This window comes from Pseudomonas sp. 1152_12 (assembly GCF_052850675.1).
The window spans coordinates 1-56,256 of sequence record NZ_VXCW01000003.1 but is presented as its reverse complement, the minus strand read 5'-3'; the positions used below and the strand labels follow the sequence as shown (position 1 = coordinate 56,256).

Here is a 56,256-nt window from a genome sequence, read left to right as displayed (position 1 = left end):
AGCTACTGTTTGCCCCCTCAATCAGGAGAGCGAATACATGTCGTCTCATGATACGTACTACGTACCAGCGCAAAGTAAATGGCCCATAATTGCGACGTTGGGCATGCTCACCACCGTGTACGGTTTGGCGGTGTGGTTCAACGATTTGAAGGCGGCACGCCCGGAATCCCACGGCCCGTGGATCTTTTTCGTCGGTGGCCTGCTGTTGGCCTACATGCTGTTCGGCTGGTTCGGCGCGGTGATCAAGGAAAGTCGTGCCGGTTTGTACAGCCCGCAGATGGACCGCTCGTTTCGCTGGGGCATGAGCTGGTTCATCTTTTCCGAGGTGATGTTCTTTATCGCCTTCTTCGGCGCGCTGTTTTATGTGCGGCACATGTCGGCGCCGTGGCTGGCGGGTGAAGGCTCCAAAGGCGTCGCCCATATGCTGTGGCCAAACTTCGAGTTCGCCTGGCCGCTGCTCAACAACCCGGACCCCAAACTGTACCCCGCGCCGGAGGGCACCATCAGCCCGTGGGGCCTGCCGCTGGTCAATACCATCCTGCTGGTGAGTTCCAGTGTGACCATCACCCTCGCCCACCATGCTTTGCGCAAAGGCCATCGCGGTGCGCTGAAAATCTGGCTGGCGATCACGGTACTGCTGGGGCTGGCGTTTCTCGGGTTCCAGGCTGAGGAATATATCCACGCCTATAAAGAACTGGGCCTGACCCTCGGCTCGGGCGTGTACGGCGCGACCTTCTTCATGCTCACCGGCTTTCACGGCGCCCACGTGACCATCGGCACCATCATTCTGTTTGTGATGCTGATGCGCATCTTGAAGGGGCACTTTAATGCAGAGCACCAGTTCGGGTTCGAAGCGGCCAGTTGGTATTGGCACTTTGTGGATGTGGTGTGGATCGGCCTGTTTTTCTTCGTTTATGTGCTGTGAGGCGCCTTACCACGGAGCATGAGACACCAGCTGGCCGCTGAGAAAGCCCCAGGCGATCAAGCCCACGGTGATCGCGGCCAGCACGACACGCACGGTCAAGGCAGTGACGAGGCGGTTGGAGTTGCCCTCGTCCTTGACCAGAAAGAACAAGCCACTGAACAGGCTTGCGACAGTCGCGATCAGCATCAGGGCAATGGCTGCTTTGAGCATGGTCAGGTTCCATTCGGATGGGCGGGCAATGAAAACCAGTATAGCCAGCGCCATAAAAGACTTTCGCCCAGGGCTCGCACCCACGTTGGTGGTGCTGGTGCTGCTGCCGTTGATGGTGGGCCTGGGGTTCTGGCAATTAGCCCGCGGCCATGAAAAACAGCTGCTAGTGGACAGCTACGCCGAGCGGCGCGTGGCCGAGCCCATCAGCAGCATGCAGCTCAATGACATGGCCGACCCGGCCTTTCGCCGCGTGCGCCTGCGTGGCCAGTTCGACGCCGAGCACAGCGTATTGCTCGATAATCGCATGCGCGATGGCAAGGCCGGTGTCGAGCTGCTGCAACCCTTTCACGACCAGGCCAGCGGCCTGTGGCTGCTGCTCAACCGCGGCTGGCTGCCGTGGCCGGACCGACGCACCCCGCCGGTCTTCAGCACACCCGAGCAACCGTTGAATCTCGACGCCTGGGTGTACGTCGCCCCCGGCGAAACCTTCCAGTTGCACGCCGACCCCGCGACCACGCAATGGCCGCGTCTGCTCACCGCGCTGCACCCCGGCGCCCTCTGGGCTGAATTGGGCCGCGGCGGCTTTGCCTACGAGCTGCGCGCCGAACCCGGCCCCGGAACCTACGACACCACCTGGCCGGTCGTCGCCATGGGCCCGGAAAAACACGTGGGCTACGCCGTGCAGTGGTTCGCCATGTCGTTGGCGCTGCTGGCGCTTTACCTCTACCTCGGATGGCACAACAAAAAGGAGAAGTCCCATGGGAGCGGCCATGAATCCACCCAGCACGTCTGAGGCGCCCGACCGACGCAAAGGCCGCTGGCAACTGATTTTGATTTTGATGATGGTGATCGGCCCGATGGCGCTGGCCACCTTCATGTACAAACTGCAGTTCTGGGTGCCGGACAACCGCAGCTACCACGGCGAAATGATCGGCAATGGCCAGACCCGCGCCGACATCGGCGTGCAGGCCGATGAAGACCGCTGGCAGTTGCTGGTCACCGCGCCCACCGCCTGCGCCACCGAGTGCCAACAACTGGTGTACCTGGCGCGCCAGCTGCAAATCAGCCTGGGCCGCGATGCCTCCCGCGCCAGCCATGCCCTGGCCAGCGCGCAACCGGTCAGCACGGAATACGAGGCCAAGCTCAAGGCCGAATACCCGCAACTGCAACGCTACTCGCTGGACCTGTCGACCTTCAGCAAAGACGCCGCCGCGCCCGGCGAGGCACAACTGTGGATCGTCGACCCGCACGGCAACCTGGTGTTGCGCTACAACGCCAAGGTCAAGGGCAAGGACTTGCTCAACGACCTGCGCCTGCTGCTGAAACTGTCGAACATCGGATAAGGGCATCGTCATGGCCAAACCTGGATTTCGCCTCGCGTTGTTTGCCACCTTGCTGGCGCTGATTGTTGTGCTGCTCGGCGCCTATACGCGCCTGACCCACGCGGGGCTCGGTTGCCCCGACTGGCCGGGCTGCTACGGCTTTATCAGCGTGCCGCAAAGCGAAGCCCAACTGGCGCATGCCGAGCTGCATTTCCCGGACACGCCGGTGGAGGCCGACAAGGGTTGGGCGGAGATGACCCACCGCTATTTTGCCGGCACCTTGGGTGTGCTGATCGTGCTGCTGGCGGCGCGTTCGTGGAGCCATCGGCGTGATCCAGGCCAGCCGGTGAAGTTGCCGTTGTTCCTGTTGGCGGTGGTGTTTGCCCAGGCAGCGTTCGGTATGTGGACGGTGACGTTGAAGCTGTGGCCGCAAGTGGTCACGGGCCATCTGCTCGGCGGTTTTGCCACCTTGAGCTTGTTGTTTCTGCTAACCCTGCGCCTGTCCGGCGTGCTGCCCGCGTTGATCGTGCCCAAGCGTCTGCAATATTGGGCAACCGCCGGGTTGGTGTTGGTGATCGGCCAGATCGCGCTGGGCGGCTGGGTCAGTTCCAACTATGCGGCGGTGGCCTGTATCGACTTGCCCACCTGCCATGGCGAATGGTGGCCAGCGGCGGACTTTGCCAATGGTTTTCACCTCACCCAACATATTGGTCCCAATTACCTCGGCGGGCAGCTCGACAGTGAAGCGCGCACGGCCATTCACCTGACCCACCGGATCGGCGCGGTAGTGGTCACGCTGGTGCTGTTGGGCCTGGCCTGGCAGCTTCGCGCCGTGGGCATGACCCGGCTCGCGGGCTTGTTGCTGACTGCGCTGGCGGCACAAATCTGCCTGGGCGTGAGCAACGTCTACTTTCACCTGCCACTGCCGGTCGCAGTCGGCCATAACGCTGGCGGTGCGGCGTTGCTGCTGACGCTCGTGCTGGTCAATTACCACGCGCGCACCAGCTTGGTCCGGGTGCGCCATCAGTTGCCGTTCGGCTGGCGCTTCATTCCACGCAAACACGTATCGGGCCTCATCACCCTTAAAGGAGAGATGCCATGGCGACCTTGATCGGCGCGCGTCACGATCAGGCGATCTGGCGGGACTATTTGGAGCTGACCAAGCCGAAAGTGGTGGTGCTGATGCTGATCACCTCGCTGGCGGGCATGTTCCTCGCGACCCGCGCCGGCGTGCCGTGGGCGGTGCTGATTTTCGGCAACTTGGGCATTGCCCTGTGTGCCGGTGGCGCGGCGGCGGTCAACCATGTGGTGGATCGGCGCATTGATGCAGTCATGGCGCGCACGCATAAACGGCCGATAGCAGAGGGGCGCGTGTCCCCGGTGGCGGCCCTGGCCTTTGCTTTGTTTCTGGCTGTTGCAGGCTTGGCCCTGCTACTGGCGTTTACCAACCCCTTGGCGGCGTGGCTGACGCTGGCCTCGCTGCTCGGTTATGCGGTGATCTACACCGGCTTTCTCAAGCGTGCGACGCCGCAAAATATTGTCATCGGGGGCCTCGCCGGTGCCGCACCACCCCTGTTGGGCTGGGTCGCGGTTACCGGGCATGTAAGCGCCGAGCCGCTGCTGCTGGTGTTGATCATCTTCGCCTGGACCCCGCCACACTTCTGGGCCCTGGCTATTCACCGCAAGGAGGAATACGCCAAGGCCGACATCCCGATGCTGCCGGTCACCCACGGCGAGCATTACACCAAGGTGCATATCCTGCTCTACACCTTCGCCCTGTTTGCGGTGAGCCTCATGCCGTATGTGATCCATATGAGCGGTTTACTCTACCTGGCGTGTGCGTTGGTTTTGGGCGGACGCTTTCTGCAATGGGCCTGGGTGCTGTACCGTGGCAGCAAGCCGCACGCGGCGATCAGTACGTTCAAGTACTCTATCTGGTACTTGTTCCTGCTGTTTATCGCCCTGCTCGTAGACCACTACTTACTGTTGAACCTATGACTCGAACTCAAAAAACCGTCTTTATCCTGGTGGCCATCGTCGCGTTGATCATGGGCCTGACCGTTAACAAAGTGCTCAGCGGCAGAGGCCAGGGCGATCCCACTGCGCTGATCGACGCCGGCATCATCCTGCTGCCGCAAAGCCGCCAGCTGCCGCCAGTGACCATGACAAACCAGAACGGCGAGCCGGTGGTGGTCAACGAGTTGAAAGGCAAATGGAGCCTGCTGTTCTTCGGCTACACCTTCTGCCCCGACATCTGCCCGACCACCCTCGCCCAGCTGCGCCAGATTAAGAGCGAACTGCCTAAAGAGGCTGTGGATAAGTTGCAAGTGATCCTGGTCAGCGTCGACCCGAACCGCGACACTCCGGCTCAGCTCAAGCAATACCTTGGCTACTTCGACCCGCAATTCGAAGGCCTGACCGGCGCGAATGTGGACGATGTGCAGAAGGTGTCGAATGCGGTGAGCATTCCGTTCATTCCGGCGGATACCAGCAAGCCCAACTACACCGTCGACCACAGCGGCAACCTGGCGCTGATCGGGCCGGATGGTACGCAGCGTGGGTTTATTCGTGCGCCGTTGAACAACCAGAAGCTGGTGGCGCAGTTGCCGGGGTTGTTGCAGCGCAAGTAACAGGCAACACAAAAAAATGTGGGAGCGGGCTTGCTCGCGAAGACGGTGGTTCAGTCACCGAGATTTGGTGACCGGCCCTCCGCTATCGCGAGCAAGCCCGCTCCCACATTTTTGATCTTCAGTGTGTTGAAGGTCGAGTTTGATCAGAACGCCGGCAGAATCGCGCCTTTGTACTTCTCAAGAATGAACGCTTTGACTTCAGGCGTGTGCAGGGCTGCTACCAGCTTCTTCACGGCGTCCGAGTCTTTGTTGTCGTCGCGGGTCACCAGGATGTTCACGTAAGGCGAGTCATTGCCTTCGATTACCAGAGCGTCCTTGGACGGGTCCAGTTTGGCTTCCAGCGCGTAGTTGGTGTTGATCAGTGCCAGGTCGACCTGGGTCAGCACGCGCGGCAGGGTGGCGGCTTCCAGTTCGCGGAATTTCAGGTTTTTCGGGTTGCCGGTGATGTCTTTGATGGTCGACAGGATGTTAGTCGGGTCCTTCAGGGTGATCAGGTTGTGCTTGGCCAGCAGCAGCAATGCGCGGCCGCCGTTGGTGGCGTCGTTCGGGATCACCACGTTGGCACCATCAGGCAGGTCTTCCAGCTTTTTGTACTTGCTGGAGTAAGCGCCCAGTGGCTCCAGGTGCACAGCGGCGACGCTCACCAGGTGAGTGCCTTTGGTTTTGTTGAACTCATTCAGGTACGGCTGGTGCTGGAAGAAGTTAGCGTCCAGGCGCTTTTCAGCCACCTGGACGTTTGGCTGCACGTAGTCGGTGAAAACTTTGACCTGCAAATCCACACCTTCTTTTGCGAGTGCAGGCTTCACGAATTCGAGGATTTGCGCGTGGGGCACAGGCGATGCAGCGACTGTAATAGTCTCGGCAGCATGGGCGGAAAACGCGGCAACGGCAGCGAAAGCAACCAGTAGTTTTTTCATCCAACAAGCTCCTTGTTCGGGCATGTGCCGGCGGGGGCCGGCAATGGCCGTTATTTTCGAGAATAGTGTGTCACCAGCTTGTCGCCGATGGTTTGCAGAATTTGTACCAGTACAATCAACATGACGACGGTGACGACCATGACATCATCCTGGAAACGCTGGTATCCATAACGGATTGCCAGGTCACCCAACCCACCGGCACCCACCACACCTGCCATGGCGGTGTAGCCCACCAGGGCAATCGCGGTGACGGTAATTGCAGCAATGATGCCGGGCTTTGCCTCGGGCAGCAGCGCCTTGACGATGATCTGCCGCGTGGTGGCGCCCATGGCTTGGGTCGCTTCGATGATGCCGCGATCCACCTCGCGCAAGGCGGTTTCCACCAGCCGTGCGAAGAACGTCGAAGCGCCTACCACCAACGGTGGAATCGCGCCGGCCACGCCAAGCGAAGTGCCTGTGATAAAGATCGTAGTAGGGATCATCACAATCAGCAGGATGATAAACGGCAGAGAGCGTATCGCGTTGACGATGAAGGCCAGGACGCCATAGGTGGCTTTCTGCTCGAGCAACTGACGTGGGCTGAACAGGAACAGCAGAATGCCCAGCGGCAGGCCCACCAGAATGGTGAAAAACAGCGAAGTGCTGAGCATCAGCAGGGTGTCGCCCGTGGCAACCCAGATATCAGCCCAGTCAACGTTGTCGAAATAATGCAGTAACACGTCCATTAACGCAGGACCTCCATGTGCACATCGGCCGCAGTGAAGCGGGCGAACGCCGCTTCCATGTCACCGCCGGTGATGGCCAGGGTCAGTTGCCCGTAGGGGGTATCTTTGATGTGGTCGATTCGACCGGCAAGGATGCTGTAGTCCACCCCCGTTTCGCGGGCGACGGTGCCCAGCAGCGGCGCGTAAGTCGATTCGCCCTGGAACGTCAGGCGTACGATGCGCCCCGGCACATGGGCAAACACGTCATGCTGCTCGCCTTCGTCGACCTGCTCGGCTTCTTGCACGAAGCGCTTGGTGGTCGGGTGCTTGGGGTGCAGGAACACATCGGTCACCGAGCCTTGCTCGACGATCACGCCAGCATCCATCACGGCCACTTGGTCGCACACGCGGCGGATCACGTCCATCTCATGGGTGATCAGCACGATGGTCAGTTTCAGCTCGCGGTTAATCTCTGCCAGCAGTTTCAGCACCGAGGCGGTGGTTTGCGGGTCGAGGGCACTGGTGGCTTCGTCGCACAGCAAAATCTTTGGCTTGGTCGCCAGGGCGCGGGCGATGCCGACGCGTTGCTTCTGGCCACCGGACAACTGCGCCGGGTACTTCTTGGCGTGGTCCGACAGGCCGACACGGGCGAGCAGCTCAGCCACGCGTTGGTCGATTTCTTTGCGCGACAGTTCGCCGGCCAGGGTCAGCGGCAGCGCCACATTGTCGGCGACGGTCTTGGAGGCGAGCAGGTTGAAGTGCTGGAAGATCATCCCGACTTGCTGACGGAAACGGCGCAGGCCGTTGGCGTCGAGTGCGGTGACTTCTTCACCGTCGACATTGATCTGACCGCCGCTTGGCTGTTCTAAACGATTGATCAGACGCAGCAGGGTACTTTTTCCCGCGCCGGAATGGCCAATGAGACCGAACACCTGGCCGTTTTCGACGCGCAGGCTGGTGGGGTGCAGGGCGGGGATTTCCTTACCGGCGACGCGGTAGGTTTTATGGACGTTATGAAACTCGATCACGTAGCGAACCTTGTGGGGCGCATTGAAAAGGGATCAGCGGTTAGCCGGGCGCGCATTTTAGCCTGTCCGTATAGTGTTCCTTAGCATTTATTTCGCATTCAACCAGCGATTTGGCAATAACGCGATCAAAGGTCATAAAAAAGGAACGGTGCAAAACAGTGTCAGTCACTACTTAAGCAACTCAATTTCCCAGGTGCCGTGCCTGGGGGTTTGCTCAAACGAGCCGGGGACCGCTCTGGCCACTTTGAATAAGGAGTTTTGACTGATGAGTACCAAGAAGCCAGCTACCCCAGCGAAGAGTGAGCTTGCGGGCACCGACACCCTGGACCGTGGCAACACCAACGCCAAGCTGCAAGCCCTGGAGGAATTCCGTTCCGACGCGACCGGCCAGGCGCTGCGCACCAACCAAGGCGTGAAGATTTCCGATAACCAGAACACCCTCAAGGTGGGCGCCCGTGGCCCGTCGCTGCTGGAAGACTTCATCATGCGTGAAAAGATCACGCACTTTGACCATGAGCGCATCCCGGAGCGCATCGTGCATGCCCGTGGCACTGGCGCCCATGGTTATTTTCAGACCTATGAGAACCATTCGGCGCTGAGCAAAGCTGGTTTCCTGCGTAACCCCGCGCATAAAACCCCGGTATTTGTGCGCTTCTCTACCGTTCAGGGCCCACGTGGCTCCGGCGATACAGTGCGTGACGTGCGCGGCTTCGCCGTGAAGTTCTTCACTGACGAAGGCAACTTCGACCTGGTGGGCAACAACATGCCGGTGTTTTTCATCCAGGATGCGATCAAGTTTCCCGACTTCGTGCACGCGGTAAAACCTGAGCCCCACAACGAGATTCCTACTGGCGGCTCGGCCCACGATACGTTCTGGGATTTTGTCTCGCTGCAGCCGGAATCGGCGCACATGGTGCTGTGGGCCATGTCCGACCGCGCCATCCCTAAAAGCCTGCGCACCATGCAGGGCTTTGGCATTCACACCTTCCGCTTGATCAATACCGACGGTAAGTCGAGCTTCGTGAAATTCCACTGGCACCCAAAAGTCGGCACCTGCTCGCTGGTGTGGGACGAAGCGCAAAAGCTTGCCGGTAAAGACACCGATTACCACCGTCGCGACTTGTGGGAAGCGATTGAGGGCGGCGATTACCCTGAGTGGGAATTGGGCGTGCAAATCGTCGCGCAAGAGGACGAGCACAAGTTCGACTTCGACCTGCTTGACCCGACCAAGATCATCCCTGAAGAGCTGGTGCCGATTACGCCGCTGGGCAAGATGGTGCTTAACCGTAACCCGGACAACTTCTTCGCCGAAGTCGAACAGGTCGCCTTTTGCCCGGGCCATATCGTGCCGGGTATCGACTTCACCAACGACCCGCTGCTGCAAGGCCGTCTGTTTTCCTACACGGATACCCAGATCAGCCGTCTCGGGGGACCGAACTTTCATGAGCTGCCGATCAATCGGCCGGTCACACCGTTCCATAACGGCCAGCGCGACGCTCAGCACCGCACTGTGATCGACAAAGGCCGTGCTGCCTATGAGCCGAACTCGATTGATGGCGGTTGGCCGAAAGAAACCCCACCGGCTGCGCAGGATGGTGGTTTCGAGACCTACTACGAGCGCGTCGACGCCAACAAGGTGCGTGAGCGCAGTGAGTCGTTTGGCGATCACTTCTCGCAAGCCACGCTGTTTTTCCACAGCATGAGCCACCACGAGAAAGAGCACATCATTGCGGCCTACAGCTTCGAGTTGGGCAAGGTGGAGCGCGAGTTTATTCGCGCCCGTCAGGTCAACGAGATTCTGGCCAATATTGATCTGGAACTGGCCAAGCGTGTTGCACAGAACCTTGGTTTGCCAGCACCGGCCAAAGGCACCGTGCCGCCGCGTAAGACCTCGCTGAAAGAGTCGCCGGCATTGAGCCAGGTGAACCTGCTGTCGGGCGATATCAAGACGCGCAAAGTCGCGATTCTGGCGGCTAACGGTGTGGACGGTGCGGTGATTGCTGCGTTGAAGAAGGCGCTGGGGGCTGAGGGCGCGCACGCCAAGTTGCTGGGGCCGACGTCGGCACCGGTGACCACCGCCGATGGTAAGAGCCTGAAGGTGGATGCGTCGATGGAAGGCATGCCGTCGATTGTGTTTGATGCGGTCTTTGTGCCGGGTGGCGCCAAGTCGGTGCAAGCGTTGAGTGGCGATGGTGTGGCGTTGCACTTCCTGTTGGAGGCGTACAAGCATTTGAAGGCGATTGCGGTTGCCAGTGATGCCAAGCTATTGCTGGATCTGCTGAAGCTTGAGGCGGATGCGGGGCTGATCGTGGGCGGCGATGCCAAGGCGTTTAAGGCGTTTTTCGCCGCGATTGCGCAGCACCGGGTTTGGGATCGTGAGCCTAAGGCTAAGGCGATTCCGGCTTAAGTTATGGGTTGTTTGTTAGATTGCCATCGCGGGCAAGCCCGCCCCCACATTTGAATTGTGAATACATTCTAGTGTGGGGGCGGGCTTGCCCGCGATGCTTTATTCCGCCTTGCGCGGAGTTAAAACAACCTGCGCCGGAATGTGTTTCACAATCTGCCGGTGAATCTTCAGGTCATACCCCGAATCAATTCGCGTCACCCGTTTGGTCAGTAACGTGGCCAGCCATGGGTAATCCTGCGTGCGCGGCGCCTGGATGGTTACATCGCACTGGTAGTTCACAACATCGGTGGCGATCGCATCCAATTGATGGCGAAGTTCTTCGATATCGGTGAGGTTCAACGCAACCGTGGTGCTTTCAGCCGCTGGGTCGATGAGCTTAGCGGCAGGCTTGGCTTCAGCAGCTTTCAGAGCAGCTTCGGCTTTATCCAGTTCAGCTTTGCGGGCATGGGTGATGGCGCTGTTCACGCCGCCGGTCAGCGCTGGCGCCTTAGGCATGAGTGCTCGGGCGCGGCTCAGGGCCGTAGCTGCGGCGTTGACGTCACCTTTTTGCAGCACGATCTGGCTGCGTTGCAGGTAGGCTTCGGCCAATTGGCGCTGGTAAGCCTCAAGGGCCGGGTCGTTGGGCGACTGAGCCTGTAACGCGGCCAGTTCGTCTTCGGCGGTGGCCAGTTCGCTGCTGGCCAGGTTTTGCTCCAGCTGCGCAATGGCCGCAGCACGTGCGTCCGGCACCTCGGGGGCGGCGGGCGGCTTACTTTGACAGGCGCCCAGCAGCAGGGAAAATGCGGCAAGGAGCAGATAACGGGAGTTGAACAGTTTCATTCCTGCGACTCTCTATTTGCGCAAAAAGCGAGCAAGTCTACACCCCTCGACGGGGCAGGACAAAACTCAGCAGAAACAGGGCGGCGGCCGTCACCACAATCGACGGCCCCGCTGGCGTGTCCTTGAACCAAGACAACGCCAGGCCCCCGCACACTGCAAGCATACCCAGCAGGCTGGCGCCGATCGCCATCTGCTCCGGTGACCGGGCGTGGCGTTGGGCGGCGGCTGCGGGAATGATCAGCAGCGAGGTAATCAACAATACGCCGACAATCTTCATCGCGACAGCAATCACCACTGCGATCAGCAACATCAGGGTCATGCGCAGGGCCGGCACGGGCAAACCTTCCACTGTAGCCAGCTCCTCGTGCACGGTGATCGCCAGCAATGGGCGCCACAGGGTCACCAGCAAGACCAGCACGGCGGCGCTGCCGCCGAGGATCCACGCAAGGTCAGTGGGGCTGATCGCCAGCAGATCGCCGAACAGGTAAGCCATCAGGTCGATGCGCACTTCATGCATGAAGCTCAACACCACCAAGCCCAAAGACAAGGTGCTTGGCGCAAGGATCCCCAGCAGTGTGTCGGACGCCAACGGCTGGCGCTGTTGCAGCGTCACCAGCAGCACCGCCAGCAGCAGGCAGCCCACGGTGACAGCGATGGTTGGGCTCACATCCAGCAAAAAGCCCATGGCCACGCCCAGCAGCGCGGCGTGCGACAGTGTGTCGCCGAAATAGGCCATGCGCCGCCAGACCACGAACGAGCCCAACGGGCCCGCTACCAGTGCCAAAGCCAAGCCTGCCAGCAGGGCGTAGAGCAGAAAATCAGCCATGCTTGCAGCTATCTCCATGAACGTGGGTGTGGGGCGTAGCGCGATCGTCAACGACGGCACCGTGCAGATCGTGGGCGTGGTCGTGATGGTGGTGGTAGATCGCCAGGCTCTGGGCGTTCTTTCCAAACAGCTCGACAAACGCCGGGTCGTTACTGACCTGTTCAGGGTGGCCGGAGCAGCAGACGTGACGGTTCAGGCACACCACTTGGTCGGTGGTGCTCATGACCAGGTGCAGATCGTGCGAGACCATTAACACACCGCAGCCATGGCGGTCGCGCAGGCGGGTGATCAGGCTGTACAGCTCGGCCTGGCCGGCGACATCGACGCCTTGCACGGGCTCATCGAGCACCAGCAGCTCTGGCTCGCGCAACAAGGCGCGGGCCAGCAGCACGCGCTGCATTTCGCCGCCGGAGATGCTTTGTACTGGGCTGTCGATGACCTGTTCGGCACCGACTTCCTTCAGCGCAGCCTGCGCGCGCGCGCGGCCTACACCGGGCACCAGGCGCAGGAAGCGCAGCACCGACAGTGGCAGGGTCGGGTCAACGTGCAGTTTCTGCGGCATGTAGCCGACACGCAGCTTGGGCTTGCGCCATACACTGCCAGTGTCGGGCTTGAGCAAGCCGAGCACGGCACGCACCAAGGTGGTTTTACCGGCGCCGTTGGGGCCGATGAGGGTGACGATCTGCCCGGACTCCACGCTGAGTGCGATGTTATCCAGCACAGCCTGCCCGGCGAACGTGACCCCAACTTGTTCCAGGCGGATTAACGCGTTGCTCATCAAGCCCCCTGGCAACCCGAGCAGAGCCCGACCACTTCGACCGTTTGCCCTTCGACCTTGAAGCCGACCTCGGCCGAGCTTTTGATGATCGCGTCACTGATGCTTTTTTGTTCAAGCTCGATGGCAGCGTGGCACTCGCGGCAGATCAGGAACTGACCTTGGTGCGCGTGTTCCGGGTGGTTACAGCCAACAAAGGCGTTGAGCGATGCGATGCGGTGCACCAAGCCGTTTTCCAGCAGGAAATCCAGCGCGCGGTATACCGTCGGCGGTGCGGCGCGGCGGCCGTCCTGCTCGCTGAGCACACCAAGAATGTCGTAGGCGCCCAGCGGCTTGTGGCTCTGCCACACCAGCTCCAGCACCCGACGACGCAAGGCGGTCAGGCGCAGGCCTTGACGGGCGCACAGGGTATCGGCCTCCGACAGTGCGGTATGCACGCAGTGAGAGTGGTCGTGGGGGCGGCTGGCAATGGGTGTTTTAGGCATGAGCGGCGACAGACATTTGATAGAGACGTTATTATGTTACCTGTTCCTACGCCATTGAGTGGTCATCGTGTCCCGACTTTTTCCCGTTTTTGTCGTATTTGTCACCAGTTTGTTCATCGCCGGGGCTGCTCAGGCTGAGGTCAGGGTGCTGACCAGCATCAAGCCTTTGCAGTTGATTGCCGCCGCTGTGCAGGACGGTGTGGCCATTCCAGAGGTGTTGCTGCCGCCCGGCGCGTCGCCACACAACTATGCTTTGCGCCCATCCGACGTACGGCGCGTGCAGTCGGCTGACCTGTTGTATTGGATCGGCCCGGACATGGAAAGCTTCCTGCCGCGCGTGCTTAAAGGCCGTAGCCTGCCGACCGTGGCGGTGCAGGATCTTGCGGGTATGAAATTGCGTCGTTTCGCCGAAGATAGCCATTCTCACGCTGACGATGCCGACGAGCATGATCATGATCACCGTCCAGGCAGCCTGGATGCGCACTTGTGGTTATCGACCGTCAACGCTCGCGTGATCGCGGCGCGTATGGCGGCTGACCTCAGCGCTGCCGACCCGGCGAATGCCGCGCGTTACCAGAGCAACGTGCAGGCGTTCGATGAGCGCCTGGATGCGTTGGATGCTCGTTTGAAAGCGCGCTTGGTGAGTGTGGGCGATAAGCCTTACTTCGTGTTCCACGAGGCCTTTGACTACTTCGAAGATGCTTACGGACTCAAACACACTGGTGTGTTCAGTGTGGCCGCCGAAGTGCAGCCAGGCGCCCAGCATGTGGCAGCGATGCGTACACGGTTGCAGGAAGTCGGTAAGACCTGTGTGTTCAGCGAGCCGCCGTTGCGTCCGCGGTTGGCCGAAACGTTGGTGGCTGGCTTGCCGGTGAAATTAGCGGAGCTGGATGCGCTGGGCGGTTACACCCCTGCCACGGCGCAGGGCTATGAGCAGGTGCTGGAGAAATTGGGGAATGATCTGGCCGGGTGTCTAGAGTCGCTCTGATAGACGAATCAATACCCATGTGGGAGCGGGTTGCCCGCGATGGCGGCGTGTCAGTCGACACCGCTATCGCAGCAACCCCGCTCCCACATTTTTACCGAGTAGACCTTTTAGAGTGCGAACGGCAGATGGAGAGTGACCTGCTGACGCTGCGCCAACCGATGCTCAAACTCCGCAGGGTTGTGAATCAAAACGTCCTGCCCGGCAAACGACTCCGCAGCGATCAAGCGCGATAGCCAGAAACGCACGCACGCCACGCGCAGCATCGTTGGCCACAACTCCGCTTCCTTGGCTGTGAATGGCCGCAGACCCGCGTAGGCACCTAACAGTGCACGGGCGCGTTGCCCATCAAGTCCGCCCTCGGCGTCCGAACACCAGTCATTCAAGGCAATCGCCACGTCGTACAGCATCGGGCCTGAGCAAGCGTTGTAGAAGTCGATCAACCCGGTCAGATGCGTGCCTTCGAACATCGCGTTATCGCGGAACAGATCGGCATGAACGTTGGCGCGCGGCAACGCGAGGATTTGAGCTTTGTAGGCTTCGATCTCGCGCAACGCATCTTGCAGCAAGCGCTGCTGCGCGTCGTTCAGGCGCGAAATCAGCTGCGCACCTTCGGTGAGCATCCAGTCCAGCCCGCGATCAGTCTTGCGCTCCAGCACTTTCTCGCCTTGAGTGGCCAGGTGCAGATGGCCGAGCAGGTCGCCGACTTGGGCGCAGTGCTGGGCGTTGGCGTCCTTGATGTGTTTGCCGGCCAGGCGCGGTTGCAGCAGCGCCGGTTTGCCCTTCAGCTCGCGCAGGGCCACGCCTTCAGTGGTACGCAGCGCATACGGCACAGGCAGATCGGCGTCGTGGAGCACGTCGAGCAGCTCGATGAAGAACGGCATCTGCGCAACAGGGCCGCGCTCAACCAGTGTCAGGACGAATTCGCCCTGCTCCAGGCTGATAAAGAAATTGGTGTTTTCGCTACCGGCGGCAATCCCCTGGAAATCAATCAGGCGGCCAAGCCCGTAAGGGGCGAGAAAGGTTTCCAGCTCGGGCCGAGCCAGCGGGGTGAACACAGACATGGTTAAAACTGCCAGTACGGGCGCCGCGATGGGCGGCGCCAATTTAAGTTAAGAAATCATTTCCATTCGAAGATCTTCCATGACGGGATCAGCATATCCGGCTGGTCAGAACGGATGAAGTTCGCATCGGTTCCGTCCGCGCGCACCAAGAAATACGGTGGCGCACCCTTTACGGTGACCTTGATCGCGTACAGGAAACCGTTTTGGCGGTACTCTTGGATGGTTCTGTCACCTTCGGTGCGGATCGTGACTTCCGGGCCTCCTGAGGGGGCGCTGTCTGCTGCCGTGGCGGCCAGCGGCAAGAACGCAATCAAGCTGGTCAACAACAAGCGATTTACTGTGCGCATGATAACCTTGTCCCTTTGTCGTCATTGGTCCGGCTATTCTAGCGCCTGACCCGCCGAAAAGGTTGATCCTGCTCATGAGCCAAGCCCCCCTCGTCCTGGTGGACGGTTCTTCTTACCTGTACCGCGCCTTTCATGCGCTGCCACCGCTGACCACCTCCAAAGGCCTGCCGACCGGTGCGGTCAAGGGCGTGTTGAACATGCTCAAAAGCCTGCGCAAGCAGTACCCCGACAGCCCGTTCGCCGTCGTGTTCGACGCCAAGGGCGGGACCTTTCGCGATGACATGTACGCCGAATACAAGGCCAATCGCCCGAGCATGCCCGATGACATGCGTGTGCAAATCGAGCCGCTGCACCAGAGCGTTATCGCCCTCGGCTTTCCATTGCTGTGTGTAGAAGGCGTGGAGGCCGATGACGTAATTGGCACTTTAGCCCGCAGCAGTGCGGCGGCGGACCGCCCGGTGGTGATTTCTACCGGTGACAAAGACATGGCGCAGCTGGTTGACGGGCACATTACCTTGGTCAACACCATGACCGGTAGCGCGATGGATATCGAGGGCGTGAAAGAGAAATTCGGTGTCGCTCCCGAGCAGATCATCGATTACCTGGCGCTGATGGGCGACTCGTCCGACAACATCCCAGGCGTTCCGGGCATTGGTCCGAAGACCGCTTCCGGCCTGCTGGTGGGTGTGAACGGCGGCCTCAAAGAGCTTTATGAGCAGTTGGATATCGTGCCGACCCTCCCGATCCGCGGGGCCAAGAACCTGCCGGCCAAGCTGGAAGAGCATAAGGAAATGGCCTTCCTGTCTTATCAACTGGCGACGATCAAGATCGACGTGCCGCTGGATGTGGGCCTGGAAGATCTGCACCTGACCGAGCCGGACCGTGAAAAGTTGCTGGAACTGTACACGCTGCTTGAGTTCAAGAGCTGGATTGATGAGGTCCTGCGCGATGCCAAGCGGGTTGAGCTCAAGGCGTCGACCGAGGCTGCTCCGGCTGCTGAAGAAGTGATGGAGACGGTTGCGCCGGTGGAAGCGTCCTACACCACCATCCTTGACCAGGCCACGTTCGACACTTGGCTGAAAAAGCTGAATGCCGCAAATTTGTTTGCTTTCGACACCGAAACCACCGGGATCGATGCCCAGCAGGCGCAGTTGGTGGGTGTTTCCTTTGCCGTGCAACCGCATGAAGCGGCCTATATCCCGCTGACCCATTCCTATATCGGCGCGCCGCAGCAGTTGGATCGCGACACGGTTCTGTTGGCGTTGAAGCCGCTGCTGGAAGACTCGACCAAGCTCAAGGTCGGGCAGCACGCCAAGTTCGACATGAACATCCTGGCCAACTGCGCCATCGGTGGCGACCCTGCGCAAGGCATCACCGTGCGCGGCATTGCCTTCGACACCATGCTTGAATCCTACGTGTTGAATTCCACCGCTACGCGGCACGACATGGACAGCCTGGCCAAGAAGTACCTGGACTACGACACCGTCAGCTTCCAGGACATCGCTGGCAAAGGCGCCAAGCAGCTGACGTTCGACCAGATCGCGCTTGAGCAGGCTGGCCCGTATGCCGCCGAAGATGCCGACGTGACGCTGCGCCTGCACCAGGCGTTGCATGCACAGCTGGCGGCCATACCGAGCCTGGCCAGTGTGCTGACAGATATCGAAATCCCGTTGGTGCCGGTACTGGCGCGTATCGAGCGCCAGGGTGCGCTGGTGGATAAGGAGCTGCTGGGTATCCAGAGCATCGAACTCGGTAACAAGATGGTTGAGCTGGAGCGCCAGGCGTTCGAGATCGCTGGTGAAGAGTTCAACCTGGGTTCGCCCAAGCAGCTCGGGGCGATTCTCTATGAAAAACTTGGCTTGCCGGTACTGAAGAAGACCGGCAAGGGCCAGGCGTCCACGGCTGAGGAAGTGCTGGCCAAGTTGGCCGAAGACGACTTCCTGCTGCCCAAGGTACTGATGCAGTACCGCAGCATGAGCAAGCTGAAAAGCACTTACACCGACCGCCTGCCGGAGCAGATTAACCCGCGTACCGGGCGCATTCACACGTCTTATCATCAGGCTGTGGCCGCGACCGGGCGCTTGTCGTCCAGCGATCCGAACCTGCAGAACATCCCGGTCCGTACCGCTGAAGGGCGGCGGATTCGCCAGGCGTTTGTCGCGCCAAAAGGCTACAAGCTGCTGGCGGCGGACTATTCGCAGATCGAGCTGCGGATCATGGCGCACTTGTCCAAGGACGAGGGCTTGATGAATGCGTTCCGTAACGATTTGGACGTGCACACCGCTACGGCGGCCGAGGTGTTCAAGGTTGAATTGGCTGAAGTCAGTTCCAACCAGCGTCGCAGTGCCAAGGCGATCAACTTTGGCCTGATTTACGGCATGGGCGCGCAGAAGCTGGGTAAGGACATTGGCGTTGATACCAAGACCGCCAAGGCCTACATCGATGTGTACTTCGCGCGCTACCCTGGCGTTCGCGAGTACATGGACCGCACGCGCGCCCAGGCGGCCGATCAAGGCTATGTCGAAACCTTCTTCGGGCGTCGGCTGTATTTGCCGGATATCAATTCCAACAAACCTCAGGACCGAGCGGCGGCCGAGCGTACGGCGATCAACGCGCCGATGCAGGGCACGGCGGCGGACATTATCAAGAAGGCCATGGTGTTGGTGGACAACTGGCTGACCGAGTCGGGCCTGGATGCCAAAGTGATACTGCAAGTGCACGATGAACTGGTGCTGGAAGTGCGTGAGGATCTGGTTGCAGAGGTCAGCGAGAAGATCCGCGAGCACATGAGCGCGGCGGCCAAGCTGGATGTGCCACTGGTGGTGGACGTGGGCGTGGGCGATAACTGGGACGAGGCGCATTGATTTCGCGGCTCTGCCATCGCCGGGCGTGGTGGCAGAGCCCTTTAGATCAGAAACGGGCGTCAGTTATTTCCAATAGTTTTTTTAACCTGCCGGAACTTAACCTGTGAACGGCTACTCAGAGTTACTGAATGGGTGGTGAAGCCCTTCAATGCTCCTATGTTGTGTTAAGTGTTGGCAGATATCTGGACCCCGCCCTAGCGGTCCGGAACTTGGACCCCGAACTTCCCCTCCCCATACGAAGTCCGGGGTTTTTTTTGCCTGCAGAAAAGTTATTCCGCGATTTCCGCGCCCTTGTCTGCTAATTCCATCCAGCTGGCCAGCACCGTGTAGGCGTCTTCCAGGCCCATGCGCTTAGGCGCCGAGAACAGCTGGATGGTGATCGCATCGCCCCAACCCTTACGGATTTCGGACTGCACTTTGAGCAATGTGTTCTTGGCTGCGCCGTAGGTCAGCTTGTCGGCCTTGGTCAGCAGGATATGCATCGGCATGCCGCTGGCGACGGCCCAATCGAGCATCAACAGGTCGAAGTCGGTCATTGGATGACGGATGTCCATCATCAGAATCAGACCCTTTAAGCTCTCGCGGCCACCCAGATAAGCCTCCAGGTGACGCTGCCAGTGCAGCTTCAACGGGATGGGTACTTTTGCATAACCGTAGCCCGGAAGGTCGACCAGACGCCGATCATCGTCTAGCTTGAAGAAATTGAGAAGTTGTGTGCGGCCTGGGGTTTTCGAGGTACGCGCCAGGCTGGCGTGGGTCAGGGTGTTCAGCGCGCTGGACTTGCCGGCGTTGGAACGGCCGGCAAAGGCGACTTCAAAGCCTTCGTCATCGGGGCATTGGTCCACTTTGGCGGCGCTGAGCATGAACGTGGACTGTTGGCACAGGCCGAGGATGGGGTTCTTGAGTTGCATGAGATTTCCGATGTGGGCGGTGCCGAAAAAGGGTGCGGCAAGCGGTGTCGTTTCCGTTTCAGTAGCGCCAGTATATAATGCCGCAGATTTTGTGTGTGCTTTGTCCCAGCGAAGGATGAAGTTCACGGGAGCGAAAGACCTTCATTGCGCATTAGAACGCAAAACGCTCTCAAACCCTGAAAAGGTCGATGTATGACCCGATGGTTGCTCGCTTTTGGTGTCCTGATTCCGCTTTACGGCGCTCAGGCTACACAGGATCCGGAGGCGGTGTACAACCGAGTTTGCGTGGCTTGCCATGCCGGCCAACTGCCCAATGCCCCTAAACGGGGTGACCAGGTAGCTTGGGCGCCCAGACTGGCGCAAGGTATGGACACGCTGGTGCAACACGTGACCCAGGGTTTCAAGGCAATGCCGCCGCGTGGTTTGTGCATGGACTGCAGTACTGAGGATTACCAGGCCATCATTGAGTTGATGGTGAGTAAACCCGGTAGATAACTCTTAAACCCTTAGCCGTAGTTGGATTAGCTGATGAACAAACTGATCGTGAGTCTGCTGTTGACCTTGGGCATCACCGGTGTTGCCCATGCCGCAGGCGACGCCACTGCTGGCCAGGCGAAAGCCGCCGTATGTGGTGCTTGCCATGGACCGGACGGCAATAGCCCGGCGCCAAACTTTCCAAAACTGGCCGGCCAGGGCGAACGTTACCTGACCAAGCAGATGCACGACATCAAGGACGGCAAGCGCACGGTGTTGGAAATGACCGGCCTGCTGACTAACCTCAGCGATCAGGACCTGGCGGACATCGCGGCGTATTTTGCCAGCCAGAAGGGCAGTGTGGGAGCTGCCGATCCGAAGCTGGTCGACAAAGGCCAGGCGTTGTTTCAGGGTGGCAAGCTCGCTGAAGACCAGCCCATCGGCGGCATGCCCGCCTGTAAGGCTTGCCACATCGCAGGCGGCAGTGGCCTGGCAGAGGCTGGCTTCCCTCACCTGAGTGGTCAGCACGCCCAATACACCGCCAAGCAATTGAAGGAATTCCGCGAGAAGGTTCGCTACATCGATGGCGATGCCAGCAACAAAATGATGACTGACATTGCGGCAAAGCTGTCGGATAAAGATATCGAAGCACTGTCCAGCTATATCCAGGGCCTGCACTGATGAGTCCGGCGACGTTAACGCTCGATTAATCCATCGATGCAAGCATAAAAAGGGTGGCTTAGGCCGCCCTTTTTTGTGGCCGGTGCCGGTACACTAACGAACTCATGCCCGCGTAGACCTGTCACACCTAAAGGTCGCGTGAGGCGACTTTATTTGTCCAGGAGTAAAGCATGCGTAATCTGATCCTCAGCGCCGCTCTCGTCACTGTCAGCCTCTTCGGCATGACCGCACAAGCTGCCGATAATGTGCCGCTTGAAGCCGGTAAAACCTACGTTGAATTGGCCAACCCTGTTCCGGTTTCGGAGCCAGGCAAGATCGAAGTGGTGGAGCTGTTCTGGTATGGCTGCCCGCATTGCTACGCCTTTGAGCCGACCATCAATCCATGGGCTGAAAAACTCCCGTCTGACGTTAATTTCCGTCGCATCCCGGCCATGTTCGGCGGCCCATGGGATGCCCATGGTCAGCTTTTCCTGACCCTGGAAGCCATGGGTGTGGAGCACAAAGTCCACAACGCCGTGTTCGAAGCTATCCAGAAGCAAGGTAAGCGCTTGACCAAGCCTGAAGAAATGGCTGATTTCGTCGCCACTCAAGGCGTCGACAAGGATAAGTTCCTGGCTACCTTCAACTCCTTCGCCATCCAAGGTCAGATCAAGCAGGCCAAGGAACTCGCGCAGAAATACGGCGTGCAAGGCGTACCAAGCATGGTCGTCAACGGCAAATACCGTTTCGACCTGGGCACTACCGGTGGTCCTGAGCAAACCCTCAACGTTGCCGACCAACTGATCGCCAAAGAGCGCGCAGCCAAGTAAGGGGCCTACCATGCGCCGCTGGGGTACTGAACGCGTCGTTGGCCTGCACGACCCGCAGGTCAACGAGCACCACCTGGAAACCACGGGCCTGCTGCCAGACAGCCGCTTGCGGCTGCTCAGCTTCAATATTCAGGTGGGCATCAGTACCGAGAAGTATCGGCACTACATCACCCGTGGTTGGCAGCACCTGCTGCCACACAACGGGCGGGCCGTTAACTTGCAAAAGATCGGCAACCTGCTGAACGACTTCGACTTGGTGGCCCTGCAGGAGGTTGACGGCGGTAGCATACGCTCCGGCTACATCAACCAAGTGGAACACTTGGCTCAGCTCGGCGCGTTCCCGTATTGGTATCAGCAACTCAACCGCAACCTTGGGCGCCTGGCGCAGCACAGCAATGGTGTGCTCAGCCGCTTGAAGCCGACCGCCATCGAAGATCATCCATTGCCAGGTCCCAAGGGCCGGGGGGCGATTCTCGTGCGTTTCGGCGAAGGCCCGGAAGCCTTGGTGGTGGTGATGATGCACCTGGCGCTCGGGGGGCGTACGCGCAACCTGCAGCTCGCCTACATTCGTGAATTAATTGGCAACTACAAGCACCAGGTATTGATGGGGGACATGAACACCCATGCCAACGACCTGCTGCAGAATTCCCCGTTGCGGGACCTCGGGCTACTGGCGCCGCAGGTCGAAGCCACGTTTCCCAGCTGGCGCCCCCAACGCTGTCTTGACCATATCCTGCTTAGCCCGACCCTTACGCTCGAAAGCGTGCAGGTGCTGGCGCAGCCCATCTCCGATCACCTGCCGGTCGCGGTAGAGATTCGTCTGCCGGGTTCGCTCACGGCTGATGCATTACCCGCGTTGAGCCCAGCCACCAGCGGACCGCTTGCATGAGCGACGACGCCCAGCGCTGGAAAGAGAAATACCTAAAAAGTATTGAGCAGCAAGACAAGCTAGAACGCCGCTGGGCGGCCCGCCTCGACTTGTTGCGCCGAGGTCTGGTGCGCAGCACGCTGGCGGCAGAAGGGACTGACCGCGCGGTCGATCAATGCTTGAAGGAGATGCGCGACGTCGTGCGTACCGAAGACATGGACGCCGCGCTCGCCGCCCTGCTGCCACGTCTGGAAAAAGCCGTGCTGGACTCGGAGCAGCTTCGCGAGACGCGGGTCGACCAGATTAGTGCCGCGCTCATCGCCTTGGTCGCTCAGTTGCAAAAGCTACCGCTGCCGCGTGAGGTAGCCCGGCCGCTGAAAGCCTTTGCCAAACAGTTGGACGGCCGAGTCGGACAGGCGCGGGAGATTCCGCTTTTGCTTAGTGAGCTGAGTAGCTTGCAGGGGCAGGCACTGAATAATCTGGGGCCGGACAGTGAACCCCCACGCTCTGGGCCGGGCCTGCTGCAACGCCTGTTTGGTGCAAAGGACGTCCCGAATGATGCGCCAGTGGCCGAAGTCACCCCGCTGGCTACACCCGGGTTGGCTGCGCCGAAGCCCGCCGCGATCAAGCCCGCTCCTGAGTCTCCGGAACCGGCGCAATCTGAAGCGCTGGCACACGCGTTGCGCGCCTTCGCACCATTACCACAAACACCGTCATCAGTGGAGCCTGAGCCGGTTGCGCCCCTCAAAGTGGCAGAGGTCGCCGGCGAAGCCTTTGTGATTAAGACACCGGCTCCAACGCAGCCCACAGTGGTGTCAGTCGAGACGCTTGATCCCGATGCGCAGGAGTTGCTCGTCGAGGAAGTCGCTGCTGAGAGTGCGCTCGCCGCCTTTATCGAAGAGCCTCAGGTCGAGGTCGATACGCCGGCCGAAACTGCTATCGGCAGCTTGTCCTTGCCTCCCGTACTGGAAAGTCCCGAGCCCGATTCGGATGAATTGCAATCGGACGGCATCTACGCTCTGCCCGACTCGCCGGAGCCGTCGTACAGCTCCGTCGCCAAGCATATCGAAGACACCTTGCTCGGCCTGTTGGAGGATCTATCGCTGCCTGAGCCTCACCGGCCTCAGGCCGAAGCCATGCGCGAGCGCCTGGCCCACGGCTTGAACTGGTACGAACTGCTGCCGATCCTCGACGACCTGGCCGTGCTGATGCTGGCGATCACCGACAGTGGTCAGCACGAGTTCGAAGCCTACCTCAAGCAGCTCAACGAGCGCCTCGAGGCATTCCAGGGCCACCTGCAGGTAGCGAGTGAAGGCCATGCCGACAGCCGCTCGGCCGCGCAGGAGCTGGACACGCAGATTCGTGAGCAGGTCGACGGTCTGCAAAGCAGCGTGCAGGACGCGGCCGATCTGGACAGCCTCAAGCATGTGCTGGAGAGCCACCTCGAAGGCCTGCTCGGCACCATGGATGCACACCAGCAGCAGCGTGCCCAGCGCGAGCAGGAGGTGGCAGCAAGCCTCAAAGGTTTGGCTGAGCGGGTGGCGAGCATGGAGCAGGAAGCCCAGGGCTATCGCGAGCATCTGGAAGTACAGCGCCAGAAGGCGTTGATCGATCCGCTCACCGGCCTGCCCAATCGTGCAGCCTGGAGCGAGCGTCTGGATCATGAAGTGAATACCTGGCACCAACGCGGCAATAGCCTGTCTCTGGCCATGCTGGACCTGGACCATTTCAAGCGCATCAACGACGGCTACGGCCACTTGGCGGGTGACAAGGTACTCAAAATCATTGCCAATGTGCTGCGCAAACGCCTGCGCCCTACTGACTTTATTGCGCGCTTTGGCGGGGAAGAGTTTGTATTGTTGATGCCGGACTCGGCTTTGGCGGATGCCCGGGGTGCGGGGGAAGTGTTACGTGCAGCGATCGAAGCGTGCCCGTTCCACTTCAAGGGGGAGCGGGTAACGATCACGGTATCCATGGGCGTGGCGCAGTTCCAGCCGGGTGAGCGCAGTGACTTGGCGCTCAAGCGTGCCGATGAGGCGCTTTACCGGGCGAAGGCGGCGGGACGTAATCAGGTGCAGGTGGCCTAAAATATGTTCCATATTGTAATTTGACCGCCCAGCCACAAACGGTACGTTACACTGTTGCATTATCGTCTTCAGCGTAATGTCTTCTGCTATGAAATCCTTTTGCATCGCCTTTATGTTCCTCCTGCTCGCCGGCTGCGCCACTGGCCCGCGTCTGAACACCAGCCACCCTTCGGTTAACCACGACAACCGCGTGCAGTTCGTGGTCGTCCATTACACCTCAACCAACCTTGAACACTCCCTGACGCTGTTAACCCACGGCCCGGTCAGCAGTCATTACCTGATCGGTGACGACGCATCTGGCACCATCTACAAGCTGGTGGATGAGAGCCAGCGCGCTTGGCACGCTGGTGAAAGCGAGTGGATGGGGCGTACCTGGCTCAACTCCAGCTCTATCGGCATCGAGATCGTCAACCCAGGCTATCGTGATACCCCGACGGGCCGTGTCTGGTACCCGTATTCCGAGGCGCAGGTGCGGTCGTTGGTGGTGTTGCTCAAGGACATCAGCAAGCGCAATGGCATCGACCCCAAGAACATCATCGGCCATAGCGACATCGCGCCGCTGCGCAAGCTCGACCCGGGCCCGTTGTTCCCGTGGAAGCGTTTAGCGGCTGAGGGCTTGGGGGTCTGGCCGGACGCGCAGGCCGTTGCTCGATTCCAGGTGCAGTACGCGGCTGATCTGCCCAGCGTCACCTGGTTCCAGGAAGAGCTGGCCCGCCTGGGCTACCAGACACCGCAGACCGGTGAGTTGGATGTTGCTACACGACATGTGATCGCGGCTTTCCAAATGCACTTCCGGCCATCGCTGTTTGATGGCACGCCGGATGCTGAAAGTGCTGCGATATTGCGCGCATTGAACCGTAGTTAAGCGTGTAACCCGATTCAAATTGTGGCCAACAGATAGCTCGAGCGGCCAGACTACAGCGGCAACGCCATATAGAACTGCGTACCTTGCCCCGGCCGAGAATACACGCCCATGCGGCCACCGTGCAGTTGCACGATCTCTTTGCACAGTGCCAGCCCCAGGCCGGCGCCGCCTTTTTTGCGGCCCACCTGCACGAAGGGTTCGAAGATCCTGCCTTGCTGGCCGTAGGCGATGCCTTCGCCGTTATCTTCGACGCTGATAATCACGCGCTCGCCATGGCGGCGTGCCTGCAGGCGAATTTGCCCGCCAGCGGCGGTATGGCGCAACGCGTTGCCCAGCAAGTTGTCGAGTACACGCTCCAGCTGAGCCTGATCGGCATACAGCCTGGGCAAATCAGGTTGGGCTTCCACCAGCAGTTCGATGTTCTGAGCACTCGCCAGCTCAGTGAAACGCGCCCGTGCGTGCTCCAGCAGGTCGGTGACATCGCAGGGCCCCAAGGTGAGTTTTTGTAGGCCATTCTGATAGCGCGAAAAGTTGAGCAAGTCGTTGATCAACTGCATCAGGCGCTGCATTTCTTCATTGACCGTATCCAGCAAGTCCGCTTCACGGGACTCGTCCGGAAACTTCGCCCGCTCGCGGAACAGCCCGAAGGCCATGTGCATGCCGGTCACTGGCGTGCGCAGTTCGTGGGAGGCGCGCAACACGAATTCGCTGCGCACGCGTTCAAAGGCGCGCTGTTCGGTGACGTCATGCAACACCATCACTGCCCCGAGGATGTGCCCTTGGGTGTGGCTGACCGGTGTCAGGCTGTAGGTCAGCAGGCGCAGCTCGCCCTCAACCTCCACTTCCAGATCTTCCGGCGCCCGCTCCAGGTTGCCGCCGCGCAGTACCAGTCGCAGCTGTTCATCCATTTCCGGGCGGCCCAGCGCCTCGCCCAGGCCCTGGCCTAAACGCGCCTCGTCCCAGCCCAGCTGGCGCTGAGCGACGGGGTTGAGATGCTCCAGGCGACCTTGGCGGTCGATCATCAACAGACCGTCGTCGATACTGTCGAGCACCGCTTGCAGGCGCTGCTGGCCGGCCAGCAATTCATCGACATTGGTCGCCTGATGCTGGCGCAACGCTTCGGCCATGATGCCGAAGCGCCGGGTCAGCAGATTCATTTCCGCTGCTGAAGAGATCGGCAGCGTCACTTCGAAATCGCCCTGCCCGATCTTATCGGCGGCTTTGGCTAAAGCTTCAATCGGCCCGCCAAAGCGTCGGGCGATGCCATGGGCGGTGATGAAGCCGATGATCAATACCGCCAGGCCCACTAGGCCCAGAAGACCGGCAATCAACAGCGCTCGATCGCGGGATTTGTGTTCGCTGGCGTTGATGTTCTCCAAGGCGTGCTTATGTTCGGTGATCAGGCCGTTGCGCAACGCATTGAAGGTGTCTGTCAGCTTTTGGTTTTTATTATTGGCCAGCGAGTGTTGCTGGGCCTCGTCAAATGCTTTGAGAAAGTTCAGGTAGTCAACGCGTGCCTGGCTGAACCCGCTGAGCCTACCGTCTTGCTGTTCATGGGCGATGCCCTCATCCAGCAGGGCGAAGTATTGCTGTGTTGAGGTTTTCAGCACCTCGGGGTCAGGTTGCTCCTGCACCATCAGGATCAACTGGTCACCCAAGGTCTGGCGCAGCTTGAGGCCAAGGTCCAAGGTGATGAAATTGCTGCGGATCAGCGACTCCTGGCTCTTGGCCATTTGCATAACACTGACCAGTCCCAGGACCAGTCCCAGCAGGGCGACGGTGATCAGCGCTGAGATACTCAGAAACAAACGAGTGCGCAGTTTCATCGCTAGCTTCATAAGGTACAGCTCACAAGTTGTACTGTTTGCGTTTGCGGTACAGGGTCGACGCGTCGATGCCCAGAGTGCGGGCCGCTTGGTCCAGGGTGTCGCTGGTGGCAAGTACCGCACCGATATGGGCTTTCTCCAGCTCATCCAGGCTCAGCGCAGCGCCGATTCGCGGCGCATTGTTAGTCGGTTGCTCGGCCATCCCGAGGTGGCTGATTTCGACCTTTTCCAGTGGGCAGATAATGCTAGCTCTCTCAACAACGTTCCTCAGCTCACGGATATTCCCTGGCCATCGGTAGTTGAGCAGCGCTTCACGCGCCTCGTCGCTGAAACCGCGCGCCGGTCGGGCGTATTCCTTGACGAAGCGCGCCAGGAAGCGGTCGGCCAGGGTAAGAATGTCCTCACTGCGTTCGCGCAATGGCGGCAGGTGTAAGGTGATCACGTTGAGGCGATAGAGCAAATCCTCCCGGAAACGGCCGTCGCGCACCATGTCTTCCAGGTTCAGGTTGGTCGCCGCGAGGATGCGCACATCAGCACGGCGGGTCACAGGGTCACCGACGCGCTCATATTCCTTATCTTGGATAAAGCGCAGCAATTTGGGTTGCAAGGTAAGGGGGAAATCGCCGATCTCGTCAAGAAAAAGTGTGCCGCCGTCTGCCTGATTGACTCGGCCCAGCGTGCTCTCACTGGCGCCTGTAAAGGCGCCGCGGCTGTGGCCGAACAACTCGCTCTCCATCAGCTCTGCCGTCAATGACGGGCAGTTGATGGTCACGCAGGATTTCTTCGAACGTTTGCTCCAGCCGTGAATGGCCCGAGCTAATTCACCTTTACCTGTACCCGACTCGCCCAGGATTAAAATGTTGGCGTCGGTGCCCGCGACTTGGCGTGCGGTTTCCAGCACCACCATCATGGCCGGGCTGTGGGAGTCGAGGCCGTCCTTGGGTTGGCGCACCTCGCCTTCCAGCGCTTCCAGGCGTGCCGACAGTTGGCGTACTTCCAACTGCTTGGCGGTGGCCAAGCGCAATTGGTCAGGGCTGCAGGGCTTTACCAGATAGTCGGCGGCGCCAGCCTGGATCGCGTCTACGGCGGTATCCACGGCGGAATGCGCGGTGACAATCACCACACGCATCCATGGTGCCTGGATACGCATCTGCGCCAATACATCCAGGCCATTGTCTTCGCCCAGGCGCAGGTCCAGGAAGCACAGGTCGAACACCTGGCGTTGCATCAGGGCGTCGGCTTGGGCGGCACTGTTGGCGGTAGCTACGGTGTAGCCTTCATCTTCCAGGCAGTAACGGAAGGTGCGAAGGATCGCGGATTCGTCATCCACTAAAAGAATGCGGCCTTGAAGTTCCTTGGCTGATTCCATCTGTCCCGCGCTCCTTAACTATGAATGATGGTGTTTAGTCCCGGAATAATCGGGCAAGTTGCATGGTTTATTCTGATTGATAAAAGGCAACGTCGCGCAGGTATCTGCACATCCCCCTACGAACGCGCTGGTTGGTAGCGTTTTCGTGCCTTCTTGCTACTTCGGCAACTCGATATTCGATTTCGATCCCTTGGCCCGACCATTGACCATCGTGCATTTCGCACGGCCTGGATAGGGGTATCGTGCAGGATGCTGGGCTCGGTGGTTGTAAGTTATTTATAAGTCTATGATTTTATTGAGTTTTATTTTGTAAAAAGTCTGGCATGCACCCTGCAATACCTCTCTCATAGTGTCATGACCGAATAATCAGAATGCGGGAGAAATGCAGCATGACTCGCCAAAGCCTCAGCCCATTGCGTGTGTCGCCAGTGCGTTTGCAGCAAGGTCTCTTCGCCAGCCTGGCGTTGATGGTCACGTTGATTGCCGGTCAGCAGTTTCAGCATTGGCAACAGAGTCAGCAGCAAGCGCCGCAATTTGAACGTCCGGTGATGACCCAGACCCATTTTCGTTCCGTTGGCAGCGTTACCGCCGATGTAACCGCCCCGCAGTTGAGAGTAGTTGACCAGGATTCGACTCTGAACGAATTGCCCGCTCAAGAGCGTTGGGTGTTCTAGGCAACAAAAAGGTCGCTTGTGTTGAGCGGCCGCACGGTACTACCGCTGTTACCCCTATAAAAGCGTAAGGAGAATCACCATGTTGAGTTGGGCAATCACATTTCTGATCATTGCCATTGTGGCTGCAGTCTTGGGCTTCGGTGGTATCGCGGGCACCGCCACGGGTATCGCAAAAATTCTGTTTGTGGTCTTCCTGGTGATGTTTATCGCTTCGTTCTTCTTTGGTCGTCGCGGCCGAGGCTGAATATGACCACTTTGTCTATTAAGGCCATTGCTACCGCCCTGCTCTTGGGCGGTAGCGGCCTGGTGATGGCCGCCAATGACGGCCAATCACGGGCTAACGAATTGCTCAGTGCGGACAAGCAGTACCGCGAAACCTGGCAAGGCGTGGTGAAAAAAGAAGAGCGCCTGCCGGAATGGGTGATGAACCTGTCCGGGACGGCCGATCAAATGAATGCCGTGGAAGAAGATGGCGAGAAGTACTTGGTCGGGCCACTCTGCGAAACTGCGGACACATGCCTGAACAAGCGTCTGATAGTTGCCTTCAGCTACGACAAGGAAGATGCCTACGCCATGTTGGTACACGTCCCGGCCGGTCTGCCGTCAGACAAGTCCCCGACACGGCACGCCGACTACCGCTTTATCGGTAAGCCGAACGAAGGCATGCAAAAGCTGCTGATGGAGCAGCTAAAGAAAGATCCGAATTGGTACTAGGTTCCGTCTGACGCTTCTGTCGTCAACGGGGCCGGCGTCCATAGAAAGAAGCTCCTTCGCTTCTTTCTGTCAGCATCGCCCACCAAGGGCGATGCATGACCAGGGGGCCGGGTTGCTCTGATCAATCGAGATCGGCGTGACCTACGGGTACAGGGAGTGCCTGCGCAAGGGCCGGGTCAGGCGAAAAGCTGCGACGCAAGTTCACAAGTCCTCAAGCTTGCTGAACTTGCGACGGGCTTATCGCTCTCATGACCGATCTTGTATGTCGCCCATAGCCGCTGTTTTATTTTTTGCCTTCTCACAAACATTACTTGGTGTGTCGAGGCGACCTTCTATCGAGAAAATTTCGCTCGCGCCATAGGCCATATCCGACGCCAAGCTCATCAAATCTCAGACATTTTTGCGAATCGCTGAAAGTCGTCCAATATCTCTGAGCAAGCCGGTATTGGCCGGTTCACGGCATATTCACCTGCCTAAATGGCGTATTTGAACTGACCGTTCGGACAGTTATTTACAAAAAAAGCCATGCCGATTCGGCATAGGGTAGGCGTTTACGGCATTAGACGTCGCTCCCTTGCATGGGAATAGTTGCGCCTTTTTTCGCCTGCCAGTAAGCCATTTCGGCCACGCTGCGGTGACCTTCTACGGAGGCAGATGCACACACTTTTTCGCTTCCGAGCGTTCCAGCTGGCGCATTTGCCTTAAGTCCACTTGAAGTAAGGGTAATGACATGAAGAAGGCAAAGCTAAGCCTCGCCTGGCAGATCCTCATCGGTTTGGTATTGGGGATCGCAATCGGTGCAGTGCTCAACCATTTCAGTGCTGAAAAAGCCTGGTGGATCAGCAATGTGTTGCAGCCGGCGGGCGATATCTTTATCCGCCTGATCAAAATGATCGTGATCCCGATTGTGATTTCCTCGCTGATCGTCGGCATCGCCGGTGTGGGAGATGCGAAGAAACTCGGTCGAATCGGCGTCAAAACCATCCTCTACTTCGAAGTGGTCACCACCATCGCCATTGTGGTCGGCTTGTTGTTGGCCAACCTGTTCCACCCGGGCGCTGGGATCGACATGAGTACCTTGGGTACGGTCGACATCTCCAAATACACGGCTACTGCCGCCGAAGTGCAGCATGAGCATGCGTTCATCGAGACCATCCTCAACCTGATCCCTTCGAACATCTTCGCCGCCGTCGCCCGTGGCGAAATGCTGCCGATCATCTTCTTCTCGGTGCTGTTCGGCCTAGGGCTGTCGAGCCTCAAGCCGGAACTGCGCGAACCACTGGTAACCATGTTCCAGGGTGTGTCAGAGAGCATGTTCAAAGTTACCCACATGATCATGAAGTACGCCCCAATCGGCGTATTTGCCCTGATCGCGGTGACCGTCGCCAACTTCGGCTTCGCCTCTTTGCTGCCCCTGGCGAAGCTGGTGATCTTGGTTTACGTGGCCATCCTGTTCTTTGCTTTTGCGGTATTGGGCCTGATCGCGCGTCTGTTTGGTTTCTCGATCCTCAAGCTGATACGCATCTTCAAGGACGAGTTGGTTCTGGCCTACTCCACCGCCAGTTCCGAAACCGTGCTGCCCCGTGTGATCGAGAAGATGGAAGCCTACGGCGCGCCGAAGGCCATCTGCAGCTTTGTGGTGCCGACCGGCTACTCGTTCAACCTCGACGGTTCGACCCTGTACCAGAGCATCGCGGCTATCTTTATCGCCCAGCTGTACGGCATTGACCTGTCGATCGGCCAGCAATTGATGCTGGTGCTGACGTTGATGGTCACCTCTAAAGGTATTGCCGGCGTGCCGGGCGTGTCCTTCGTGGTGCTGCTGGCCACCTTGGGCAGCGTGGGTATTCCGCTGGAAGGCCTGGCGTTCATTGCCGGTGTCGACCGCATTATGGACATGGCGCGTACCGCGCTGAACGTGATCGGCAACGCCTTGGCCGTATTGGTCATCTCCCGCTGGGAAGGCATGTACGACGACGCCAAAGGTGAGCGCTACTGGAACTCCCTGCCGCACTGGCGCAGCAAGCCAGCCTCGCCGGCCGCGCAAGCTACCCGCGGCTGATAGAGCGACGGTTGTGAGACAAACCCCGGGAAATCCGGGGTTTGTCGTTTCTGCCAGCCCCGCTATCATTCGCCCCATCTTTCGGGGGATTTAACTGATGCTCAATGGCCTGTGGCTTGGCTTCTTTGTCGTGGCAATGGTGTCAGCGCTGGCGCAATGGCTGATTGGCGGTAATGCCGGGATTTTCGCGGCGATGGTGGAAAGCATTTTTGCCATGGCCAAATTGTCGGTTGAAGTGATGGTGTTGCTGTTCGGCACCCTGACCTTATGGCTGGGCTTTTTGCGCATCGCCGAAAAGGCCGGGATTGTCGACTGGCTGGCCAAGGCCCTCGGCCCGTTGTTTCGCCGCCTGATGCCGGAGGTGCCGGCCGGCCACCCCGCCATCGGTTTGATCACCCTCAACTTCGCTGCCAACGGCCTGGGCCTGGACAACGCCGCCACGCCTATCGGCCTGAAAGCCATGAAGGCGCTGCAGGAACTCAACCCGATCCCCAGCACCGCGAGTAACGCGCAGATTCTGTTTCTGGTGCTGAACGCGTCTTCGCTGACGTTGTTGCCGGTGACGATCTTCATGTACCGCGCCCAGCAAGGCGCCGCCGACCCGACGCTAGTATTCCTGCCGATCCTGCTGGCTACCAGCGCCTCGACCCTGGTGGGTTTGCTCTCGGTCGCGGTGATGCAGCGCCTGCGCCTGTGGGACCCCGTGGTGCTGGCCTACCTGGTTCCCGGTGCGCTGGTACTGGGTGGTTTCATGGCGTTGTTGGCGACCTTGTCCGCCACGGCGTTGGCCGGCCTGTCTTCGATCCTTGGCAACCTGACGCTGTTTGGGCTGATCATGCTGTTTCTGGTGATCGGTGCGCTACGTAAGGTCAAAGTCTACGAGGCGTTTGTCGAGGGCGCCAAAGAGGGCTTCGACGTAGCCAAGAACCTGCTGCCCTATCTGGTAGCGATGCTGTGTGCCGTTGGTGTGTTACGCGCATCCGGTGCGCTGGACTTCGGCCTGGAAGGTATTCGCCATGTGGTGGCCTGGACCGGCATGGACACGCGTTTTGTCGATGCGCTGCCGACGGCGATGGTCAAGCCGTTCTCCGGCAGCGCTGCGCGAGCGATGCTGATCGAGACCATGCAGACCCAAGGTGTGGACAGCTTCCCGGCGTTGTTGGCTGCGACGGTTCAGGGCAGTACCGAAACCACCTTCTATGTGTTGGCGGTGTACTTCGGTTCGGTTGGGATCCAGCGGGCACGGCATGCGGTGGGGTGTGCGTTGCTGGCGGAGTTTGCCGGTGTCGTGGCGGCGATTGCGGTCTGCTACTGGTTCTTTGGTTAAGACTTAAATCGCTATCGCAGGCAAGCCAGCGCCCACATTTGAATGTATTCACAATTCAAAATGTGGGCGCTGGCTTGCCTGCGATGAGGCCTTCAGCGTTTCGCAGCAGCATTGCCCTGCTGCACCACCCAATCCACCACCTGCTTGTTCAACTGATCCCCGGCCTGCCCAAACGCGGCAACCACCGCTGGCACCTTGGTGTCACCCACCGGCTGCTTCACCTCAAACCGCCGGCTGGCAATAATCCGCTGATCACTCCCACGTACCAGTCGCGCGTCCAGGCGAATCACCACCTCCACCGCACTGGCGTGGTACTCACTCTGAAACGCCTGCAACTGCCCGCCCAGCTCGTAGTCGGCCTGCAGGTTGGTCTCGTCGGTGCTCAGCAACGTCACCCGCCCATCGCGCTGGAAGCCGTCCATGAAGCGATTGCGCAACAACACCGGCGTCGGGTCGCTCCAGCGTGAGTGCGCATAGCTGCTGATCAGGTCGCCATTGGGCACCACGGCAATGCGCGGGCTGTCGAGAAACTCGCTGCTCTGCGGCTTGCTCACGCGTAACGACCAGCTCACCGGCGTGCCTTGGCTGGTCGTCTGGGCTGATGTCAGGCGGTACACATCCGAGGGGTCCGGCTTGGGCAGAATCGAGCAGGCGCTGATCAGCGCCAGCGCCACAGGGGCAATCAATTGGTAAGCACGCTTCATGGCGTGAACTCCTTGTTCTTGTCGCTGCCCAGCAAGTAACCGCTGGGGTTGGCTTCGAGGCGGCGGGAGATGGCGCGCAGCGAACCCAATGTTTCACGCAGTTCGCGCACGGCCGGTGCCAGTTCGTTGAGGCCCTGCATGCCGCTGTTGACCGAGTCCTTGTTGTTGGTCAGCAAGGTGTTGATGGTCGCAGTGCTTTGCTCAAGAGATTTCATCGCCTGTTCGGCGCTGCCGAAGGCCTGTTTGCCTTGATCGTTCAGCAAGCCATTGGCATTGCGCATCAGCACTGTGGTTTGTTCCAGGGCGGCGGTCGCCTGTTTGCTCACCTGCATTAATTGCTGCATCACCACTTTGATATCGCCGCGCTGGTCGGCGATGGCGCCGGTGGTTTGCTGCAGATTGTCCAAGGTGTTACTCAGGCGCTCGACGTTCTCGCGGGAGAACATGTGGTTGGCGTTGTGCAGCAGCAGGTTGATGCTGGTCATCAGGTCGTTGCTGTTATTCAGCAGCCGCGCGATAGGTGATGGCGAGGCAATGATTTCCGGCAGGTTGCCGCCCTTGCCCGTGAGTTCCGGGCTTTGCGGTGTGCCGCCGCTGAGCTGGATGATTGAGGTGCCGGTGATACCGGTCAGGGCCAGCTTAGCCTGTGTGTCTTCCTTGATTGGCGTCTGCCCGGCCAGGCGGATGCGCGCGAGTACGCGGCGCGGGTCCTTGGGGTCCAGGCGCAGGCTGATGACGTCGCCCACCTTGATCCCGCTGTACTGCACCGAACTGCCCTGCGAAAGGCCGCTGACCGCCTCGTTGAACACCACTTCATAATCTTGGAAGGCGCTGTCGATGCTGGACTTGGCCAGCCACAGGCCGAATAGCATCGCGCCGACCACCACGATCACGCTGAACAGACCGATCATCACATGATGGGCTCGGGTTTCCATGTCATACCTCGTTGAGCGATTGAGCGGCATCCAATGCCGCGCGGCCCCGGGGGCCGTGAAAATATTCGTGAATCCAGGCGTCGTTCGTTTCCGAGACGACATCGATGGCATCGGCCACCAGCACTTTCTTCTGCGCCAGCACCGCCACGCGGTCAGTGATGGTGTACAGCGTGTCGAGGTCGTGGGTGACCAAGAACACACTCAGGCCCAGCGCGTCGCGTAGGGTCAGGATCAGTTGGTCAAATTGCGCTGCGCCAATTGGGTCGAGGCCAGCGGTGGGTTCGTCGAGAAACAGGATGTCCGGGTCCAGCGCCAAGGCTCGCGCCAACGCGGCGCGCTTGATCATGCCGCCGGACAGCGACGCCGGGTATTTATCGGCCGCCGACAGCGGCAAGCCAGCCAAGGCGAGTTTGACCGCCGCCAGGTGCTCGGCATCGCGACGGTTGAGGCCGGCGTGTTCAATCAATGGTAGGGCGACGTTCTCGGTAACGGTCAGCGAGGAAAACAGCGCGCCCTTCTGGAACAGCACGCCAAAGCGCCGCTCCATCAGCGAACGTTCATGTTCCGAAAGAGTTGGCAGGTTCTTGCCGAGCACCCGGACCTCGCCTTCGCTCGGCCGGCGCAAGCCGACGATGCTGCGCAGCAACACCGACTTGCCGCTGCCGGAGCCGCCGACCACTGCCAGGATCTCGCCTTTATACAAATCCAGGTCGAGGTTTTCATGCACGCTCTGACTACCAAAGCGGTTGCACAGGCCGCGTACTTCGATCACCGCCTCAGTGGGCGCACGGTGTAGACGACTCACCAGCCCATCTCCATAAAGAACAGCGCGGCAACGGCATCCAGCACGATCACCACAAAGATCGATTGGACCACGCTGGACGTGGTGTGGGCCCCAACCGACTCGGCACTGCCGCTGACCTTGAAGCCCTCAAGACAGCCGATCGCGGCAATCAGGAAGGCGAAGATCGGCGCTTTCACCATACCCACCAAGAAATGCTGTACGCCAATGTCCGATTGCAGCAGCGAGAGGAACATCGCCGGAGAAATATCCAATGCCACGGCACATACTACGCCGCCGCCGACAATGCCCGAGAGCATGGCCAGGAAGGTCAACATCGGCAGCGACACCAGCAGCGCCGTAACGCGTGGCAATACCAGCAGCTCCATCGGGTCTAGACCCAGGGTGCGGATCGCATCGATTTCTTCATTGGCTTTCATCGAGCCGATCTGCGCGGTAAAGGCGCTGGCGGTGCGGCCTGCGATCAGGATGGCGGTGAGCAATACGCCGAACTCACGCAGGAAAGAGAACGCCACCAGGTCCACGGTGAAAATGGTCGCACCGAAACTCTTGAGCACCGTGGCGCCCAAGAAAGCCACCACTGCACCAACCAGGAATGTGAGCAACGCCACGATAGGCGCAGCGTCGAGGCCGGTTTGTTCGATATGCGCGACCATTGGCGTCAGCCGCCAGCGCTTGGGGCGGAAAATGCCGCGGGCGAAGGTTTCGAGGATCAGCCCGATAAAGCCGAGCAGCTTCTTGCTGTCTTGCCAGACGGTGTCCACCGCGTGGCCGATGCGCGCCAGCACTTGGATGCCGGCGGCTTCTTCCGGCGCTTTGTCTGGTACGCAGAAGTTATTGAGTGAGCGGTAAACGGTCTTGAGCAATGCACGGTCGGCGGCGGACAGGCTGCAATCGGTCTGCTCGGCGGAGTCTTCGATGCGGTCCGGGCCCAGCAACTCGACCAGCAGTGAGGCACCGGCGGTATCCAGGGCACCGAGGCCATTGAGGTCGATGCGTGCGCCAGCGTCGTACTGACCGTCGAGCTTGTCGCTCAGCCTCTTTAGATTGGCGTAGTGGGCAAGCGTCCAGTCCCCCGTAATCCTGAGTAACGGAGGTGCGGTAGACGTATCGAGGTGGGCTGCGCCGGCCGTGGTACGGGTGGTCATAAGCTCCGAGCTTGTTTGGCTATCCAGAATTCCTACGTAATAGCACGATACAGCCTACTTTGGCGTGTCCGTTTGTGCTGTGTCAGTGACTTTGAAGCGCAGCACGCCGATGACCTGGCCGTCCTCCGTCAGCACCCGCACTTGCCAGCGGCCTACCGCATCGGCTGGGAAGTTTTGTTTGTGGGTCCAGGCGCGGTAGCCTTCCTTGCGCCCACCGTGAATATCCAGGGCGATGCGGTCGACCTCTTTGCCATTGAATTTCCACACATGGTAAATCCGCTCATCCAGCCCGCGCGGTGCGTTGATTGCGGTGTAGGCGTACAGCCCGCCGCTGCGCAGCTGGGCGGCGGTGACTTCCTTGAGGTCGTCGCCCGGTGTGCGGTCCTGCAACTGAGTGCTGATCGCCACTTCGGTCATCCACAAGGTGGCCGGCGGCACCCAACTGCGCAGGAACCAACCGGCGCAACCAATCGCGGCGGTCACTCCCAGCAGCATCGCCCAGCCTTTGATGCTGCGCAGCGGCAGGCTCACGGCCAGGCTCGGGATCGACAGTGCCATGGCCACGCCCAGCGCTAACTTGTAACTCTCGGCGGTGGTCAGGTGCAGGATGATCGGCAGCGCGGTGAGCAGTGCAGCGAACAGCGTCAGTGTGTGCAGCGCAAGGAACAACGAACGTTTAGGCGCCAGCCACTTGTAGTACAGCGGGTCGATGATCGACACCAGCGCCGCCGCTCCGAGCAGGCCGGTGAAAACCGATTGGCCACTGTTCCAGGCGGTGGTGACAAAAAAGAACGGCAGTACAAAGAACAGACTTTCCTGGTGGATCATCTGAGTGGCGTAGCGCAGCAGCGGCTCGGGAATTTCCCGCTTGAAGACTTTGGTGAACAGCCGGGTAAAGCTGTTTTCCAGCATCAGCCACAACCAGCTCACCAGCATGATCACTGCGATCCAACTGGCCATGCCTTGCTGGCGATCTACCAAGATGAAACTGCACACACCCGAGATAAAGCCGCCGAGCGCAATCACCCCAGGGTAGCGCTTGATCAGTACGAGGATGCGCTGGATAAGGGGCGGCAGGTTTGGCATGGGCGGTTCACAGTGTATGTAGGAAAAAACCCAGACAGATTAACGTCTTAGCCCTGTGTTCGGTGTCTCATTACGCGATTCGTTTGCGATAAAGCCGCAGGCCGCCCAACACACTGGCGATCAACCCAAGCACGCCGGCGCCGATCCAGCTCAGGCTGTCATAGCTCAGCAGCGGCTTTTCGATGCGCCAATAGCCCGGCTGCTCGAATACTTGGCGCATGGCCTGGTTGGCCTGTTTAAGGTTCACGGCCTTGATGCGTTTGACCGGGTCGCTGAAGTGGCCGTTGGCGTAGTCGCCGGACGCACTCCAGTAATAATCGGCCAGCGCGCTGTTGCCCTGCACGGCCCAGGCTTGGCGCGCGATGGCGGCTTGTTGCAAGCGGGCGAAGGTTGCTGCGTCGAGGCCGTCCTTGAGCAGTTGCGCCTTGAGTTGCTGCAGCACCTGTTCGGCTTCGGCCAGGTTGTCCCGCTCGAGGTCAGCATTCAGGCTGAGGAAACCGACGCCGCCGAGTACTTCGCGTTCGCTCCATGGGCCGTAGGACAAACCGTGCTTGAGGCGCAGTTGGCGGTACAACGCCCAGTCGAGGTAGTCCTTGAGCAGGTCGTAGGTTTCATCGTGCTGGTCGTCCAGTACCGGCTCGGGGAACAGCCAGTGCAGTTTGGCGCTGTCACCGAGCCAGCCGTGAATCAAGTCACGGTGGTTGGCGGCGGTGTGCTGAATTTCTGGTAGGGGCAGATGCTCGGTCGGTTCGACCGGATCCAGTTGGCCGTAGGTGCGTTCCAGGTACGCTGGCAGCAGCTTGTCGAGGTCACCGACGATGATCAGCGTCATGTTGTTGGGCGCGTACCAATTTTTTCGCAGTGTCTCTAAATGGTCGCGGGTCAGATGGTCGGCCTCGGCACGCTCGGCGCATTTGAGCCCTAGTTCTACGGCCAATTGGTTGCTGGCGGTGTGGCCCAGGTCTTGGCGGTCGAGCAGGCGTTGCAGGTGTGAGTAATGGCCGCCGTCTTCGCGTTCGACCACTTGCTTGGCCGCAGCGATGTTGGCGTCGGTCAGTTCGGTGCGGGTGATGATAGCCAGCAGGAGGTCGAGCACCTTGCGCTGGTTCTGCGCCGGGGCTTCGATCACAAAGGTGGTGTCGGCGTTGCTCGTGTACGCGTTCCACTCGCCGCCCAAGGCTTGCATGCGGTCTTCAAGGTCGCCTTCACCGCCGCCATCGATACCGCTGAACAGCAAGTGTTCGAGCAGATGCGGCAGCTCTTTTTCTTCGCATGGGAAGTCATCCAGGCCTACGCCTACCACTAAGCGGATGGCCACGTGCCCGCGTTCGGTGCCCGGTTTGAGCAGCAATTGCAGGCCGTTGGGCAAGGTGTAGCCCTCGACTTGCAAGCGGTCAAAAGCGAAGACGTGTGCAGAGCCCATGAGCAGGCAGGCGAATAACAGGCGACGCATAACAGCTTCCTGGCGAGTGAGGTCCACTCTTAACTGACTTCACTCACCGTCGTACGTTCAGGGTGAATGGGTGATGTCGGCAATATCTTCGGCGGAGAGTGCGCCGGTGTCGGTGGTTTCCAACACTACATAGGCACTGCTGCAGAATAACGAGTTGAGGCGTTTCATGTCGGCAATCAGCTCCAAGTGCAGGGAACTGGTTTCCAGGCTCTGCACGATTTTACGCTGCAGGCGGCTGACGTGTGCGTGTGCCAGGCGGCGCTCTTGGGCGCGGAAGCGGCGCTTTTCGCGCAGCAGTTGGCGGGCGCTTTCGGGGTCGGCGCTGAGAAAAACCGACAGGCCCAGGCGCAGGTTGGCAATCAGCTGGGTATGCAGGCCGGCCAGTTCTTCCAAGCCTACTTCGGAGAACTGGCGGCGCTGTGAGGTTTTCTGCTGCTGGACCTTGCGCAGCATGCGTTCGATCAGGTCGCCGGCCAGTTTCAGATTGATCGACAGCTCGATGATTTCAGCCCAACGGCGACTGTCCTGCTCGCTGAGGTCTTCGCGAGGCATTTGCGCCAGGTAAAGCTTGATCGCGCTGTACAGGGCTTCGACATCGTCACTGAGGCTGCGCATTTCCTGGGTAATGGCGGTTTGCTTGCCGCGCAACACTTCGAGCATCGCGGTCAGCATGTTGTCGATCAGGTCACCCAGGCGCAGGGTTTCTCGGGCGGCGTTGGCCAACGCCAGGCTTGGGGTGTCGAGCGCGGCAAGGTCGAGGTGGCGAGGTTTGGCTTTGCCGTTGGTCTCGGCTTGTTCCGGCAGCAACCAGGCGCACAGACGTGCCATCGGCCCGATGGTGGGCAGCAGAATCAGGCAGCGGCTGACGTTATAGAGCAGGTGGAAGGTTATAACCATGCCTTGGGCGCTGTAGTCCAGGCCGTCCATCCAACCGACGAGAGGATCGAGTACCGGAATGATCAGCAACAAGCCGATCAGTTTGTACAGTAAGCTGCCCAGTGCCACTTGCCGACCGGCAGCGTTTTGCATGCTGGTGCTGAGGAAGGCCAGCACGCCGCTGCCGATGTTGGCGCCGATTACCAGGCCAATGGCCACGTGCAGGCCGATCACACCGGCGCCGGCCAGGGTTGCCGTGAGCAACACGGCGGCCAGGCTGGAGTAGGAAATCATCGCGAAGAGTGCGCCAACCAAGGCATCCAGCAAGATGTCGCCGGTCAGCGAGGCGAACAGCACTTTTACGCCTTGGGCATGGGTGATCGGCCCGGCAGCTTCGACGATCAGCTGCAATGCCAGAATGATCAGGCCCAGGCCGATCCCTACTCGACCCATCTGCCCCGCCCGCGTCTGTTTGCGCGACAGGAAGAAAATCACCCCCAGAAAGATCAGCAGCGGTGACAGCCAGGACAGGTCAAAGGTCAGTACCCGTGCCATCAACGCCGTACCGACGTCGGCACCGAGCATGGTCGCCAGGGCGGGCATCAGCCCCATCAGGCCTTGGCCGACAAACGATGTCACCAGCATCGCCGTGGCGTTACTGCTCTGCACCATGGCCGTCACCAAGATACCGGCGATAAACGCCAGCCAGCGCTTGGACATGTTCTGCCCGATGACTTGGCGCAAGTTGGAACCGTAGACCCGCAAGATGCCGGTACGGACGATATGCGTGCCCCAGATAAGCAGGGTCACGGCGGAAAGCAGATTGAGCAAGGTCAGCATGCTCGGCCCCCCGTGTGGGTTAGCTCAAGAAGAGCAAATAAGAATCGCCGCGTGCTGTTCTACGTCTTGTACTTAAGCTGTAGTTGGCGAATGGGCTGCGCGCCAGCATCGCATAGCTAAAGTCGTGTTTGAAATAAAACTGTCATGAAATCAGTTTTTTGCAGATGAAAAAAAGAGGCTCGAAAGCCCCTTTTCAGCAGCGGGTCAGTGTTATTGACCCGGAATGTCCTTGCGCAGTTTCACTGGATCCTGTTGTTTCTTCTTTTTCGCGATGGCGGTACGCATCTTGATGTTGACCGCTTCAACGGCCAGCGAGAATGCCATGGCGAAGTAGACGTAGCCTTTTGGCACGTGCACATCGAAGGATTCGGCGATCAGCACGGTACCCACTACCAACAGGAACGACAGCGCGAGCATTTTCAGCGACGGGTGTTTGTCAATGAATTCGCTGATGGTGCCAGCAGCCAGCATCATCACCAGTACGGCAACCACGATTGCAGCGACCATGACTGGTACATGGGAAACCATACCAACGGCGGTAATCACCGAGTCCAGCGAGAACACGATGTCGATGATCGCGATCTGGATGATGGTGTAGATGAATTTGCCACCCTTGCCGCCTGGCTCGTCGTGGGTTTCGTCTTCACCTTCCAGCGCGTGATACATCTCTTGGGAGCTTTTCCAGAGCAGGAACAGGCCACCGAAGAACAGGATCAGGTCGCGACCGGAAATGCCTTGGTCGAATACCACGAACAGGTCGGCGGTCAGTTGCATCACCCAAGTGATGGACAACAGCAACATGATTCGCGTGACCATGGCCAAGGCCAGGCCGAAGATCCGGGTACGCGCCTGCATATGCTTGGGCATGCGGCTGACCAGGATCGAAATCATGATGATGTTATCGATGCCTAGGACGATCTCGAGGGCCGTCAGGGTGAAGAAGGCAATCCAGATTTCCGGATTGGTCAGCCATTCCATGTGTATTCCTTTGAGCGAATGTTAAACCGCGCAAGCTGCAGCGCCGCGCGGTTAAGTAGGTACGATTATAGAGTGCTGAACAGCGGAAAAATCCCCATCAGCAAAGCGGCGAACATTATGCACAGGCACACCAGCACTGCCCACTTAAGGGTAAAGCGTTGATGATCGCCAAATTCGATACCGGCCAATGCGACCAGCAGGTAGGTCGAGGGTACCAGCGGGCTGAGCAAGTGCACGGGTTGGCCGACGATCGATGCACGAGCCATTTCCACTGCGGTGATGCCGTAGTGGCTGGCGGCTTCGGCGAGTACTGGCAGTACGCCGTAGTAGAACGCATCGTTGGACATGAAGAAGGTAAACGGCATGCTCACCAGTGCAGTGATCACCGCCAGGTAAGGGCCCATGGCCTCCGGGATGACTGCCAGCAGGCTTTTGGACATGGCATCAACCATGCCGGTGCCCGACAGAATGCCGGTAAAAATACCTGCGGCGAAGATCAACCCCACCACTGCCAGTACGCTGCCAGCATGGGCGGCGACACGGTCTTTCTGCTGTTGCAGGCATGGGTAGTTGACGATCATCGCGATACTGAACGCAACCATGAACAACACCGGCAGCGGCAAGAGGCCGGCGATCAGGGTGCACATCAGAGCGAAGGTCAGTGCGCCGTTGAACCAGATTAGTTTCGGACGGCGGGCGTCCGGAAATTGCGACACGCTGATCTCACTGTGGTCGATCTCGTCGACTTGCAAGTGCAGCTCGCCCAGACGGGCGCGTTCGCGCTTGCCGTACATGTAGGCGATCGCCAGGATCGCGACCACGCCGACGGCCATGGCCGGGATCATCGGTACGAAAATATCCGACGGATCCACATGCAGCGCACTGGCGGCACGCGCCGTCGGACCACCCCAAGGGGTCATGTTCATCACGCCGCCGGCGAGGATGATCAGGCCGGCCATGATTCGTGGGCTCATACCGATGCGCTTATACAGCGGCAGCATGGCGGCGACACAGATCATATAGGTGGTGGCACCGTCACCGTCGAGGGAAACCACCAAGGCCAGCACGGCGGTGCCGACTGAGACTTTCAGCGGGTCGCCCTTGACCATCTTGAGGATCTTGCGCACGGCCGGATCAAACAGGCCGGAGTCGATCATCAAAGCAAAGTAGAGGATGGCAAACATCAGCATCACGCCAGTCGGCGCAAGCTTGGTGATGCCCTCAAGCATCATCGGGCCGATCTTCGGTGCGAAACCGCCGAACAGCGCGAACAGGATAGGCACGATGATCAAGGCAATTAGCGCAGACAAGCGCTTGGTCATGATCAGGAACATGAACGTGATGACCATGGCAAAGCCAAGGAAAGTCAGCATAGGAATACTCCAGGCGTGGCGCGGCTAGGGAATGGCGAACCGGGCTGGGTTCAGCGCAGTACGAAAGGCACGTAGCGTACGGGTGGAGTTGGGGCGAACAGGCGAGGACGAGCGGACATCAGGAATCACCATTGTTGTTGTTAACAGCCGGTCTGTTGCCGGCAGTGGGGGCGATCCTAGACGGGGAAGCTTTCAGCCAGCTTTCGCTGTGTAATCAGTTGATGAGAGGGTTTTCCTCTTTTTTTGTGGGAATAGTCAGCTGGCGCGGGGCGAATTAGGGAATTTCCAGGCCGCCCGCCGCTTTATGCAGCGCTCGCAAATGTTCGCCGACCTGTTTGAGGTTGGCCTCGCAGGCGGCAATTTCAGCGGCACGTGAGGGCTCCAACAGCACTCTCACCTCTTTATCCAGATCGCCAGTCAAGGATTGCAGTTGCTTCTGGCGTTCGGCGCTTTCCGACTCAAGCCGTTTGGATTCCGAGGGCTGCGGCAAGCCGTAACCACGACTGCCAAGCAGTTCCGCCGGGCGGCTGAGGAAGCCACTGTTGGCGAGGATCTGTCGCAGTGTGTTGTTGGCTTTTTCCATGCCGCCGTTTTTCAGCTCGCGGGCACCGAGGTAGCGTTGTTTAACTTCATCCTGGGCCAACATCAGTTGCCTGCGATAGCTGGCCTGTTCCAGCAGCAACAGTGCTGCGCTGGTGCGCAGGTCGGCCTGGCTGAACCACTGGCGGCGCTCTTCGGCGCTGAGGGCCAGCCAGTCTTCGACCTGAGTCTGTTTGATCGGCAAGTGTTTGCGCAGCACATCGAACATCGCCTGGTAGCGCTCGCGGAACGAGTCGAAGTGGTAGCCTCGGCGCAACGCCTCGCGTTTGTCGTTGAGGACGCTGGTGTCGGCCAGGCCGCGCGCGCTGAGCACTTCCAGCAAGCCATTAGGGGTGATGTTGTCCAGGCCGGTCAGTTGAGGGTTGGCGCTGCCGCTGCGCAGTAGCTTCAAACTCTCGACCGCGCAGTTATTGGAAATGAAGAAATAGTTACCGTCGTAGCTCCAGTGCATCTCGGCGGCATGCTCGACAGTGTCTTCGATTTCCTGTCGTGTAAGTTTCAGCGGGACGGATGCCAGCCCCCGTAGCTCGGTCTTGGTGTATTCGTCGATCACTTGGGCTAATGGCAAAACAAACAGCCGTGACGGGTATTTGCCCACTAAACCATCCCAACTCGACAACTGCACGTCACCGACAAAGGCGCGGTAGGACAACACCAGGTGTTGGTCAAGATCCAGCCGACAATCCGGGCCGCGTGGGCGACCGGGCGCGCAGATCACCAGGCGCAACATGCTGTGACCCCAGCGGCTGACTAGATTCTGGTTGGCTTCGGCCAGTAAATAGTCGATTTCATACACTCGCTCCGGGTCGACCTGGCCCAGCGGTGTCTTGGCAAAATCGTTGCCAGCGTTCAGGAAGGCGTAAGTTTTAGCGCAAGTGTCTTGCTCTGGCGGTGCCCAGTCGAAGTGTTCCTTGTAATAACGAAACAATGCGGGGCGGCGGCAGGCGTAGCTCGGGTCGAGGAGAAAGTACTCCATGTTAACCGCGACGAATTCCAGTGGGCTGGTGGTTTCGTAGATATCCGGGCTGCGGGCGACCTGATGGTTGTGCTGCTCACGTTCGCCGCGACGGCCGACGTACTGCGGCCAGCCGGCAAGGTCCAGCAGGCGCGGGTCGTCACTTAAGGTAAAGCGGCGGTTGTTCTGGCCGCGGCATTGGTCGGGCAAGCCGATCAGGCCGGTGATGTTGTTTTGGCGGCTGCACCGCTGGATAAGTACGCGGTCGTCTTTGGACCACAGGCGCGCACGGTCATAAATGTGGGTCAGTTCATGCAGCACGGTGGCGAGCATTTCGCGGCGAACGGTGCCATGGGGACGATTGGTCTTCTGGGCGGCGGCGCTCCCGTCGGTCAGGCTGGCGAGCAGATTTTGGTTGAGGTCCAGTTCGGACACCAGTGAGGCCTGGCCGTAAGCGTTTTCAGGCATTTTGTCGGTCCAGCCGACATCAATGCGCCGATCCAGTTGCTCAATAAAGCGCGGTGGCAGGGCGCGCATCGCTTCATCGAGCAATGCCTGACTGGCCTGCTGTTCGGCCGGGCTCAAGCCATCGGTCTTGAGCCGCAGTTGCAGGCTGGCCTGGGCTACGCTGGCACAGAGCAGCACAGTCCCGGCCAATAGCCAGGCGACCAGGCGCCTCACAGAGCGAGGATAGCTTCGGCGAGGGTCTGGTCACTGGCATCGCGCGCTTCGGGTACGCGGGTTCGCAGGGTATCGAAGGCAGCTTCCAGTTGTGCGCCGCGAATCTCGCCATTGGTGGCGACGAAACTGGCGGCGTCATCGTGGGCTTCGCGCACGACTTTTGAGTCGCGGATGGAGGTGGTGGTGTCCGAAGTGAAATCAATGGTGCGGGCCGAGGCGCGTACGATGATGTTACTGGTGGCCTTCAAGGTTTGCGCGTGGGCGACATCGGCCAACAACAGCAGGCCGAGAGCGGCGGCGATCAGCGGGCTACGCATGGAATAACTCCAAAACAAGGATGGAAATACAAAGATGATTATTGGACGAGAATTGCTTGCGCCAGTTCAAGGTCGCTGGCGTTAAGTTTTGGCTGGGTGCGGCGTAGATAATCCAGCGCTGACTCCAGGCGGGCCCCCCGCCATTGGCCGTCAGTGGCGATAAAAGCGGCAGCGTCATCTTGGGCAGCCACTATCAATTTTCTGTCAAAAGGCGCAGAGGTCACCTTGCTGGTGGCGTATGCACTTATGACGGTGCTCTGAGTGGTCACGTCAAAGGCCGAAGCCGATGGCGACCAGCAAGCAGAAATCAACGCGGGAACGATCAACAGACGGTATGAAAAAGCCATGGGACTCGACAACTGAAAGCGAGCGCCAAGGCTAGCGCAATGCCCAGGCGAGAGCCAGCGTTGACACATTTGGTAGCGGCTGGCGCAGGCTTGTTTCTACCATCGTCAGATGGCCAGAATCGCTTGAGCTAGCTGTGCGTCCGTGGCGGTGTTCAATTGCGGTGCTTGTTGACGGATCTGCGCCAGGGCGCTTTCCAGCTTCACGCCACGAATGGCTCCTTCACTGGCGACAAAACTGGCGGCATCGTCACGAGCGGCCTGCACTACTTTGTTGTCACGCAGGGAGGACGTAGCGTCAGAGCTGGCATCGGAGGTGGCTTTCAACGCGCCGACGATCGAGTCGGTGGTCACGATGAGGCTGCTCGCGTTGGCATTGGCAACCACGGCCAACAGGGCAGCAGCACTCAGCAGGCGAAGAGGGGACATGGTATGACTCCTGTAGATGAACAAATAAAGTGGCTCACAGCGGCCACTGTGAAACCGACAGTGTTTCTATCGAGCATCAGACGTCGGTTCTACAGGGTTCGCCACGTGATGACCGAATCTTAAGCTGCCGTTTATCTGTTCGGGAAGCCTCGCCGCTGGCTATTCACGCCAGAACGGCTTGGACAACTCGGCTATTCGATCTCCTTGGCTGATACCTGCATCGGACAGTTCACGAGGGTCGAGTTGCGCCAGTTGGTGTCGCTCGTGGGTGTGTCGTGCCCACCTGGCCAATGCACGGGCTGTGCGAGCGATCAGTCGTTTACAAGACGATGTTTGCATGTTCATGGCTAGAGCCCTTCATGAGGTCTGGGAACTCCATGTTGGGCGGCTCACTGCTACCGATACAGATACACCACTATTAAATTGTACTGCTCAACTGTTGTATTTATTTAACTGTACTGGTCGATACTAAAGGCTTCTGTTCTACCGTTTGAAAAGCCAAGCCCCAGAAACAACAATGCCCGCCTCCAGTTTCCCGGGGCGGGCATTGTTTTGACAAATTCTGGTGCTGGCGATGGACCCGGCGGGTCAGGGCCAGCGGGCGTTAGTTAACGCCAGAACGGCTTGCTGAGCTCTTCGTAGCGTTGAGCTTCGCTGATACCAGCGTCAGCCAGCAGGCGCGAATCCAGGCGAGCCAGTTGGTGGCGGCTGGAGATGCGGCGCTGCCACAACATCAGGTTGGCGAGAACGCGCAAAGGCAGGGAAGCCTGGGTGTTTACAGCTTTTTCTTCGAAGAACAGCTCGGAACTGAGTGTACGTTCCATGATGACATCCTTCCGCTTGTGGCGGGATTAGGTAGTGGTTTAACTGATGCCAATGATCCTCTTCCGATGCAAGACTCTCTAGATACAGTTCACTTGTATTGTGAGGGGCCAGTTAACTGTTTATAACGGCTGTACTGTACGGAAACGGGGCAACTGTACCTGTCTGCACTAAAATAGGGCGATATAGGCAAGTTATGTGGAGATTGTAGGATTTTTCGGGGAGAAAAGACCGGTACAGCAGTACAGTTTTTCATAAAATTGCGATTAGTACTGTCAAGCTGATGCAACTGTGTCTGCATCAGCTCGATGATGTAGCAATCAAGCCTTGAGCATATGCCCGGTTTCTTCCAGGTTAATGTGCCAACTCAGTGCTTCGCGCAGGATATGTGGGGTGTGCCCGCCGATGGCGCAGGCAGCGTTGAAGTAACTGTTCAGCGCTTCGCGATACGCCGGGTGGACACAGTTGTCGATGATCACCCGGGCCCGCTCCCGCGGCGCCAACCCACGCAGGTCGGCGAGGCCAACCTCAGTCACCAGGATGTCCACGTCGTGCTCGGTGTGGTCCACATGGCTGACCATCGGCACCACGCTGGAAATCGCTCCGCCTTTGGCAATCGACTTGGTGACGAAGATTGCCAGGTGCGCATTGCGCGCGAAATCCCCGGAGCCGCCAATCCCGTTCATCATCCGCGTGCCGCAGATATGGGTGGAGTTGACGTTGCCGTAGATATCAAACTCCAGCGCGGTGTTGATAGCGATGATACCCAGGCGCCGCACCACCTCAGGGTGGTTGGAGATTTCCTGGGGGCGTAGTACCAACTTATCCTTGTAGTGTTCCAGGTTGCCGAACACGTCGGCATTGCGCCGTTCCGATAAGGTAATCGAGCTGCCCGAGGCGAAACTCAGCTTGCCTGCGTCGATCAGGTCGAACGTCGAGTCCTGCAGCACTTCCGAATACATGGTCAGGTCTTCGAACGGCGAATCGATCAAGCCGCACATCACCGCGTTGGCAATGTTGCCGATACCGGCCTGCAGAGGGCCGAGCTTGTTAGTCATGCGCCCTGCATCCACTTCCTGCTTGAGGAAGTGGATCAAGTGATTGGCGATGCCTTGGGTGTCGGCGTCCGGCGGCGTCACGGTGGAGGCCGAGTCAGCCTGGTTGGTGATCACGATGGCGACGATCTTCTCAGGCGGAATCGGAATCGCGGTGCTGCCAATGCGGTCGTCGACCTTGACCAGCGGAATCGGCGTACGGGTCGGCCGGTAGGTCGGGATATAGATGTCGTGCAGCCCTTCCAGGTTTGGGTTGTGCGCGAGGTTGATCTCGACGATCACTTGCTTGGCGAAAATCGCGAAGCTGGCCGAGTTGCCCACGGAGGTGGTCGGCACTATATGGCCTTGTTCGGTGATTGCGACGGCTTCGATGACCGCGATGTCCGGCAGCTTGAGCTGGTTGTTACGCAGTTGCTCGACGGTTTCCGACAAATGCTGGTCGATAAACATCACTTCACCGGCATTGATCGCCTTACGCAGGGTGCTGTCCACTTGGAACGGCATGCGCCGGGACAGCACGCCGGCTTCTGTCAGTTGTTTGTCCAGGTCATTGCCCAGGCTAGCGCCGGTCATCAGGGTGATTTTCAGCGGCGAAGTCTTGGCGCGTTCGGCCAGTGCATGGGGAACGGCCTTGGCTTCACCTGCGCGGGTGAAGCCGCTCATGCCGACGGTCATGCCGTCCTCGATCAGTGCGGCGGCGTCTGCCGCGCTCATGACCTTGTTCAACAACGAAGGCAAGCGGATACGATCACGGTACATGAATTGTTATCTCAGGCTACGGAAGCAAGGTGGGCAGTGTAGTGATTTCAAAAAAATTCGGCCCGCTACCATGGTCGAATGCCAGGCAGCGATTTAGAGCCTTTGGTCGGGTTTCATGTGAGTGTGCAGAGCGGGAGGCAAGCATCCCTGGCTGCATTCCAGAGCACCGGAACGAAAAAACCCCAGCCTACTGCAGGCCAGGGTTTCGGTTATTGCGCTGGCGCAGTGTTATTCGACGGCTTTGACCATGTCTTCGATGACCTTCTTGGCATCACCGAAGACCATCATGGTCTTGTCCAAGTAGAACAGCTCATTGTCCAGGCCTGCGTAGCCGCTGGCCATCGAGCGTTTGTTGACGATGATCGTCTTGGCCTTGAACGCCTCCAGGATCGGCATGCCGGCGATCGGTGAGTTAGGGTCATTCTTGGCGGCTGGGTTGACCACGTCGTTCGCACCCAGTACCAGCACAACGTCGGCTTGGCCAAACTCGGAGTTGATGTCTTCCATCTCGAACACCTGGTCATAAGGCACTTCTGCCTCGGCCAGCAGTACGTTCATGTGGCCTGGCATACGGCCCGCCACCGGGTGGATCGCGTACTTCACGGTTACGCCGCGGTGTGTGAGCTTCTCGGTCAGCTCTTTAAGCGCATGTTGCGCGCGTGCCACTGCCAGGCCATAGCCGGGAACGATGATCACGGTGTCGGCATTGGTTAGCAGGAAGGTGGCATCGTCGGCAGAACCGGATTTAACCGGGCGCGCCTCTTTAGAGCCGGCCGGGCCCGCCGCATCCGGTGTGTTGCCGAAACCGCCGAGCAGCACATTAAAGAACGAGCGGTTCATCGCCTTGCACATGATGTACGACAGGATCGCGCCGCTGGAGCCCACCAGGGAGCCGGCGATGATCAGCATCGAGTTGTTCAGCGAGAAGCCGATACCCGCCGCTGCCCAGCCGGAGTAGCTATTGAGCATCGACACGACTACGGGCATGTCGGCACCGCCAATCGGGATGATGATCAGCACGCCAAGCACGAAGGCCAGCGCCAGCATCAGCGCGAAGGCACTGAGGTTTTCGGTGAACATGAACGTCAGGCCTAGACCAAGCGTCAACAGGCCCAGCACCAAGTTCAGCTTGTGCTGGCCGCCGAACTGTACCGGTGCCCCCTGAAATAGGCGAAACTTGTACTTGCCCGACAGCTTGCCGAACGCGATCACCGAACCGGAGAAAGTGATGGCACCGATAGCTGCGCCGAGGAACAGCTCCAGGCGATTACCAGCAGGGATCGAGTCGCCCAAGTGTTTGACAATGCCCAAGGATTGCGGCTCGACCACGGCGGCAATGGCGATAAACACCGCGGCCAGGCCGATCATGCTGTGCATGAATGCCACCAGCTCGGGCATTTTGGTCATTTCTACGCGCTTGGCCATGATTGAGCCGGCAGTGCCGCCTATCAGCAGGCCGACGATCACATAGCCGATGCCGGCTGTAGCCAGTTCAGCACCGAGCTTATAGATGAGGCCGACGGTGGTGAGCACCGCTAGCGCCATGCCGAGCATGCCGAACAGGTTGCCGCGTCGCGACGTGGTCGGGTGGGACAAGCCTTTAAGTGCCTGGATGAAGCAGATCGACGCGATCAGGTAGAGCGTCGTGACGAGATTCATACTCATGACGATGGCGCCTCTTCTTTTACTTTCGGGGCTTTTTTCTTGAACATCTCGAGCATCCTGCGCGTTACCAGGAAGCCGCCGAACACGTTAACTGCCGCCAGAGCCACGGCCAGAGTGCCCATGGTCTTGCCCAGCGGTGTAACGGTAAGGGCCGCGGCCAGCATGGCGCCGACGATCACAATCGCCGAGATCGCGTTGGTCACCGCCATCAGTGGCGTGTGCAGCGCGGGAGTGACGTTCCAGACCACGTGGTAACCGACATAAATCGCCAGCACAAAGATGATCAGGTTGTAGATACCGGGGGAGATAAATTCTTCCATCGTCTGAATCCCTGCTTAGGCGTTTTTGCGGATGACTTGGCCGTCGCGGCACATCAGGCACGCGGCGACGATGTCGTCTTCGAGGTTGATTTCAAACTGCCCTTCCTTGGTGAAGACCAGCTTCAGGAAGTCCAGCAGGTTGCGCGCATATAAAGCAGAGGCATCGGCGGCTACAGCACCGGCCAGGTTGGTCGGGCCGCAGATGGTCACACCGTTTTCCACCACAACTTGGTCTGCGACGGTCAGCGGACAGTTGCCACCTTGGGCGGCAGCGAGGTCGATCACTACCGAGCCTGGCTTCATTTGCGCTACGGTTTCGGCGCTCAGCAAGGTCGGTGCCTTGCGGCCCGGGATAAGCGCGGTGGTAATGACGATATCGGCTTGCTTGGCGCGTTCGTGTACGGCCAGGGCTTGACGTTGCATCCAGCTAGAAGGCATCGGACGGGCATAACCACCGACGCCGACAGCGCATTCGCGCTCTTCATCGGTTTCGTATGGTACGTCGACGAACTTGGCACCGAGGGATTCGATTTGCTCTTTTACCGCAGGGCGAACGTCAGACGCTTCAATCACCGCGCCCAGACGCTTCGCCGTGGCGATAGCCTGCAGGCCTGCGACGCCAGCGCCGAGAATCAGCACGCGAGCTGCTTTTACGGTGCCCGCAGCGGTCATCAGCATTGGCATGAAGCGCGGGTAGTGATGGGCTGCCAGCAGCACCGCTTTGTAGCCAGCAATATTGGCCTGCGATGAAAGCACATCGAGGCTCTGGGCCCGCGAGGTACGAGGCGCAGCTTCAAGCGCGAAGGCTGTGATGCCGCGCTCGGCCAGCTTACCGATGGTTTCGTCGCTGAACGGGTTGAGCATGCCCACCAGCACGGTGCCGCTTTTGATCAGCACCAGTTCGCTGTCGCTGGGAGCCGCCACTTTGAGAATCAGCTCGGTGTTAAACGCGTCGCTGGCGCTGCCAAGGGTGGCGCCTGCCGTTTCATAGGCACTGTCGACGATGCTGGCGTTGATGCCGGCGCCGCTTTGTACAGTGACCTTATGGCCCTGGCCGATCAGCTTTTTGATGGTTTCCGGGGTGGCAGCCACCCGCGTTTCACCGGTCTGGGTTTCGAGAGGAACACCAATGTGCACGTCAAATCTCCTGCATGATCTTTTTGCTTTTGATCTTTTTGTAAAAAGGCCAGTGCACCGTGAGGGGCGCAGCTGGGGCGGCCGATCAGCACGATCCCGCTGAAATGACAGCGGGGCGCGGCATTTTGCAGGCGAACTTTACGGCCTTCAAGAGATTATGACGGGTGACGAAAAATTAACTACAAGTCACCCTGTGACTGATTGTCGCAATGCAAAGAAATAACCCCTTTAAATACAAGTATTTAAAGGGCTGCAGAGTTTTATAGAGTCTTTTCCTATCTTCGGTGTGAATGGTCGGGCATTGGCAGCTCATAGTCGCTAGAAGCCTTATTAATTATGGCTTTGAGCCCTGTTTCAAGCTGAAAGATACAGTCTGCTTAAAAGCGACATATACGTATATCTGTAGGAGTTAAATTTAATTGACTACAGAGTCAATAAACTGGCTTCAGCCTTTAAGCGCTAGGGCTGTAGCGTTTTGATTGGTCTATCAGCCAGTCCCTGAAGGCGTGTAGGGACGCAGATTCGACTTTCCTCTCTGGAATCATCAGGTAGTAAGCCTTTGAGCTGCTCAGGGCTTCAGGGTTGGCGATCACCAAGTGCTTCTCTTCCAGCTCACGCTGGATGAGGAACGGCGGAATCAGCGCGATGCCCATGTCATGTATGGCGGCCTGCGACAACATCGAGAATAGCTCGTAACGAGGCCCCGTCATGTCGCGAGGTATGTTCAGTTGTTGCGCGTTGAACCATTGCCTCCAGGCATAAGGCCTTGTGGTTTGCTGCAGTAGCGCCAACTGCGCAATCTCCTGAGGGCTGAAGTGGTTGCGGGTGCCGAGTAATCTCGGGCTGCATACGGGAACCGGGTTTTCTCCCATCAACCTGTGGGATTCGGTGCCGGACCAGTCTGCATCGCCGAAGTAAATCGCGGCGTCGAACTCGGTATCGGCAAACAGAAAGGGGCGCGTGCGGTTGGTGAGGTTGACGGTGACTTCCGGGTGTTGGTGTTGAAAGTCCCTGAGGCGGGGGATCAGCCATTGGGTACCGAAGGTTGGAACCACTGCCAGCTCGATGACGTTGGCGCCCTGCTGTCCCATGACTGACAAGGTATCGCGCTCTACCGCGTCCAACTGCATGGCAACTCGACGGCTATAGGATAGGCCCGCTTCTGTCAGTTTTACCCCGCGCCTTGAGCGCCGAAATAGCTCGACACTCAAAAAATCCTCAAGGCTGGCGATCTGTCTGCAGATGGCGCCTTGAGTGATGGAAAGCTCCTGCGCTGCCTTCGTAAAGCTCTCGTGGCGCGCCGCCGCTTCGAAACTGACCAAGGCGGTAGTGCTGGGGATTTTTCTGCGCATGTACGTAGTGCTCACTTATAAAGCGCATCTGCGCCCTTCTCAGTCGTTTCGAAGTGACAAATTAGCACAACCATATGCAGAAACCTCGTTTGCCCTCTGCGTCTTCCAGGCCTAGGCTGCATCCACGACTTCTGATTTTTTCCGCGAGGACTTATTCATGGCTGGCAAGGCAAGCTTCAACTGGATCGATCCGCTGCTGCTGGATCAACAGCTCACCGAAGAAGAGCGCATGGTGCGTGACAGTGCTGAGCAATTCGCCCAGGACAAGCTGGCGCCGCGTGTGCTTGAAGCCTTCCGACATGAAAAAACCGACCCCGCGATCTTCCGCGAAATGGGCGAAACCGGATTGCTGGGCGCGATGATTCCCGAGCAGTACGGTGGCAGCGGCCTGAACTACGTCAGTTATGGGTTGATTGCACGTGAGGTTGAGCGTGTCGATTCTGGGTATCGCTCAATGATGAGTGTGCAGTCGTCGCTGGTCATGGTGCCGATCAATGAATTTGGTACTGAGGCGCAAAAGCAGAAGTACCTACCAAAGCTGGCCTCTGGCGAATGGATAGGCTGCTTCGGTCTGACCGAGCCTAACCATGGGTCGGACCCGGGGGCGATGATTACCCGCGCACGTAAAGTGGATGGCGGCTACAGCTTGACCGGCGCCAAGATGTGGATCACCAATAGTCCGATCGCGGATGTGTTTGTGGTGTGGGCCAAGGACGATGCTGGCGATATCCGTGGCTTCGTCCTGGAGAAAGGCTGGAAAGGTCTGAGTGCTCCGGCTATTCACGGCAAGGTCGGCCTGCGGGCCTCCATTACGGGTGAGATCGTTATGGACAACGTGTTCGTGCCGGAAGAGAACATCTTCCCGGACGTGCGTGGCTTGAAGGGGCCTTTCACCTGCCTCAACTCGGCGCGCTATGGTATCTCCTGGGGGGCGTTGGGTGCTGCTGAGTTCTGCTGGCATACCGCTCGGCAATACACCTTGGATCGCCATCAGTTCGGGCGTCCATTGGCGGCGACTCAACTGATCCAGAAGAAGCTGGCCGATATGCAGACCGAGATCACCTTGGCCTTGCAAGGCTGTCTGCGATTGGGGCGTATGAAGGATGAAGGTACGGCGGCGGTTGAGATCACTTCGATCATGAAGCGCAACTCCTGCGGCAAATCCCTGGATATCGCGCGTATGGCGCGGGACATGCTGGGTGGCAACGGCATTTCCGATGAGTTTGGGGTCGCGCGTCACTTGGTCAACCTAGAGGTGGTTAACACCTATGAGGGGACGCATGACGTGCACGCCTTGATACTCGGGCGTGCGCAAACCGGTCTTCAGGCGTTCTATTAATAGGAGCACGGCATGGGCGCGCTTTCACATCTGCGGGTGCTGGATTTATCGCGAGTGCTGGCGGGCCCTTGGTCCGGCCAGATTCTTGCGGACCTCGGGGCTGAGGTGATAAAGGTCGAGCGACCGGGTAATGGCGATGACACGCGCGCCTGGGGGCCGCCTTTTCTCAAGGACGCCTATGGCGAGAGCACCAGTGAGGCGGCTTACTATTTGTCCGCTAACCGTAACAAGGAGTCGGTGACCATCGACTTCACGCGGCCGGAGGGCCAAAAGCTGGTACGTGATCTGGCAGCTAAGTCCGACATCCTGATCGAGAATTTCAAGGTGGGCGGTCTCGCTGCGTACGGGCTCGATTATGAGTCGCTGAAGGAGATCAATCCGGAGTTGATCTATTGCTCGATCACGGGCTTTGGCCAGACGGGGCCCTATGCTGCGCGTGCTGGCTATGACTTCATGATCCAGGGGTTAGGTGGGCTCATGAGCCTGACCGGTCGACCAGAGGGTGATCACGGGGCTGGGCCGGTCAAAGTCGGTGTGGCGTTGACTGACATCCTGACGGGGCTGTACTCGACAGTGGCGATCCTGGCGGCGCTGTCTCACCGCGATCATGACGGTGGAGGGCAGCACATTGATATGGCATTGCTGGACGTGCAGGTGGCGTGCCTGGCTAACCAGGCAATGAATTACCTGACCACAGGTGTGTCGCCGAAGCGCTTGGGCAATGCTCACCCGAATATTGTGCCTTATCAGGACTTTCCTACTGCTGATGGCGACTTCATCCTGACGGTAGGTAACGACGGGCAGTTTCGTAAGTTCGCTGAGGTAGCTGGTCAGCCGCAATGGGCTGCCGATCCGCGCTTTGCTACTAATAAGCTGCGGGTAGCTAATCGTGCGGAGCTGATACCGCTGATTCGCCAGGTTACGGTCTTTAAGACAACAGCTGAATGGGTGTCGCAGTTGGAGCGAGTGGGGGTGCCGTGCGGGCCGATCAATGATTTGGCGCAAGTATTTGCTGATCCGCAGGTCAAGGCGCGTGGGCTTGCGATGGAGCTGCCTCATGCGTTGGCAGGAATGGTGCCTCAGGTGGCCAACCCAATAAGGCTGTCCAAGACGCCTGTGGAGTACCGCAGTGCGCCTCCTCTATTGGGGGAACACACAGTTCAGGTGCTGCAAGGCGTGTTGGGGCTGGGGCCGGCGAGCGTTGCTGCATTAAAGGAGGCAGGTGTTATATGAGTCTCCTCTTCTATATATAGAGCGTGGGGGCTATTTAGGTTGTTTTTTAATCAATCCTAACTAATTGATAGAAAAGTA

56 protein-coding genes (1 of these 56 only partly in view) are annotated in these 56,256 nt (G+C 59.1%); 23 read left to right on the top strand and 33 right to left on the bottom strand.

Annotated features, from left to right (window positions below; translation table 11 throughout):
• Nucleotides 1–2, top strand: partial view of a cytochrome c oxidase assembly protein gene (locus FW764_RS05665; RefSeq protein WP_446433128.1) — a 2-nt sliver only. Its footprint begins 550 nt before the window's first position; just 2 of its 552 coding nucleotides fall inside the window; its start codon lies off the left edge, out of view; its stop codon straddles the left edge of the window (only 2 of its three bases are visible, at nucleotides 1–2).
• Between the two features lie 35 nt (nucleotides 3–37).
• Nucleotides 38–925: a cytochrome c oxidase subunit 3 gene (locus FW764_RS05660; RefSeq protein ID WP_446433127.1), complete on the top strand. Its 888-nt coding sequence runs from the start codon at nucleotides 38–40 to the stop codon at nucleotides 923–925.
• A gap of 6 nt (nucleotides 926–931) precedes the next feature.
• On the opposite strand, the gene FW764_RS05655 is transcribed toward FW764_RS05660, so the two are convergent.
• Entirely contained in the window at nucleotides 932–1,135 is a 204-nt protein-coding gene (locus tag FW764_RS05655; protein ID WP_446433126.1) for a twin transmembrane helix small protein, read from the bottom strand.
• A 28-nt stretch (nucleotides 1,136–1,163) separates the two neighbouring features.
• On the opposite strand from FW764_RS05655, the gene FW764_RS05650 reads away from it, so the two are divergent.
• From FW764_RS05650 to FW764_RS05630, 5 genes are read left to right on the top strand one after another with little or no spacing between them, the layout of a single operon-like run.
• Entirely contained in the window at nucleotides 1,164–1,928 is a 765-nt protein-coding gene (locus FW764_RS05650; protein WP_446433125.1) for an SURF1 family protein, read from the top strand.
• Complete coding sequence (locus FW764_RS05645; protein WP_446433124.1) at nucleotides 1,894–2,478, top strand: hypothetical protein; 585 nt, start codon at nucleotides 1,894–1,896, stop codon at nucleotides 2,476–2,478. Before FW764_RS05650 ends, FW764_RS05645 begins: the two co-directional genes overlap by 35 nt.
• 10 nt (nucleotides 2,479–2,488) lie before the next feature.
• Nucleotides 2,489–3,568, top strand: a complete 1,080-nt coding sequence (locus FW764_RS05640) for a COX15/CtaA family protein (RefSeq protein WP_446433123.1) — start codon at nucleotides 2,489–2,491, stop codon at nucleotides 3,566–3,568.
• A complete protein-coding gene (cyoE, locus tag FW764_RS05635; protein ID WP_446433122.1) occupies nucleotides 3,556–4,455 on the top strand; it encodes a heme o synthase in 900 nt (299 codons plus the stop codon). Before FW764_RS05640 ends, cyoE begins: the two co-directional genes overlap by 13 nt.
• Nucleotides 4,452–5,087, top strand: a complete 636-nt coding sequence (locus FW764_RS05630; protein WP_446433121.1) for an SCO family protein — start codon at nucleotides 4,452–4,454, stop codon at nucleotides 5,085–5,087. Before cyoE ends, FW764_RS05630 begins: the two co-directional genes overlap by 4 nt.
• Nucleotides 5,088–5,230: 143 nt before the next feature.
• On the opposite strand, the gene FW764_RS05625 is transcribed toward FW764_RS05630, so the two are convergent.
• From FW764_RS05625 to FW764_RS05615, 3 genes are read right to left on the bottom strand one after another with little or no spacing between them, the layout of a single operon-like run.
• Nucleotides 5,231–6,004, bottom strand: coding sequence for a MetQ/NlpA family ABC transporter substrate-binding protein (locus FW764_RS05625; protein ID WP_446433120.1), 774 nt, complete (start codon nucleotides 6,002–6,004; stop codon nucleotides 5,231–5,233).
• 50 nt (nucleotides 6,005–6,054) lie between these two features.
• Nucleotides 6,055–6,729 (bottom strand): methionine ABC transporter permease, encoded by a 675-nt coding sequence (locus FW764_RS05620; protein WP_446433119.1) that lies wholly within the window; start codon nucleotides 6,727–6,729, stop codon nucleotides 6,055–6,057.
• Nucleotides 6,729–7,736, bottom strand: a complete 1,008-nt coding sequence (locus FW764_RS05615) for a methionine ABC transporter ATP-binding protein (protein ID WP_446433118.1) — start codon at nucleotides 7,734–7,736, stop codon at nucleotides 6,729–6,731. The genes FW764_RS05620 and FW764_RS05615 overlap by 1 nt, the downstream gene beginning before the upstream one ends.
• Before the next feature lie 265 nt (nucleotides 7,737–8,001).
• On the opposite strand from FW764_RS05615, the gene katE reads away from it, so the two are divergent.
• Nucleotides 8,002–10,143: a catalase HPII gene (gene katE, locus FW764_RS05610; RefSeq protein ID WP_446433117.1), complete on the top strand. Its 2,142-nt coding sequence runs from the start codon at nucleotides 8,002–8,004 to the stop codon at nucleotides 10,141–10,143.
• 99 nt (nucleotides 10,144–10,242) lie between these two features.
• Here katE and FW764_RS05605 read toward each other — a convergent pair whose 3' ends face one another.
• The 4 genes from FW764_RS05605 to zur are packed head-to-tail and all read right to left on the bottom strand — an operon-like array spanning nucleotide 10,243 to nucleotide 13,048.
• On the bottom strand, nucleotides 10,243–10,962 hold the full coding sequence (locus tag FW764_RS05605) for a PA5502 family lipoprotein (protein WP_446433116.1): 720 nt from the start codon (nucleotides 10,960–10,962) through the stop codon (nucleotides 10,243–10,245).
• Nucleotides 10,963–10,999: 37 nt separating this feature from the next.
• A complete protein-coding gene (gene znuB, locus FW764_RS05600; RefSeq protein ID WP_058421933.1) occupies nucleotides 11,000–11,788 on the bottom strand; it encodes a zinc ABC transporter permease subunit ZnuB in 789 nt (262 codons plus the stop codon).
• A complete protein-coding gene (gene znuC / locus FW764_RS05595) occupies nucleotides 11,781–12,566 on the bottom strand; it encodes a zinc ABC transporter ATP-binding protein ZnuC (RefSeq protein WP_446433115.1) in 786 nt (261 codons plus the stop codon). Before znuC ends, znuB begins: the two co-directional genes overlap by 8 nt.
• On the bottom strand, nucleotides 12,566–13,048 hold the full coding sequence (zur, locus tag FW764_RS05590; RefSeq protein WP_083355925.1) for a zinc uptake transcriptional repressor Zur: 483 nt from the start codon (nucleotides 13,046–13,048) through the stop codon (nucleotides 12,566–12,568). Before zur ends, znuC begins: the two co-directional genes overlap by 1 nt.
• 58 nt (nucleotides 13,049–13,106) lie before the next feature.
• On the opposite strand from zur, the gene FW764_RS05585 reads away from it, so the two are divergent.
• Entirely contained in the window at nucleotides 13,107–14,036 is a 930-nt protein-coding gene (locus tag FW764_RS05585; RefSeq protein ID WP_446433114.1) for a zinc ABC transporter substrate-binding protein, read from the top strand.
• Nucleotides 14,037–14,143: 107 nt separating this feature from the next.
• On the opposite strand, the gene FW764_RS05580 is transcribed toward FW764_RS05585, so the two are convergent.
• Nucleotides 14,144–15,097 (bottom strand): homoserine kinase, encoded by a 954-nt coding sequence (locus FW764_RS05580; RefSeq protein ID WP_446433113.1) that lies wholly within the window; start codon nucleotides 15,095–15,097, stop codon nucleotides 14,144–14,146.
• 56 nt (nucleotides 15,098–15,153) lie between these two features.
• The gene (locus FW764_RS05575; RefSeq protein WP_446433112.1) at nucleotides 15,154–15,444 is read right to left on the bottom strand and encodes a DUF2782 domain-containing protein; all 291 of its coding nucleotides are present in this window, start codon (nucleotides 15,442–15,444) and stop codon (nucleotides 15,154–15,156) included.
• 74 nt (nucleotides 15,445–15,518) lie between these two features.
• Here FW764_RS05575 and polA point away from each other — a divergent pair, with 74 nt between their 5' ends.
• The gene (gene polA / locus FW764_RS05570; RefSeq protein ID WP_446433111.1) at nucleotides 15,519–18,308 is read left to right on the top strand and encodes a DNA polymerase I; all 2,790 of its coding nucleotides are present in this window, start codon (nucleotides 15,519–15,521) and stop codon (nucleotides 18,306–18,308) included.
• 269 nt (nucleotides 18,309–18,577) lie between these two features.
• Here the strand turns inward: polA and yihA are convergent, their stop codons facing one another.
• Nucleotides 18,578–19,219, bottom strand: coding sequence for a ribosome biogenesis GTP-binding protein YihA/YsxC (yihA, locus tag FW764_RS05565; protein ID WP_446433110.1), 642 nt, complete (start codon nucleotides 19,217–19,219; stop codon nucleotides 18,578–18,580).
• Between the two features lie 192 nt (nucleotides 19,220–19,411).
• On the opposite strand from yihA, the gene FW764_RS05560 reads away from it, so the two are divergent.
• From FW764_RS05560 to FW764_RS05535, 6 genes are all read left to right on the top strand, one after another.
• The gene (locus FW764_RS05560; RefSeq protein WP_094949669.1) at nucleotides 19,412–19,714 is read left to right on the top strand and encodes a c-type cytochrome; all 303 of its coding nucleotides are present in this window, start codon (nucleotides 19,412–19,414) and stop codon (nucleotides 19,712–19,714) included.
• A 33-nt stretch (nucleotides 19,715–19,747) separates the two neighbouring features.
• Nucleotides 19,748–20,374, top strand: a complete 627-nt coding sequence (locus tag FW764_RS05555) for a c-type cytochrome (protein WP_094949668.1) — start codon at nucleotides 19,748–19,750, stop codon at nucleotides 20,372–20,374.
• A 170-nt stretch (nucleotides 20,375–20,544) separates the two neighbouring features.
• Entirely contained in the window at nucleotides 20,545–21,183 is a 639-nt protein-coding gene (dsbA, locus tag FW764_RS05550) for a thiol:disulfide interchange protein DsbA (protein ID WP_446433109.1), read from the top strand.
• Between the two features lie 10 nt (nucleotides 21,184–21,193).
• Nucleotides 21,194–22,072 carry an endonuclease/exonuclease/phosphatase family protein gene (locus FW764_RS05545; RefSeq protein WP_446433108.1) on the top strand — a complete coding sequence of 293 codons (879 nt, stop codon included), beginning with the start codon at nucleotides 21,194–21,196 and terminating at the stop codon, nucleotides 22,070–22,072.
• A complete protein-coding gene (locus FW764_RS05540) occupies nucleotides 22,069–24,138 on the top strand; it encodes a diguanylate cyclase (RefSeq protein WP_446433107.1) in 2,070 nt (689 codons plus the stop codon). Before FW764_RS05545 ends, FW764_RS05540 begins: the two co-directional genes overlap by 4 nt.
• Nucleotides 24,139–24,226: 88 nt before the next feature.
• Nucleotides 24,227–25,003, top strand: coding sequence for an N-acetylmuramoyl-L-alanine amidase (locus FW764_RS05535; RefSeq protein WP_446433106.1), 777 nt, complete (start codon nucleotides 24,227–24,229; stop codon nucleotides 25,001–25,003).
• A gap of 50 nt (nucleotides 25,004–25,053) precedes the next feature.
• Here the strand turns inward: FW764_RS05535 and FW764_RS05530 are convergent, their stop codons facing one another.
• The gene (locus FW764_RS05530; RefSeq protein ID WP_446433105.1) at nucleotides 25,054–26,841 is read right to left on the bottom strand and encodes an ATP-binding protein; all 1,788 of its coding nucleotides are present in this window, start codon (nucleotides 26,839–26,841) and stop codon (nucleotides 25,054–25,056) included.
• Between the two features lie 10 nt (nucleotides 26,842–26,851).
• Complete coding sequence (gene algB / locus FW764_RS05525; protein ID WP_407021597.1) at nucleotides 26,852–28,198, bottom strand: sigma-54-dependent response regulator transcription factor AlgB; 1,347 nt, start codon at nucleotides 28,196–28,198, stop codon at nucleotides 26,852–26,854.
• Nucleotides 28,199–28,587: 389 nt separating this feature from the next.
• Between algB and FW764_RS05520 the strand changes: the two genes are divergently transcribed.
• The 5 genes from FW764_RS05520 (at nucleotide 28,588) to FW764_RS05500 (ending at nucleotide 32,975) form a co-directional block, all read left to right on the top strand.
• Nucleotides 28,588–28,872: a hypothetical protein gene (locus FW764_RS05520; RefSeq protein ID WP_446433104.1), complete on the top strand. Its 285-nt coding sequence runs from the start codon at nucleotides 28,588–28,590 to the stop codon at nucleotides 28,870–28,872.
• A gap of 79 nt (nucleotides 28,873–28,951) precedes the next feature.
• Complete coding sequence (locus FW764_RS05515; RefSeq protein ID WP_003170804.1) at nucleotides 28,952–29,116, top strand: DUF1328 domain-containing protein; 165 nt, start codon at nucleotides 28,952–28,954, stop codon at nucleotides 29,114–29,116.
• A 2-nt stretch (nucleotides 29,117–29,118) separates the two neighbouring features.
• Nucleotides 29,119–29,586 carry an inhibitor of vertebrate lysozyme family protein gene (locus FW764_RS05510; protein ID WP_446433103.1) on the top strand — a complete coding sequence of 156 codons (468 nt, stop codon included), beginning with the start codon at nucleotides 29,119–29,121 and terminating at the stop codon, nucleotides 29,584–29,586.
• Between the two features lie 730 nt (nucleotides 29,587–30,316).
• Entirely contained in the window at nucleotides 30,317–31,648 is a 1,332-nt protein-coding gene (gltP, locus tag FW764_RS05505) for a glutamate/aspartate:proton symporter GltP (protein WP_446433102.1), read from the top strand.
• A 97-nt stretch (nucleotides 31,649–31,745) separates the two neighbouring features.
• Nucleotides 31,746–32,975, top strand: coding sequence for a nucleoside recognition domain-containing protein (locus tag FW764_RS05500; protein WP_446433101.1), 1,230 nt, complete (start codon nucleotides 31,746–31,748; stop codon nucleotides 32,973–32,975).
• A gap of 92 nt (nucleotides 32,976–33,067) precedes the next feature.
• Here FW764_RS05500 and FW764_RS05495 read toward each other — a convergent pair whose 3' ends face one another.
• From FW764_RS05495 to FW764_RS05400, 20 genes are all read right to left on the bottom strand, one after another.
• Nucleotides 33,068–33,679, bottom strand: coding sequence for an ABC-type transport auxiliary lipoprotein family protein (locus tag FW764_RS05495; RefSeq protein ID WP_446433100.1), 612 nt, complete (start codon nucleotides 33,677–33,679; stop codon nucleotides 33,068–33,070).
• On the bottom strand, nucleotides 33,676–34,614 hold the full coding sequence (locus FW764_RS05490) for an MlaD family protein (RefSeq protein WP_446433099.1): 939 nt from the start codon (nucleotides 34,612–34,614) through the stop codon (nucleotides 33,676–33,678). The genes FW764_RS05495 and FW764_RS05490 overlap by 4 nt, the downstream gene beginning before the upstream one ends.
• A 1-nt stretch (nucleotide 34,615) precedes the next feature.
• Nucleotides 34,616–35,419, bottom strand: coding sequence for an ABC transporter ATP-binding protein (locus FW764_RS05485; RefSeq protein WP_446433098.1), 804 nt, complete (start codon nucleotides 35,417–35,419; stop codon nucleotides 34,616–34,618).
• Nucleotides 35,416–36,564 carry an MlaE family lipid ABC transporter permease subunit gene (locus FW764_RS05480; protein WP_446433097.1) on the bottom strand — a complete coding sequence of 383 codons (1,149 nt, stop codon included), beginning with the start codon at nucleotides 36,562–36,564 and terminating at the stop codon, nucleotides 35,416–35,418. Before FW764_RS05480 ends, FW764_RS05485 begins: the two co-directional genes overlap by 4 nt.
• A gap of 54 nt (nucleotides 36,565–36,618) precedes the next feature.
• On the bottom strand, nucleotides 36,619–37,650 hold the full coding sequence (locus FW764_RS05475; RefSeq protein ID WP_446433096.1) for a DUF5924 family protein: 1,032 nt from the start codon (nucleotides 37,648–37,650) through the stop codon (nucleotides 36,619–36,621).
• A gap of 70 nt (nucleotides 37,651–37,720) precedes the next feature.
• Entirely contained in the window at nucleotides 37,721–39,103 is a 1,383-nt protein-coding gene (locus FW764_RS05470) for a M16 family metallopeptidase (RefSeq protein WP_446433095.1), read from the bottom strand.
• 57 nt (nucleotides 39,104–39,160) lie between these two features.
• A complete protein-coding gene (locus FW764_RS05465) occupies nucleotides 39,161–40,819 on the bottom strand; it encodes a Na/Pi cotransporter family protein (protein WP_446433094.1) in 1,659 nt (552 codons plus the stop codon).
• 210 nt (nucleotides 40,820–41,029) lie between these two features.
• Complete coding sequence (locus FW764_RS05460; RefSeq protein ID WP_446433093.1) at nucleotides 41,030–41,797, bottom strand: TerC family protein; 768 nt, start codon at nucleotides 41,795–41,797, stop codon at nucleotides 41,030–41,032.
• 65 nt (nucleotides 41,798–41,862) lie between these two features.
• The gene (locus FW764_RS05455) at nucleotides 41,863–43,170 is read right to left on the bottom strand and encodes a CitMHS family transporter (protein WP_446433092.1); all 1,308 of its coding nucleotides are present in this window, start codon (nucleotides 43,168–43,170) and stop codon (nucleotides 41,863–41,865) included.
• A 274-nt stretch (nucleotides 43,171–43,444) separates the two neighbouring features.
• Entirely contained in the window at nucleotides 43,445–45,406 is a 1,962-nt protein-coding gene (locus FW764_RS05450; RefSeq protein WP_446433091.1) for a DUF7844 domain-containing protein, read from the bottom strand.
• Complete coding sequence (locus FW764_RS05445; RefSeq protein ID WP_071486755.1) at nucleotides 45,403–45,723, bottom strand: DUF2388 domain-containing protein; 321 nt, start codon at nucleotides 45,721–45,723, stop codon at nucleotides 45,403–45,405. Before FW764_RS05445 ends, FW764_RS05450 begins: the two co-directional genes overlap by 4 nt.
• A 38-nt stretch (nucleotides 45,724–45,761) precedes the next feature.
• A complete protein-coding gene (locus FW764_RS05440) occupies nucleotides 45,762–46,070 on the bottom strand; it encodes a DUF2388 domain-containing protein (RefSeq protein ID WP_446433090.1) in 309 nt (102 codons plus the stop codon).
• 105 nt (nucleotides 46,071–46,175) lie between these two features.
• Entirely contained in the window at nucleotides 46,176–46,496 is a 321-nt protein-coding gene (locus tag FW764_RS05435; RefSeq protein WP_446433089.1) for a DUF2388 domain-containing protein, read from the bottom strand.
• Between the two features lie 159 nt (nucleotides 46,497–46,655).
• Nucleotides 46,656–46,835 (bottom strand): DUF1127 domain-containing protein, encoded by a 180-nt coding sequence (locus FW764_RS05430; RefSeq protein WP_446433453.1) that lies wholly within the window; start codon nucleotides 46,833–46,835, stop codon nucleotides 46,656–46,658.
• A 269-nt stretch (nucleotides 46,836–47,104) separates the two neighbouring features.
• Entirely contained in the window at nucleotides 47,105–47,320 is a 216-nt protein-coding gene (locus FW764_RS05425; RefSeq protein WP_003187413.1) for a DUF1127 domain-containing protein, read from the bottom strand.
• 318 nt (nucleotides 47,321–47,638) lie between these two features.
• On the bottom strand, nucleotides 47,639–49,132 hold the full coding sequence (locus tag FW764_RS05420) for an acetyl-CoA hydrolase/transferase family protein (RefSeq protein WP_446433088.1): 1,494 nt from the start codon (nucleotides 49,130–49,132) through the stop codon (nucleotides 47,639–47,641).
• A gap of 228 nt (nucleotides 49,133–49,360) precedes the next feature.
• Complete coding sequence (locus FW764_RS05415; RefSeq protein WP_446433087.1) at nucleotides 49,361–50,797, bottom strand: NAD(P)(+) transhydrogenase (Re/Si-specific) subunit beta; 1,437 nt, start codon at nucleotides 50,795–50,797, stop codon at nucleotides 49,361–49,363.
• Nucleotides 50,794–51,117, bottom strand: coding sequence for an NAD(P) transhydrogenase subunit alpha (locus tag FW764_RS05410; RefSeq protein ID WP_446433086.1), 324 nt, complete (start codon nucleotides 51,115–51,117; stop codon nucleotides 50,794–50,796). Before FW764_RS05410 ends, FW764_RS05415 begins: the two co-directional genes overlap by 4 nt.
• Before the next feature lie 15 nt (nucleotides 51,118–51,132).
• The gene (locus FW764_RS05405) at nucleotides 51,133–52,254 is read right to left on the bottom strand and encodes a Re/Si-specific NAD(P)(+) transhydrogenase subunit alpha (RefSeq protein WP_446433085.1); all 1,122 of its coding nucleotides are present in this window, start codon (nucleotides 52,252–52,254) and stop codon (nucleotides 51,133–51,135) included.
• Between the two features lie 452 nt (nucleotides 52,255–52,706).
• Complete coding sequence (locus FW764_RS05400; RefSeq protein ID WP_446433084.1) at nucleotides 52,707–53,606, bottom strand: LysR family transcriptional regulator; 900 nt, start codon at nucleotides 53,604–53,606, stop codon at nucleotides 52,707–52,709.
• A gap of 157 nt (nucleotides 53,607–53,763) precedes the next feature.
• Between FW764_RS05400 and FW764_RS05395 the strand changes: the two genes are divergently transcribed.
• Nucleotides 53,764–54,945 carry an acyl-CoA dehydrogenase gene (locus FW764_RS05395; protein WP_446433083.1) on the top strand — a complete coding sequence of 394 codons (1,182 nt, stop codon included), beginning with the start codon at nucleotides 53,764–53,766 and terminating at the stop codon, nucleotides 54,943–54,945.
• Between the two features lie 12 nt (nucleotides 54,946–54,957).
• The gene (locus FW764_RS05390) at nucleotides 54,958–56,178 is read left to right on the top strand and encodes a CaiB/BaiF CoA transferase family protein (protein WP_446433082.1); all 1,221 of its coding nucleotides are present in this window, start codon (nucleotides 54,958–54,960) and stop codon (nucleotides 56,176–56,178) included.
• The last annotated feature ends 78 nt before the right edge of the window (nucleotides 56,179–56,256 follow it).

Bases quoted from the DNA above. Each gene is read 5' to 3' on its own strand.
- FW764_RS05395 (WP_446433083.1), top strand. From the start codon at position 53,764: ATGGCTGGCAAGGCAAGCTTCAACTGGATCGATCCGCTGCTGCTGGAT.
- FW764_RS05640 (WP_446433123.1), top strand. From the start codon at position 2,489: ATGGCCAAACCTGGATTTCGCCTCGCGTTGTTTGCCACCTTGCTGGCG.
- polA (WP_446433111.1), top strand. From the start codon at position 15,519: ATGAGCCAAGCCCCCCTCGTCCTGGTGGACGGTTCTTCTTACCTGTAC.
- FW764_RS05545 (WP_446433108.1), top strand. From the start codon at position 21,194: ATGCGCCGCTGGGGTACTGAACGCGTCGTTGGCCTGCACGACCCGCAG.
- FW764_RS05510 (WP_446433103.1), top strand. From the start codon at position 29,119: ATGACCACTTTGTCTATTAAGGCCATTGCTACCGCCCTGCTCTTGGGC.
- FW764_RS05625 (WP_446433120.1), bottom strand. From the start codon at position 6,004: ATGAAAAAACTACTGGTTGCTTTCGCTGCCGTTGCCGCGTTTTCCGCC.
- katE (WP_446433117.1), top strand. From the start codon at position 8,002: ATGAGTACCAAGAAGCCAGCTACCCCAGCGAAGAGTGAGCTTGCGGGC.
- FW764_RS05535 (WP_446433106.1), top strand. From the start codon at position 24,227: ATGAAATCCTTTTGCATCGCCTTTATGTTCCTCCTGCTCGCCGGCTGC.
- FW764_RS05390 (WP_446433082.1), top strand. From the start codon at position 54,958: ATGGGCGCGCTTTCACATCTGCGGGTGCTGGATTTATCGCGAGTGCTG.
- FW764_RS05410 (WP_446433086.1), bottom strand. From the start codon at position 51,117: ATGGAAGAATTTATCTCCCCCGGTATCTACAACCTGATCATCTTTGTG.
- FW764_RS05620 (WP_446433119.1), bottom strand. From the start codon at position 6,729: ATGGACGTGTTACTGCATTATTTCGACAACGTTGACTGGGCTGATATC.
- FW764_RS05460 (WP_446433093.1), bottom strand. From the start codon at position 41,797: ATGGAATGGCTGACCAATCCGGAAATCTGGATTGCCTTCTTCACCCTG.
- FW764_RS05480 (WP_446433097.1), bottom strand. From the start codon at position 36,564: ATGACCACCCGTACCACGGCCGGCGCAGCCCACCTCGATACGTCTACC.
- FW764_RS05470 (WP_446433095.1), bottom strand. From the start codon at position 39,103: ATGCGTCGCCTGTTATTCGCCTGCCTGCTCATGGGCTCTGCACACGTC.
- yihA (WP_446433110.1), bottom strand. From the start codon at position 19,219: ATGCAACTCAAGAACCCCATCCTCGGCCTGTGCCAACAGTCCACGTTC.
- FW764_RS05495 (WP_446433100.1), bottom strand. From the start codon at position 33,679: ATGAAGCGTGCTTACCAATTGATTGCCCCTGTGGCGCTGGCGCTGATC.
- FW764_RS05560 (WP_094949669.1), top strand. From the start codon at position 19,412: ATGACCCGATGGTTGCTCGCTTTTGGTGTCCTGATTCCGCTTTACGGC.
- FW764_RS05650 (WP_446433125.1), top strand. From the start codon at position 1,164: ATGAAAACCAGTATAGCCAGCGCCATAAAAGACTTTCGCCCAGGGCTC.
- FW764_RS05555 (WP_094949668.1), top strand. From the start codon at position 19,748: ATGAACAAACTGATCGTGAGTCTGCTGTTGACCTTGGGCATCACCGGT.
- FW764_RS05630 (WP_446433121.1), top strand. From the start codon at position 4,452: ATGACTCGAACTCAAAAAACCGTCTTTATCCTGGTGGCCATCGTCGCG.
- gltP (WP_446433102.1), top strand. From the start codon at position 30,317: ATGAAGAAGGCAAAGCTAAGCCTCGCCTGGCAGATCCTCATCGGTTTG.
- zur (WP_083355925.1), bottom strand. From the start codon at position 13,048: ATGCCTAAAACACCCATTGCCAGCCGCCCCCACGACCACTCTCACTGC.
- FW764_RS05540 (WP_446433107.1), top strand. From the start codon at position 22,069: ATGAGCGACGACGCCCAGCGCTGGAAAGAGAAATACCTAAAAAGTATT.
- dsbA (WP_446433109.1), top strand. From the start codon at position 20,545: ATGCGTAATCTGATCCTCAGCGCCGCTCTCGTCACTGTCAGCCTCTTC.
- FW764_RS05425 (WP_003187413.1), bottom strand. From the start codon at position 47,320: ATGGAACGTACACTCAGTTCCGAGCTGTTCTTCGAAGAAAAAGCTGTA.
- FW764_RS05515 (WP_003170804.1), top strand. From the start codon at position 28,952: ATGTTGAGTTGGGCAATCACATTTCTGATCATTGCCATTGTGGCTGCA.
- FW764_RS05430 (WP_446433453.1), bottom strand. From the start codon at position 46,835: ATGCAAACATCGTCTTGTAAACGACTGATCGCTCGCACAGCCCGTGCA.
- FW764_RS05645 (WP_446433124.1), top strand. From the start codon at position 1,894: ATGGGAGCGGCCATGAATCCACCCAGCACGTCTGAGGCGCCCGACCGA.
- FW764_RS05455 (WP_446433092.1), bottom strand. From the start codon at position 43,170: ATGCTGACTTTCCTTGGCTTTGCCATGGTCATCACGTTCATGTTCCTG.
- FW764_RS05400 (WP_446433084.1), bottom strand. From the start codon at position 53,606: ATGCGCAGAAAAATCCCCAGCACTACCGCCTTGGTCAGTTTCGAAGCG.
- FW764_RS05500 (WP_446433101.1), top strand. From the start codon at position 31,746: ATGCTCAATGGCCTGTGGCTTGGCTTCTTTGTCGTGGCAATGGTGTCA.
- znuB (WP_058421933.1), bottom strand. From the start codon at position 11,788: ATGGCTGATTTTCTGCTCTACGCCCTGCTGGCAGGCTTGGCTTTGGCA.
- cyoE (WP_446433122.1), top strand. From the start codon at position 3,556: ATGGCGACCTTGATCGGCGCGCGTCACGATCAGGCGATCTGGCGGGAC.
- FW764_RS05490 (WP_446433099.1), bottom strand. From the start codon at position 34,614: ATGGAAACCCGAGCCCATCATGTGATGATCGGTCTGTTCAGCGTGATC.
- FW764_RS05440 (WP_446433090.1), bottom strand. From the start codon at position 46,070: ATGGCTTTTTCATACCGTCTGTTGATCGTTCCCGCGTTGATTTCTGCT.
- FW764_RS05445 (WP_071486755.1), bottom strand. From the start codon at position 45,723: ATGCGTAGCCCGCTGATCGCCGCCGCTCTCGGCCTGCTGTTGTTGGCC.
- FW764_RS05660 (WP_446433127.1), top strand. From the start codon at position 38: ATGTCGTCTCATGATACGTACTACGTACCAGCGCAAAGTAAATGGCCC.
- FW764_RS05475 (WP_446433096.1), bottom strand. From the start codon at position 37,650: ATGCCAAACCTGCCGCCCCTTATCCAGCGCATCCTCGTACTGATCAAG.
- FW764_RS05435 (WP_446433089.1), bottom strand. From the start codon at position 46,496: ATGTCCCCTCTTCGCCTGCTGAGTGCTGCTGCCCTGTTGGCCGTGGTT.
- FW764_RS05655 (WP_446433126.1), bottom strand. From the start codon at position 1,135: ATGCTCAAAGCAGCCATTGCCCTGATGCTGATCGCGACTGTCGCAAGC.
- FW764_RS05465 (WP_446433094.1), bottom strand. From the start codon at position 40,819: ATGCTGACCTTGCTCAATCTGCTTTCCGCCGTGACCCTGCTTATCTGG.
- FW764_RS05605 (WP_446433116.1), bottom strand. From the start codon at position 10,962: ATGAAACTGTTCAACTCCCGTTATCTGCTCCTTGCCGCATTTTCCCTG.
- FW764_RS05520 (WP_446433104.1), top strand. From the start codon at position 28,588: ATGACTCGCCAAAGCCTCAGCCCATTGCGTGTGTCGCCAGTGCGTTTG.
- FW764_RS05530 (WP_446433105.1), bottom strand. From the start codon at position 26,841: ATGAAGCTAGCGATGAAACTGCGCACTCGTTTGTTTCTGAGTATCTCA.
- znuC (WP_446433115.1), bottom strand. From the start codon at position 12,566: ATGAGCAACGCGTTAATCCGCCTGGAACAAGTTGGGGTCACGTTCGCC.
- FW764_RS05575 (WP_446433112.1), bottom strand. From the start codon at position 15,444: ATGCGCACAGTAAATCGCTTGTTGTTGACCAGCTTGATTGCGTTCTTG.
- algB (WP_407021597.1), bottom strand. From the start codon at position 28,198: ATGGAATCAGCCAAGGAACTTCAAGGCCGCATTCTTTTAGTGGATGAC.
- FW764_RS05415 (WP_446433087.1), bottom strand. From the start codon at position 50,797: ATGAGTATGAATCTCGTCACGACGCTCTACCTGATCGCGTCGATCTGC.
- FW764_RS05420 (WP_446433088.1), bottom strand. From the start codon at position 49,132: ATGTACCGTGATCGTATCCGCTTGCCTTCGTTGTTGAACAAGGTCATG.
- FW764_RS05580 (WP_446433113.1), bottom strand. From the start codon at position 15,097: ATGTCTGTGTTCACCCCGCTGGCTCGGCCCGAGCTGGAAACCTTTCTC.